Below are 56,756 nucleotides of genomic sequence, written 5' to 3'. Positions count from 1 at the left end.
CTCACCGCGGGAGCGGTCAAGGGCTGACCTGCTGGGATCTTTCTGGGCTGCGGCCGAGGAAGGCACCGTTGATGGCGTTCGCTGATCCACGTCGCTGTCGTTCCCACAGCACGCCTCGACGCATAGGATCGACGGCGTGACGAGCATGTTCTTCCGACAGGGCTAGCCTCCCGCTAGCCAGTTCGAGGCCACACCCGCGGCTAGCGAAGCGGGGCGCGAATGGGTCGCCCCGATCCGCCGACCGGGAGCTCTGTCATGCCTGTCCGCCACCGCGAGGTGGGGTCCTTCGCCGACGACGGCGCGTCGCGTCGCGACGGTGCCCTGCTCTTCGCCCGCACGACCCACGGGCTCGAGCGGCTCGCGGCCACCGAAGCCGAGGAGCGCGGAGCCGCGGTGGTCGCCAGCGGCAAGCGGCTGCTGGTGATCCGCGCCCCGATCGAACGGATCGGGGAGCTCGCGCTCCGGACGATCGACGACCTGTTCCGGCTCGTTCTCGCTTTCGGCGACCCCGGGGCCGGGAAGCGGGACCTCGCCGTGCTGCGCGCCGCCGTGGTCGCCGCCGATCTCAGCGAGGCGGTCCTGCAGGCGCCCGCCGCTCCGGCGATTCCCGGGGATCGCCGGCGTCCGGTCACCGTCACCGCGTCGTTCACCGGGAGACGCAGCTACACCCGGTACGACCTCGAGGACACCGTGGGACCTGTGATCGCAGAGGGCCTCGGAACCGACTACGTCAGCCGGCGCGGCGGCTCACGGCCGCCGATGCCGACGTTGGACTGGCGCCTCTCAATGGACACCGCGACCGCCCTGCTCGGTCCCCGGATCGCCAGCGTCCCGCTGCATCGACGCCCGTGGAGGACCGCCACGGTCGCGGGGTCACTGCACCCTCCGGTCGCCGCCGCGATGGTCCGGTTGGCGGGAATCGGGCCCGGGCACCTGGTGCTCGACCCATGCTGCGGCGCGGGAACTCTCGCGATCGAGGCGGCCGACCTCCGGACCGGAGCGTGGGTCCACGGAAGCGATCGGGATCCTTCTTCGGTCCACCTCGCAGCGGCGAACGGAAGGACCCGTCCTGGCATCACCTGGACGGTCGCCGACACCCGGAAGCTCCCCTTCGGCGATTCAGCGGTCGACCGGATCGTGACGAACCCGCCGTGGGGCAAGCAGGTGAGCGGGAACGAGGATTTCGCCGGATTCCTCGCAGAGTGGCGACGGGTGCTCCGCGGCGACGGTGTGCTCGTCTGTCTCGTCCCATCGCATCAGCGTCGGCTGATCCGGGAGTCCGACGGGTGGCACGTTCTCAGCGTGCACCCGGTGAGCCTGGCCGGTCAGCATCCGCTGATCGTCCGTGCGCAGCCAACCTCGTGACCGGCCGGCCGCCCGCGCGCCGTCGGCGACGCCTTCAGGCCGCCAGCCGAACGCTGCCCCGGGTGGCCCCGTCGGCCGACGGCTGGGGCGCCGTCGAGCCGACGAGGTCGAGCACCACCACGGCCGGGACCCGTGCGGCGACGTCTCGGCCGGCCAGCGTGCCCGCGGCCCTCCTCAGGAGCTCGTCGACCTCGATCCGCAGCGCCTGGCAGATCGCCTCGATGATCTCCGATGACGGCTCCTTGCGGCCGCGCTCGACCTCGGACAGGTAGGGCAGCGAGATCCTGCCCGCATCGGCGACCTCCCTCAGGGTCTTGCCGAGCTCCCTGCGTCGCGCACGCAGGACGTGTCCGATCGCGTGTCTCAGCAGCATCGTGTGCTCCTCAGCCGGTCCATGCTCCGACTGTAGAACGCGGTGCGCCAGCCCGGCAGCGCCATCCGCCGATTCGGGCTCTGGATCGGGCGGATTCTGCTCACAGCAGATTCGGCGCCCGCACCTCTGCCGAGCGCAGAACCCATGGGCACTCCCGCCGGATTCGCGAAAGGGTGTGGACACCAGATCAGCCCGAGAGAGGACCCATCCCGTGATCGGATTCGGACCAGCAGACCGCCACCTCTTCAGGCGCCTGCTCGACGAGCGGATCGTCTTCGTCGGCAGTGAGCTGACGGACGCATCGGCCAACGAGATCTGCGCCCAGCTGCTCCTGCTGGACGCCGTGGCACCCGGCCGGGACATCTCCCTCTACATCCAGTCGACCGGCGGGTCCGTTCCGGCGGGCTTCGCCGTCCACGACACGATGCGCGCGATCCAGTCCGACGTCTGCACTGTCGCGCTCGGGGTGGCCGCCTCCATGGGGCAGTTCCTCCTCTCCTCCGGGACGAAGGGAAAGCGGTTCGCTCTGCCGAACACCAGCATCGTGATGCATCAGCCGTCCGGCGGATTCGGCGGCAACTCGGCCGATATCCAGACTCAGGCCACGCAGATCCTGCACGTCAAGCAGCGGCTCGCCGAGATCACCAGTGAGCAGACCGGCAGGGCGCTGCCCGAAATTCTCGGCGATGCCGACCGGGACCGCTGGTTCACCGCGGAGGAGGCGCTCGAGTACGGCTTCATCGACGGGATCCTGGCGACGACGTCGCAGCTCACCAGCGCACGGTGAGGACCGGCGCCGACCCGGTCCTCCCGCCGGTCGGCACGAGCTCGTCCGGGAGCGTCACAAAACCCGGCCGTGGATCGTCGTACTGGTGAGCGACTCTGTTTCCAGCGCGAGGAGGATTCACGTGAACGGGCGAAGGCGTGGCGATGGCGACCGGCTGACCGAGCGGCTGTCGGCACGGCTGCAGGAACTGTCGTGGTTCGACCGGGCGCTTCGCCGCGCCCGGTCCAAGGCGTTCCCCGACCACTGGTCGCTGCTGTTCGGGCAGGTGGCGGTCTACAGCTTCATCATCGTGACGGTCACGGGCATCTTCCTGATGTTCTTCTACGACGCGTCGACCACGCTGGTGCGCTACGACGGCAGCTTCACCCCGCTGCACGGAGTGGAGATGTCGAGGGCCCTGGAGTCGACGCTGCAGATCTCGTTCGACGTTCGAGGCGGCCTGCTGGTGCGGCAGCTGCACAATTGGAGCGCGTCGCTCATGATCGCGGCGCTGATGGCGCACATCCTGCGGATCTTCTTCACCGGCGGATTCCGGAAGCCGCGCAAGCTGAGATGGCTCGTCCTGTTCGGGATCCTGTTCCTGAGCTGGGGTGCGGGCCTGACCGGGGCGGTGCTGCCCGACGATCTGCTCTCGGGCAGCACCCTGGCGGTGCTCGACGGGGTGCTGAAGGCCATTCCGATCATCGGGACGTGGGCTTCGTACCTCGTCTTCTCCGGGGAGTTCCCGAGCGGTGCGATCGCCCTGTTCTACCCGCTGCACATCCTGCTGCTGCCACTCGCCATCGCCGGCGCCATGCTCCTCAACGGACTGCTCGCCATGGTGAACGGGCCGGAGCAGTTCCCGGGCCCCGGCCGGAAGGAGACGAACATCGTCGGACGGCCGCTCACGGTCGCGGCGGTGAAGGGAGGCGGACTGTTCTTCCTGGTGGCCGGTCTCCTGACGGCGATCGCCGCCGGGGTGACGGTCAACCCGGTTTGGGCCTACGGCCCAGCCGACCCGGGGAACGCCTCCGCGGGGGCGGGCGCCCTTTGGTACGTCGCCTTCCTCGACGGCGCGCAGCGACTCACGCCCCCCGGGTGGGAGCTGGTGTGGCTGGACCGCACCTGGACCCTCGCGATCCTCGTCCCGGTGGGCCTTGTGGGCCTGTATCTGCTGGCCGCGGCGCTGTATCCCTTCCTCGAGGCGTGGGTCACGGGCGACCGGCGGTCGCACCACCTCCTGGATCGGCCGCGGAACGCGCCGGCACGAACCGCGATCGGCGCAGCCGGCGTCACGGTCTACGGGGTCTTGTGGGCGGCCGCCGGCTCGGACGTGATCGCCATGCGTTTCGGGCTCAGCGTCGAAAGCGTCGTGCTCGCGCTGCAGGTCACGCTCCTGCTCGGTCCGCTGATCGCCTACGTCGGAACCAAGCGCACCTGCCTCGCGCTGCAGAAGAAGGATCGGGCGATCGTGATGCATGGTGTCGAGACCGGCCGGATCGTGCGGCTTCCGGGCGGCGGGTATGCGGAGAAGCACACCCCGGTGGATGTCCACCGGCGACCCGAGCTGGTCGACTACGAGGCTCCGGCGCCGCTGGTCCTCCGTCCGGACGGGGATGGCCGCATCCGGTTCCGGAACCGGGTGCGCGCCGTGATGTCCCGCTGGTTGTACGCAGACCGTGTGCCGCCGGTTCGCGCGGGCGAGCTCGAGGCAGCACCCGCATCGGAGCAGGAGAAGGTGGAGGCCGGCCGGCCCTGACGGGTCAGCCGGCGGCCACCGATTCCTCCGCGCCGGAACGCACCGGCGTTGGACGCCCGTACGCCTCCAGCAGTCGCAGCCACACCTCGCTCACCGTCGGGTAGGACGGCACGGCGTGCCAGAGCCGGTCGAGCGGCACCTCCCCGACGATCGCGATCGTCGCGGAGTGGAGCAGCTCCCCGACGTCCGGTCCGACGAAGGTCGCACCGAGCACCACCTTGCGGTCCTCGTCCACCACCATCCGCGCTGTTCCGGCGTAGCCATCCGAGTGGACGTAGGCCCCGGAGAGCGACCCGAGCTCGTAGTCCACGACGCGGATGTCATAGCCGGCTTTCCGCGCGGCGTCGGAGGTGAGCCCGACCGATGCGACTTCCGGGTCGGTGAAGGTCACCTGCGGCACCGCGTCGTGGTCGGCGGTCGCCACGTGGGTTCCCCACGGGGCGTCGAAGACCGTGGCACCGGTCGCCCGCGCCACGATCACGTCGCCGGCCGCGCGCGCCTGATACTTGCCCTGGTGGGTCAGCAGCGCCCGCCGGTTGACGTCGCCGACCGCGTAGAGCCAGTCGAATCCGTCCACCCGCAGGGTGTCATCCGTGCTCAGCCACTCCCCCGGCGTCAGTCCGATCGCGTCCAGCCCCAGGTCCTCGGTTCGGGGCGCACGGCCGGTCGCGACCAGGATCTCCTCGGCGACCACCGTCGTGCCGTCGGCAAGCTGGATCGCCACCCCGTCGGCCGAGCGCGTCACGCGGGTGGTGGTCGTGTTCAGAAGCACCGTGGCGCCGCGCTCGCGGAGCGAGTCCAAGACCAGCTCACCGGCGAACGGCTCCATCCCCGTAAGCAGCCCGCTTCGCGCGATCAGGGTGACCTCGCTGCCGAAGCCGACGAAAGCCGTCGCCATCTCGGCGGCGACGACGCCTCCGCCGAGGATCGCGAGACTGCCGGGCACGCTCTTGACGCTGGTCGCTTCGCGACTGCCCCAGGGCGCGGCCTCACGCAACCCGTCGATGTCCGGGAGAAGCGGATCGGACCCGGTCGCGATGGTGACGGCGTGCCGCGCGGCGAGCACGGTCGTCGTCCCGTCTGCGGCGGTCACGGTGACCTCCCTCGGGCCGGTGATGCGGCCTCGGCCCCGGACGAGCGAGATGCCCGCACCGTCCACCCACTTGACCTGGCCGGCGTCCGACCAGTCGTTCACCATGTAGTCGCGTCGTGCGAGCACGGCGGCGACGTCGAGCTCTCCGGTCACAGCCTCGGCCGCGCCGGGAATGCTCTGCGCGACGCGCAGCGCATGGCTGGAGCGGAGCAGTGTCTTCGACGGCATGCATGCCCAGTAGGAGCATTCGCCGCCCACGAGCTCATCCTCGACCAGCACCGCGGTCAGTCCGCCCTGCACGGCGCGGTCGGCCACGTTCTCCCCCGCAGCCCCCGCGCCCAGCACGATGACGTCGTATTCGGTCGTTGTCATGTCTCCCTCTTCTTCTGACCCTGAAGGCCGTCGGACGGCGGCAGCCGGTCGGGTGCTGCGGCCGGCTGCCGTCCGCTCATCGCTGTGGTCTGCGGTTGTGGGTGGAGATCTCAGGAGGCAGTGCGGCCTCCCGAGCGCGCTTCGCGATCACGTACTGCATGTAGAGCGCCTGGTACTGGAGCAGCACCGGCGAGTACTCGCTCATGACGCGGTCCGAACGATCGTGTAGCCACTGTCTGCAAGTGTGCTCGCGATGTGCTCTGCATACCACTGCGGCCACTCTTCGTCATATCGACCGCCGAGCACCTCCGCCTCGTGGACGCCGTGCGCCGCGGCCGCCTGCTTCAGGACGTCCAGCACCACCTGCACGGTGTCGACCTGCGGGACGGTCTCGCTCACTGTCCAGCTCATCGTCCCGGCAGCCGCTTCGTGACTTCCTGCAGGACCCAGCCGTTGCCGTCCGGGTCGCTGAAGGATGCATAGGAACCGTACGAGGCGTTCTCGGGGTGCGCCCCGCGAACACGGTGGCTGGTCCCGGCGTGGTAGAACACGCCGCCGGCGTCATGCCAGACGTCCGACACGGCCACGCCGCGGGCGACGAGATCGTCCCGCGCGGCCTCGATGTCCGAGACGACGACGAGCAGGTCCTGCACCGAACCGGCCTTCGAGTCCGTCACCCCGCTGCCGAACAGGATCGACGCCTGCGACCCGGGAGGGGTCAACTGCACGATCCGGAAGCCGTCGGGTCCGGGGAAGTCCGCGTCGAGCCGGAAGCCCAGACGCTCGTAGAAGGCTTTCGCGCGGTCCACGTCGGTGACGGGAAGCACGATCCCTTCGAGTTTCAAGTCCACTTCAGGTGTCTCCTTGTTTCGGTGATCGGGTGTCTCCCGACCTCGACCCAACGATCGCGCCGACCGGATCGCGTCGCGCCCGTGGTCCCCCCTGGTGCTCCCCCGGGGCCGCCTACCGGAGGCCCCGGTCTGCCGTCACGCAGTCGAGCTGCGCTTCGACCGCGCCCTCGGGGCACCCGCCAGTGAGTCCCACGGGCGCGATCAGGTGGCTCCGGGCGCATTGTGGTGGCATGACCACGACAGAACGGCTCGCATGATGCTCACCCTCTCTTACGCACGACACGGCGAAACGATCTGGTACGCCGAGAATCGGTACGCCGGCACCAGCGACATCCCGCTCACCGACCATGGGCGGAAGGAGGCGGCCGAGCTCGCGGCCTGGGCGGCGGACACCGGCTTCGACCGTGTCGTGGCGTCGAGTCTCAGCCGGGCGGTCGACACCGCACGACCCACCGCGGACGCGCTCGGACTGCGGCTCGAGATCGACCGCAGGTTCCGTGAGGTGGGGTTCGGGTCGGCCGAGGGTCTCACCCAGGATGAGACCGAGCGGACTTTGCCGGAGGCACGCGCCGCGTATGTCCGCACGCCCGCGACCTCCCCGTTCCCCGGCGGCGAGGTCGGCGCCGCCGCGGCCGCACGCGCCGTGGAGGCGGTGTGGGAGCTCGCTCAGACCTCACCCGGGGGCCGTGTTCTGGTCGTGGCGCACTCGGCGGTCGGCAGGCTGCTCTTCAGCTCGCTGCTCGGCATCCCGCTGAACGAATACCGGCGGGTGTTCCCCTGGCTTGCCGGCACGGCGATCACCACGCTGCGCCTGCCGACGGGAACGGCGACGCCCGCGGACCTGTCCGGCACTGCCCAGCTTCTGGAGTTCAACCGCCCCGTCTAGCCGCGCCCGCCGACCGTGCCGGCGCAGCGTCAGGCGAGCTGCCGCTGCGCCGGCCCCGCCAACGCAGTTCGCAACCCCTTGCGTGAGGTCACGCCGAGCTTGGTGAACACCTTCCGCAGGTGCCATTCGACGGTTCTGGGGCTGAGGAAGAGCTGCGCGCCGATCTCCGGATTGGTCCGGCCCTCGACGGCGAGTCGCGCGATCAGGGATTCCTGCGCGGTCAGATCGTTCGCCGTCGAGACGGTGCGCGCCCGCACCGTCTCGCCGGTCGCGCTCAGCTCACGGCGAGCGCGCTCCGCGTAGCTCTCCATCCCGGCGAGCGTGAAGAACTCGTGCGCCGCCCGCAGCTCCCCCCGCGCATCCACCCGCCTGCCCTGCCGGCGCAGCCACTCGCCGTACAGCAGGTGCGCGCGGGCGGAGGCGACCTCGATGCGGGTCAGGGCGAGCCGCTCGACCGCCTCGAGGTACAGCGGTTCCGCCTTCTCTTCGGCGCTGAGGAGCGCGCGGGAGCGCACGGCGACACCACGGAGCCAGTCGGTCCCGCTGGCTTCCGCGATCTCCGTGAGGCGCGCCATCGCGTCCCCTGCCCGTTCGGGCTGCTCGGTCCGGACGGCTGCCTCGATCAGCTCCGGATAGACCCACGTCGACAGACCGAGCTCGTGCGGGTGCTCTGCGGCGCGCTCCGCGGCGGCCAGCGCGTCGTCGTAGCGGCCGAGACCGTTGAAGAAGACGGCGCTCGTCCATTCCGTGCCGGTGAACCACAGCCCCTCTCCGCGGGCGGTGACCTCGGCGGTGCGCGCGGCGAGGATCTCGAGGGTTTCGGCCTCGCGCCCCTGCCAGGCCGCAAGCAGGAACGGGATGTGGGGGCTGCGGTCGTTCCCGGTCGCCGTGATGACCGCCTGAGCTTCCGCCGCCACGGCGAGCGCCTCCGGCAGGTGACCCATGAGCAGCTCGACCTGGAAGCGCTCCGTCAGCGCGATCGCGAGCGCGGACAGCGCGCCGCTCTTCCGTGCGATCCGGACGTTGCGCATCGTCAAGTCGTCCCAGGCCAGGTCGTCGCCGAGCGCCCGGGCAGCGCGCGACGCGAGCCACAGACCGCGCAGGGCGTCATCGTCCTCGATGTCGTCCACGCGGAACGCGTCCAGTGCGTCCCGGACGAGCGCCACGCCGGCGGCGTGGCCGTCCGTGACCAGCACCGACAGACCGTCGAGCAGCAGTTCGCAGGCACGCACGGGGAACCGCTGCTCACCGACCCAGGTCGCGGCGCGGACGGCTTCCGCGACGTCGACGACTCCGGACGTCCCGAGCCGGCTCGCGAACAGGCCGGCCGCGAACGCCTCGAGATAGGTGTCCCGAGCGTTCCTGGCGTCCAGCCGCTCCAGACGTCTGGCGGCCGCGAGGAGCATCGCCGGCGCCTCACGGCCGCGGGTCGCCGCGAACTCGATCTGTGCGCCGAGCAGCTGCGCCCGGGCGGAGTCGAGCTCGCTGAGCGGCCCCGCCTCCGCAACCGCCAGCACGGCGTGGGCGCCGCCCGTCGCCCCCGCCTGGAGCTTCGCGTGCGCGGCCGCGAGCGCGCGCTGGGCGCGCACGCCCGGGTCGGACGACAGCTCCGTCGCTCGGGTGAGGAATGCGGCGGCGGCCGCCCAGCCGCCGCGGGCGCGCGCCCTGCCGGCCGACTCCTCCAGCTCCGTCGCGACGTCGTCGTCGAGCCCGACGGCGGACGCTGCCCGGTGCCATGCGCGCCGGTCGGGATCCGTCTCGGCGGACGTGGCCTCGGCGAGCGCAGCGTGGACGCGGCGCCGGTCGTCGTCTCGTGCCGCCCGGTACACCGCCGACCGGACGAGCGGATGGCGGAAGCGCACGCTCGTGTCGAGGTCGAGCAGTCCTGCCTCGGTCGCCGGAGCGACGGCATCGGGCCCGATGCCGAGTTTCCCGGCGGCACGCCACAGCAGTGCCACGTCGCCCAGCGGTTCTGCCGCAGCCAGGAGCAGCAGCGTTCGCGTGGCCTGCGGGAGCGGCTCCATGCGCGCGAAGAACCCACGCTCGATCCGGCGGGCGAGATCGTCGTCATCACCGGCATCCTGCGCCAGCCCCGGCTCGACCGCGCCGAGCCCGTGGGGAAGCTCGAGGAGCGCCAGGGGGTTCCCGCGCGTCTCCGCCAGGATCCGGTTCCGCACCCGCGCGTCGAGCGGACCCGGGAGCGCCGAGTCGAGGAGCGCGCCTGCATCGGCGTCGGCAAGCCCGTGGAGCGCGAGGTGCGGGAGTCCGTCGAAGGCATCCGCCCCGGCACTCCCGGCGACACCGCTTCTCAGCCCGAACACGAGCGCGATCCGCTCCGCGCCGAGGCGTCGTGCCGCAAAGCTCAGCGCCTGCAACGAGGCGGCGTCGAGCCACTGCGCATCGTCGACGACGCAGAGCAGGGGCTTGGACTCCGCAACCTCCGCGAGCAGGCTGAGCAGCGCCAGGCCCACGAGGAACCGGTCGGGCGCCTCCCCCGACCGCGCTCCGAAGGCGGTGGCGAGAGCGAGCCGCTGCGGTTCAGGGAGCTGGGGCATGCGGTCGAGGAATGGACCGCACAGCTGGTGCAGGCCCGCATACGCGAGCTCCATCTCCGACTCGACACCCGATGCCCGACCGACCGCGAACCCGTCGGCCTGCGCGAGGACGTGCCCGAGCAGCGCCGTCTTGCCCACGCCGGCCTCGCCGCTGACCACCACAACCTGCCCGGTGCCGGATCTCGCGCTCGCAAGCACCCGGTCCAGTGCGTCGCACTCGCTGCGCCTGCCTAGCAGCCCCAGGCGCTCGTTCCCACTCGGCATACTCACCGCCTACCCCGACAGTAGAGATCGGGATCGCACCCCACAAGTGGTTCACACCGAACCGCCACAGGTGCGGCGTCGGCTCGACATCGGGCCGGGGTGGGCCGGCCCGATGTCGAGACCGTGATTCACGCGGCGTGCTGGACGGCGGTCTCTCCGTCGCGGTAGGGAGCGAGGAACTCGGTCAGCGCGGCGAGCACCTGGCCGGGAGCCTCCTCGGCGACCCAGTGGCCGGCGCCCGAGATGACCACGCTGGTCACGTTCTCCGCGACCGCCTGAACCCCCTCGCCGACGTGGCCGCCCCAGCTCCGCTCGCCGCCGATCGCGAGCACCGGCATCGAGAGCGGACGGGTGGCGCGTTCCTGGTTCTGTGCGAGCATCGCGTCGAAGGCGCGGTACCACCCGAAGCTGCCGCGCAGCGACTCGGGGTTGGAGAGCAGACCGACGTAGTAGTCGATCGCTTCCTGGGGCAGGTTGCCGCCCTGGATCGCGAACTCGTAGCCGAAGAAGACGTCCTCGCGGCCGGCGACGAGCAGTTCCGGCAGGGTCTCCGCCCGGTTGAACGGGATGTGCCAGAGACGGTCGTTCAGCGGTGCGGGAGTGAACAGCGGCGGCGCGGGCGTGGTCCCGGGCGCACCGGGGATCTCCGCCAGCACCAGGCGCTGCACGCGGTCCGGATAGTCAGCGCCCAGCGCATAGCTGATGGCGAACCCGGTGTCGTGGCCCGCGACTGCGAACCGCTCGTGACCGAGCGCGTCCATCAGCCCGATCAGATCTGTGGCGAGGCTGGCGGGGTCGTACCCGCCCTGCGGCTTGTCCGACAGGCCGATGCCGCGCTGATCCACCGCGATGACCGTGTAGTCCTGCGCGAGCGCCGGCATCGCATGGCGCCAGGCGTACCAGTTCTCCGGCCAGCCGTGCACCAGGAGCAGGGCCGGTCCGTCGCCGCCGACGACCGCGTGCAGTCGCAGATCGCCGACGGAGATGTACCGGCTCGTGAAGGTTTCCGTGAACCCGTCTGGAAGGCCCGGTGCGTGCGAGACGGAGCCGGGGCCTTCGGCGAGCGGGAGCTGGAGGTGGGTCGAGGTCATTTCGAAGTGCTTCCTTTCGGTTTCGGCACCTGATTGATGCCGGTGCGACGATGCTGGCGCCGGCCGACCGGCGTGGCGCCAGGGATGCCCACTGGGGAGCTCCCTGGCGCGACTCCCGGGCCTGCGGCGGTGGGGCCGGCCGGCCGTGCGTTCCCGTCGGCCAGTGGGCCGGCCCGGGTGTTCGACGGGCGCGGCGGCGATGCGCTCGGAGGAGTGTGATGTCTACGCCGGGAACCGCGAATCTGAAAACCTGGAACCTGGAACTCGTGAAGAGAGGAAGCAACGATGTTCTCAATCGATCCACAGGAGCAGACGGCCAAGCGGATCTTCGTCGCCGGAGGAACCGGCGTCCTCGGCCGGCCGGTCGTCGAAGCACTGGTCGGCCTCGGCCACGAGGTCACCGCCACCACCTCCAGGCCGGCGAACCTCCCGGCGCTGGAGGCGCTCGGTGCACGGCCGGCGCTGATGGACGGACTCGACGACGACGCGGTGCACCGGGCCGTGCTCGACGCACAGCCCGAGGTGATCATCAACCTCATCACGGCACTCTCGGCACCGGCGAAGGATTACGCCACCTGGCTGGCGCTGACCAACCGGCTTCGACGGGAGGGAACAGAGATCCTGATGGCTGCCGCCCGGGACGCGGGCACAAGCCGGGTGATCGCGCAGAGCGCCAGCTTCATGACGAAGCCGACGGGATTCGGCCCGACCGACGAGTCGTTCCCCCTGTACCTGGATGCGCCCGAGCCCATCCGCAGCCACGTCGAGGCGAACGTCGCGGCGGAGGCGCTGGTGCTGGGCACCCCCGGGATCGAGGGCATCGTGCTCCGATACGGCTTCCTCTACGGCGACGGCACGGCGATCGGCGCTGGAGGCGATTGGGCCGCCGCGGTGGGGACCGGCTCGCTGCCGATCGTCGGGGACGGCGCCGGCCGCTACCCGTTCATCCATGTGCATGACGCGGCGTCCGTGACGGTGCGCGCGGTCGAGCATGGCCGTCGCGGCATCTACAACATCGTGGACGATGACCCCGCGCCGCAAGCGGAGTGGATCGCGTATCTCGCCGAGGTGCTGCAAGCGCCGGCCCCGAAGCGCATCTCCGCAGCCGAGGCCGAGGAGCAGGTCGGCGTCCAGGCCGTCTACTACGGGACACAGCTCCCCGCTGCCGCGAACGCGAACGCGAAGTCCGAACTCGGGCTGGCACTGAAGTACCCGTCGTGGCGTGAGGGGTTCCGCGAGCTGTTCGGCTGACGCGGCGGCGCATTCCGCGCACCTCCGGCCGGCGTCACAGGTCGAAGTCGGGGACGTCCCTCATCTCGGTCTCCCACGCCGGCCGGAACTCCTGCAGCTCTGCGGTCATCCGCTCCAGCTCTTCGACGACTGCCGGGTCGTATTCCGCGTCTCGGCTGTTGTCGACCGGGGTGCTGAACAGCTCGCTGGCCGGACCGATGAGGAGGTGGGCACTGCCGCGGCTGCCGCCGTCGGTGATGACGGGCACGGTGACCACGTCGGATTTTCCCGAGACGGCGAGCGCCCGCGCGTAGCGGAGTACCGCCTTGCAGGTTCGATCGTCGATCAGGATGTACCCGCTCGAGTAGTACAGGCGCCTCATTCTGCAGACGGTAGCGTCCTGCCCTGCGTGGTCGCCGCGCTCCGGACCAACTCCCAGTCGTCGTCCCTGCCGAAGCGGCCGAAGCGGCCGAAGCTGAGAAATCAACCCCCCTTCCGGCTGCCGCTCTCGGGGCGATCCTTGAGTTGGGCGCCTGACGGAGAACCTCAGGCGATCGGATGCAGGACCAGGGACGCCGGCGCTATGGCAGCGCCGACGCCCTGGGTCCCCCGCGGAGCGGAATGGCGGCGCTATCCCGTGACGTCCCGTCGACGCAGCGCGATCACTGCGATCGCGGCCGCAACGGCGCTGGTGCCCCAGAGGAGGGCGAGTCCTCGCCAGTCGGCTCCCTCGACCAGCGGGCTTTCGGCGTAGGCCCAGGCATACGGGGAGAATGCGCGGAGCCCCTCGGCGTCCGCCGCCTGGTTGGCGACCGCGTTGAGCACATAGCCGATCACCGCGACACCGGCGCCGGCGGCGGTGCCGATCACCCTGCGGCCGCTGAGCGCCCCGGCGGCCAGCGCAACGGTGGCGGTGAGCAGCGTCAGGCCGACGAGCGCCGCGGTGACGGCAACCACGTTCGACGGTTCCAGACCGAGCTCGGAAGGTCCGTTGAGGGCGAGGACCAGCACGGCGGCGAACGCGCCGAGCAGGATCAGCCGCACGGCGATGGAGAGTGCGGACTCGACGGCATACTGCGTGCGGCCGACCGCGTGCGCCAGGGCCAGCTCCAGCCGTCCGCTCTCCTCCGCGCCCGCGATGGCCGAGGACCCCCAGGACGTCGCGGCGATCACCAGCAGCAGGAAGCCGATGAGCCCGTAGAAGGTGCCCTGCGTGTAACCGGAACCGGTGGCGATCTGCTCGTAGCCGAGCGTCTTCACCAGCTCCGGAGGAAGGCCCTCGATGATCTGCTGCATCTGGCCGTTGCCGCCGATGCTCGGGAAGAGCGGCAGGTAGAGCAGGAGCGCCGCGGTGATGCCGAGCGCCCAGCCGAGCAGGGACCGCCATGAGTCGAGCAGCGAGCGCCGCAGCACGGGAAGTGACCTAAGCACGTGCCACCTCCTGCTCCGCCGGCTCGCCGTACAGCCGCAGCACCGACTCCTCGAGGTCCGGCTCCTCGACCGCCAGATCGAGCACCTGGAATTCGGCGAGCGCCTTCACGAACGCGTCGATGGAGCCCTGCACCGTGCCGGCCACCCGCACGACGTCGCCCGCCGAGGTCACCTCGAGATCGCCGAGGTCACCGGTCCGGCGCAGCCGGGCCTCCACGTCGATCGCGTCGGCGGAGAGCAGGCCGGCCCGCACGCGGCGGACGGCGCCGAGACGCAGCGATGCCACGTCCCCCTCGGCCACGATCGCACCCGAGCTCAGCACCGCGACGGAATCGGCGGCCTGCTGGATCTCGCTCAGAACGTGCGAGCTGAGCAGCACGGTCTGCCCGGAGTCGCGAGCCTCCCGGACCAGCGAGAGGAATTCCCGCTGCACGAGCGGGTCGAGCCCGCTGGTCGGCTCGTCGAGCACGAGCAGCTCCGGTCGGTGCATGAACGCCTGCACGAGCCCGAGCTTCTGCTTGTTGCCCTTTGACAGGCTCCGCACGGGACGGCTCAGGTCCAACCCGAGTCGCTCCGCGAGGTGCTCGATGGCGCCCGGCGCCACGGGGCCGCTGATGTCGGCGTAGTGCCGCAGCAGCCGGCCGGCCCGGATGCGCCCTTCGAGCCGCAGCTCCCCGGGCACGAACCCGATCCGTCGGCGCAGCGCCGGTCCGGCGGTGCGCGGGTCCTCGCCGAGCACTCGGGTCTCGCCTGCAGTCGGCCGGATGACGTCGAGCAGGATGCGCAGCGTTGTGGTCTTGCCGGCACCGTTCGGCCCGATGAGGCCGAACACGGTGCCTCGCTCGACCCGCAGGTCGAGCTCCTGCACGGCGGTACGGGTGCCGTACCGCTTGTGCAGCTTTCTGGTTTCGATGGCAGGGATCATCCCCGCTCCTTTCAGAACAGAACGAAATGGATCAGGACGCGGCGCGGACCGGAGGGTCCGGGTCCTGATTCGGGTCGTTCTGCCCCTTGTCGGAGCGCGGTCCGCTGGTGCGGTCGAGCGCCTCGCGAGCGGCCGTCAGGATGCGGTCGTCGGCGTAGAGGCCGTGCGTGTACAGGTCGAGGATCGGCAGCGTGGACCGGCGGATCAGCTCCGGTGTGAGGTCATCTTCGCCGAGCGCACGACCGAGCTGCCGGCGGAGGAGAAGCGGCACGATGCCGTAGACCGTCAGGTACGCCGCCGTCACCTGGGGGTCGATCGGCTCGCGCATGATCCCCGCCGCCACCTGTTCCTCGAGCATCCCCGCCGTCCCGGCCAGCAGCGCGTCGAAGAGGGAGTCGGCGGCAGGCGAGGTGTCGGTGAGCATCCGGGCCAGGTAATCGATGCGCGGCCGGAATGCGTCGAGATCGGAGAGCCAGCCCTGGATCGCGGCGGCGGCCTCGGCGCCGCTGAGCTCGCTCTTCTGACCGAGGAAGCTGTCGACCACGAACCGGTCGCACTCCGCCCGGAGGCCGTCCTTCGATCCGAAGTGGTGGATCACGAGGCCGGGGCTCACCGCCGCCGCCTCCGCCACCGTCCGGACCGACGTGCCCGCGAACCCGCGCTGTCCGAAGAGCAGCACCGCGGCGTCCCGGATGCGGGCCCGCGTCGTGAAGTCCTCGGTGTCTGAACGCACGTTCAGTATACTAAACGCTCGTTCAACGTTGGTCAAGTGTCCCCCGGTTGCTCAACCGGTCGCGCGGAGGCGGATGCGCAGTGCCCCGTTGCCGTCGACGTCGACGGACGCCCCGGAATACGACGTGATCCGCGGCAGACCGGCCGTCGATTCGCTGGTATGACTCCCGACCACGACCACCCGCATGCCCGCCGCGAGCCCGGCCCGGATGCCGGCCTCGGCGTCCTCGAACACGACCGCGTCGCCGGGCGTCACACCCAGCAGCTCAGCGGCCAGCAGGTACACGTCCGGCGCGGGCTTCCCGCGCGGCACGTCTTCGGCGCTGACCACGAGCTGCGGCAGCCGGATGCCGGCTCCCTTCATCCGCGCGACCGCCAGCGGGAGGGTCGCCGAAGTCACCAGGGCGTGCGCAGCCAGCGGCACCGCATCGAGGAACTCGCTCGCCCCATCGACTGCGCGGGTCTGGCCGGCCTCCTGGATCTCGAACGCGTTCAGCTCCTCGGCGACGGTCGCCACATCCGTTCCCGAAGGCGTCCACCGCCGGATGCTCTCCTCGGCTCGGATGCCGTGGACGGCGCTCAGCAGCTCGGCCGGGTCGATCCCGAACCGCTCGGCGAACCTCGTCCAGGCGACCTCGACCACCTCGGTCGAGTCGACGAGCGTGCCGTCCATGTCGAAGAGCAGGGCGCGGGCGGTGAGTTGCAGAACATCGGACGGCATCCCTCGATTCTCTCCGGTCGCCGCCCCGCCCGTTTCTCCTCGTTCGATTACCCTTCCTGCGCGCGCTGGAGCCGGGATCCGCGGTCAGCGGGCCTGACCCTCAGCCCGTGCTGCTGCTGAGCTCGTGCTCGCGAACGACGGTGAACAGGGCCGGCGCTGGCTGGAACTCGGCCATCTTCGCGCTGAGCTCCTGGAAGGCCGCGCTCATGATCACCCCGCGCCACCGCTCGATGGATTCGATCTGCGCCACGTTGATGTACCGGTACTTCGCGTCCGGTTGCAGTGCTCGATGGAGCCGTGTGGATGCATAGCCGGAGGCGGCCCGCAGCATGTCGTTGGCCTGTTCCCAGAGCTTGAGGAATTCCTCGTCCCTGGCGGGTGGCACCTGGAAGACGTTGATCAAGGTTGTGCCGTTCACGATCTCTCCTGTCTCTTGCGTGTGGACGCACGATCGGTCCCCGGATGAAGGTGTCGACCACGTCCTCATCCCGTCCGGCGCGTGTTCGCCGGAACCGACCTCCATCGTCCGGGCGGGCCCTTTCCGGCCGCTGTCCGCCGGCTGGCGGATGCGCGCAGCGGAACGGCTACGCGTTCGCGCCGGCTCGGAGAGAACCCAGGAGGGCGGCCACTTCGCGCTCTTCGAATGCCAGCCCGGGTCTGCGCGCCTGGGTCCGGATCGCCTTCGCGCGCTCGATCATCTGGAGGGCTTCCGAGGCGTTGCCCGCGTGGGCGAGGAATTGCGCCTTCGCCTCACACGCCCACGCCTCGATCAGGGGGTCGTTGCCCCGCTCGGCGATCTGTTCGAGCTCCGCGTACGCTCGTTCGGCCTCCGCGACCCGCCCGAAGCTCAACTGGCACCGCCCGATTCCACTGAGGGCTGCGGCCGCCGAGAGGGGCGCTCGCATCTCTCGGAATCCCTCGAGTGCGGCCGTGAACCAGTTCAGCGCTGCCGCGTAATCGCCGCGGGCACGGGCGATGAGACCCGCCCCGTGCGCTGCCTGCGCTTTTCCGCCCGGGTCTCCCTGCTCGGTCTGGGTGCGTGCAGCTTCGCCGAAGAATCCGGAGGCCAGCTCGAACCGGTCCAGCCCCACAGCGCACACGCCGGCACCACTCAACGCGCCCTGCACGACGCTCGAGAGCCCGAGGCGTCGTGCGACAGCGGCCGCCTCCTGGAAGGCTGCGATCGCATCCTGATGCTCCCCCGCCTGCCGGTATGCGATTCCGAGTTGATACAGCACGGCGGCGAGGCCCCAGTCATCGCCGAGCCGGCGGAAGCGCGCCGCGGTCTCCTCACCGGAGCGGCGGACTGTCTCGAGGCCCCCGTGCGCGATCTCGATCGCCAGCCCGACCAGGTGTGTGAAGGCGACACCCCACTCGTCCGGCAGACCGGCGAACGCGCCAGCGGCGTTCGCCAGCAGCGCTTCGGCGCGGGCTCGCGGCATGGACTGGACCGCCTCGACGGCTTCCAGAGCGCGGGAGAGCGAGGCATGGTAGGTGTCGCCCACCTGCTCGAAAAGGGCAGCGCTTTCCGCAGCGAACCGGCCGCACGCAGCATCCGGATGCACCACGGAGGCGCCGGGTCGTTCGAGGACGGCTCGGGCTTGGAGGTACGCGGCGTTCGCGGCGGTGGTCTCGACGCGGGCCCCGGCGAGCCGGCCGAGGATCTCCCGGCCCTCGATGTGCCGACCGAGATGGAAGAACCAGCCGAGCGCGCCGGCCAGTGCGCACCCGTAGTCGCCGCGCTCGCCGACATCCTGGGTCGCCCAGTTCAGCGCAGAGCGGATGTTGTCGAGTTCGGCCTGCATGCGATCCAGCCACGCTCGTTGCGCGGGGCCGCGCAACCCGCGTTCCGATTCCACGCTGAGATCGAGGATCCACCGCCGGTGGCGGGCTTCCACCGCCTCTCGCTCGCCCGCCTCGATGAGCCGCTCGAGCGCGTATGCCCGCACGGTCTCGAGGAGCGAGTATCGGGTCTGGGGCCCCGCGGAGCGCTGCACCAGGGACCGGTCGACGAGGTTCGCGAGTGCATCGGGAACGGCCTCTGCTGTCAGCTGCTGCCCGGTGGCGACGTGTTCCGCGCCCGAAGCGCTCCATCCACCACGGAACACGGCGAGCCGCCGAAGCAGCACCCGCTCGATGGCGGGGAGCGAGTCGTGGCTCCAGTCGACGGCGGCCCGGAGGGTTCGCTGCCGCTCGTCCGCCGTCCGGGGGCCCGAGCTGAGGAATCCGAAGCGGTCCGCGAGCCGGTCGGCGATCTCCTGAACGCTCATCGTCGAGGTCCTCGCCGCGGCGAGCTCGATGGCGAGCGGCAGTCCGTCGAGCTCTCGGGAGATCCGTGCGACCACCTCCAGCTCGAGGGGCTCGTCGGCGGCCTGGGGGTTCGCTGACGACATGCGGTCGACGAACAGCCGGACCGCTGGAAACGAGAGGAGCGTCTCGTCCGAGCCACCCGCGGTCGCCGGGGTCTTCAACGGCTCGACCCGATAGAGGACCTCGCCCGGCACGCCGAGCGGCTCCCGTGAGGTGGCCACGATCGCGACATCCGGGGTCTCCTGCAGGAGCGCGGCGGTCAGTTCCGCGCAGCGGGCGATCAGATGCTCGCAGTTGTCGAGGAGGACGAGCATCGACCGCTCGCTCGCATAGCCGAGAATCCGGTCCACCAGCTGCTCGCCAGGGTCGAGCTCCGGCGAGATCCCGAGCGCTTCGGCCACCCGGGGCGCAAGGTCGGCGGGATCGGACACATGCGACAGCTCGACCAGCCGGACGCCGTCGGCGAAGCGGCTCGCCACCGTCCGCGCCAGTTCGATGGCAAGCGAGGTCTTCCCGGCGCCCCCGGGTCCGAGGAGGGTGACCAGCCTGCGGTGCGGAACGAGCTCCGCGAGTCGCAGGAGCTCCGCCTCGCGGCCCACGAAGGAGGTGAGCCGATTCGGCAGCCTCCGCGGGCCGCGGTACGCCGAATGCGGGTGCGGAGGCGTGGTCGCCGCGATCGACCTCGAATCCGTGCTCGTGGCTGGACCGGCCTTCCACGTGGCGTCGGGCGTCTCCGGTGTTCCGAGGGCCGGGTCCTGCCGGAGCACTCGGGCCTCCAGCTCCCGCAGGGCCGTCGAAGGCTCCAGCCCGAGCTCTTCGTCGAGGCGCTCCCGGATCAGCTGGTACGCCGCGAGCGCGTCCGCCTGCCGGCCGAGCAGGTAGAGCGCCCAGATCAGGAGCCCTGCCAGTGCCTCATGCAACGGGTTGGCGTCGACGAGGCGTCGGACCTCATCGAGGACGGATCTCGCCCGTCCACCGCGGAGCGCGGCACCGATCCGCTCCTCCGCTGCCGCCAGCCGGACCTCTTTCAGCCGGTCCGCCTCAGCGGTCGCCCACGGTTCATCGAGGAAGTCGATCAGCGGGGCACCGCGCCACAGCTCCAGGGCGGCGGCGAGCCTCGACTCCGAGGCTGCCGGATCGGACTCGTTCCGCGCATCCGCGACGTCCTTGAGGAACCGGTGCACATCGACGGCGTCCGGATCCACCTCGAGCCGGTACCCACCGGCCGACGTGACCAGGGCGGGCGGGGTCGGCCCCAGCCGCGAGAGCGCCCTGCGAAGCTTGGACACCCGGATCTGCACGGCGTTGACCGGGTCGACGGGCGCGCTGTCGTCTCCCCACAGCTGCTCGATGAGGCGGGACGTCGACTGGGCCTCCCCAGGGTGCAGGAGCAGCAGAGCGAGGAGGCTTCGCTCCGCCTGTCCGCCGATCGGCACGGTCGCACCGTCCACGAGCACCTCGAACGGGCCCAGCAGCCTGAATTCCATCGCCGGCACCCGTGCCGAGTGGTCCTCGGTCGTCACCCTCGGAAGTCTCCCATCCTGTGCAGGCACCGGCAAGACGCCCGGACCGGACAGCGACCCGCAAGGCGCGGGACAGCGACGCGCCGCACAGTGAGATCCACACGGCGATCCGCCGAGGGACAGCTCCCCGGCGATCACCACCCGAACCGGCAGCAACAGAGCGAAAGGCGACCACAGTGTCGGAAAGCATCACGGACATCAAAGGCTCCGGCCCGAAGGTGACCATCATCTACTACTCGTCGACGGGCGGCACCTACGCGCTCGCGCAGTCGATCGCGGCCGGAGCCGCCAGCGTCGGGGCGGAGGTCCGGGTCCGCAAAGTCAAGGAACTGGCCCCACCCGCGGTGGTGGCCCGGGACCCGGAGTGGGAAGCCCACGCACGCGAGACCGAGCAGGTGCCCGTCGCGACGCATGACGACCTGGTGTGGGCGGACGCGGTCCTGCTCGGCACGCCGACGCGGTACGGACTGCCGAGCTCGCAGCTCAAGCAGTTCATCGACACCACGGGCGGCCTGTGGGAGAAGGGGCTCCTGGCGAACAAGGTGTACGCCTCGTTCACCTCGACGGGCACCGCGCACGGCGGACTCGAGTCGACGCTCATCGCCCTCAACAACGCGTTCTACCACTGGGGCGGATTCATCGTGCCTCCCGGCTACACCTCCGATGTGCAGTTCGAACACGGCAACCCGTACGGCGCAAGCCACATGGCCGCGAACGGCGGCCCGAACGAGGTGACCCTGGCGTCTGCTCACTACCTCGGTGAGCGGGTCGCGACGGTCGCGGCGGTCACCCGGCCGCTGCGCGAGTCCCAGGACGAGATGGCACTGGCATGACCACCGCAACCGCCACCAACGATTCGCGAGCGGGAACTCCCGCTCAGGCAGACGCGGGTCGCCCTTCGGCGCTGGTGATGCCTGGGCGCGCGCCCGTCGCACCGGGATGGGTCTTCCCGGCACTCGATCGGCTCACGGGGGCGCGCACCGCGCGAGTCGCGGCGATCGACACGCTCGCCCCGGGTACCGTGCGCCTGCGGATCGAGCGACCGAGCGGCTACTCCTTCACGGCAGGCCAGTTCGCACTGCTCCGCGTGGCCACCCCGTCAGGACCCGATCTCCGTCCCCTGAGCCTCGCCGGCTCACCGGAGAGCGAGCTGCTCGAGTTCGCGACGCGAGTCGGCGCCAGCGCCTTCAAGCAGACGGTGTTCGGCCTCGAGCGCGGGGACGAGGTGAAGGTGTCACGGCCGATGGGCGGTCTGCGGTACGACCCCGGCCGGCCGGCCGTGCTGATCGCCGGCGGCACCGGCATCACCCCGCTGCGGAGCCTGCTGCTCTCGAACGCCGCGCTCAGCTCGCCCGCTCCGATGCAGTTGCTGTTCAGCAACCGGCACTGGCAGTGGATCCCCTTCCGCGACGAGCTGGCTGAGCAGGAGCGCGCGCGGGAGAACCTTCACATCACATGGGTGCAGACCTCCCCTGTGGGCACGTCGCGGGGCGCGAACATCCATCACGGCCGGATCACCCCCGAACTGCTCCGCAGCCGGCTGGAGCAGCTGCCCGATGCCGTGTTCTACGTCGGTGGCTCGGCCGCAATGACGGCGGAGATCACCGGTATCCTGCGCGGGCTGGGGGTCGCACGCGGCCGCATCCGCAGCGCCCGGCAGGGGCGCCGCTAGCGACACAGCGCGCCCGACGGCGACCATGCTCGGCAGCGACCGATCAGAGAGAACGAAGGAGAAGCGATGCCCGCGACCCGCAGCCTCGTCATCGACACGGACACCGCGTCGGATGATGCCGTGGCGATCCTGCTTGCGCTGCGTCATCCCGACGTCGCGGTGCGCGCGATCACCGTGGTGGGCGGCAATGTGCCGCTGCCCTATGGGACCCGCAACGCTGCGATCACCCTCGAGCTGGTCGGGGCCACGGTGCCGCTCTATGCCGGATGCGAGAAGCCGCTGCTGCGCCGCCTCGAGACCGCGCAGCATGTGCACGGAGCGGACGGAATGAGCGGGGTGGCCGTCGCGGAGCCGTCCCTGCGGATTGCCGACCAGCACGCCGTGCTCGCGCTCCTCGAGATCGCGAGGACGGAGCCCGGGCGGCACGACCTCGTGACGCTCGGCCCGCTCACCAACATCGCGACCGCGCTGTCGATCGATCCGTCGCTGCTCACCAGGTTCCGGCACACCTACATGATGGTCGGCGCCGCGGATGGGCGAGGGAACGTCTCGCCGGCGGGCGAGTACAACGCCTGGGCCGACCCGGAGGCCGCCGAGATGGTGTTCAAGGCCGCCGGGTTCAAGACGATGATCGGCTGGGACGTGTCGCGGAAGTACGCGGTGATCACGCCGAGCGAGGACCGGCGGCTGCGCAGCCTCGGCCGGCTCGGCGCGTTCGCGGCCGAGATCAACCAGGCGGTGTTCGCCTTCGCGACCGAGATCAGCGGCACGCCCGGATACGACCTGCCGGATCCGATCTCCATGGCGGTCGCGATCGACCCGACGCTCATCACCGAACAGGACGAGCGCCACCTCGCGGTGTCGATGGACCCTCCCACGCGGGGCCTGACCTTTGCGGACTATCGTCGGCCGCTGCGGTCGGCCAACACCCGAGTCGTGACGGGTGTCGACGGGAAGAGATTCAAGGAGATGCTGTTCACCATGCTCGCCGAAGGAGCGGAGCGTTGAGCCCGCTCCGGTCCGTTGAGCTCCACTGCCACCTCGACGGCAGTGTGCGGCTCACCACCATCGCCGAACTGGCCCGGCAGCAGGGCATCAGCCTTGCCCGGCCGGTCGAGCAGCTTGCGACGGTCGGTCCGGGACGCCGAAGCCTGGTGCACTACATCTCCGCGATCGACGTCGCGCTCGAAGTGCTCCAGACGCCGGAGGCTCTCTCCCGAGCGGCGACCGAGCTGGTGCAGGACTGGCACGCGGACGGAGTCGTCCACGGCGAGGTCCGCTTCGCCCCGGAGCTCCACACCCGCCGCGGGCTCCCGGTGCGTGAGGTCATCGACGCTGTGGCGACCGGACTCCAGAACGGCTCCCGCGCCACGGGGGTCAGCACGTCCCTCATCCTCTCCTGCATGCGACCGAGCGACCCGAAGAGAACCTGGCAGGTCGTCGAGGAAGCTGCGGTCCACCACGCTGTCGTGGGGATCGACATCGCCGGACCAGAGCTTGGTGTGCCGCTGCTTCCCCACGCGCCGGCGTTCCGGAGCGGCAAAGCGGCTGGCCTCAGAATCACGGTGCACGCCGGGGAGGCGGATGGTGCCAGGCGGGTGTGGGAGGCCGTCGACGAGCTCGGCGCAGAGCGGATCGGCCATGGCGTCCGCAGCAGCACGGACCCGGCGCTGGTGAAGCGGCTCGCTGAGGACCGGATCACCCTGGAGCTCTGCCCGACGTCGAATGTCCAGACCGGGGCGGTCCCGTCGACGCACCAGCATCCGGTCGAGCGGTTCCGCATGGCCGGCGTTCCGGTCTCGATCTCGACGGACGCCCGCACGGTGTCCCAGGTGACCCTACGGAGCGAGTTCGAACTGCTCGAGCGCGAGTTCGGGTGGACCGCGCGGACCTGGGCCGACACTCAGCTCTCGGCACTGAGCGCCGCCTTCCTCGACGAGGCACGGCGGACACGGCTGGCATCGCGGATGCACACCGACTGATCCACACCCGCACGAACACGAAAAGGAGAGAACAATGACCGAATCCCCCACATCGAGCTTCACGGGCTCCGTCTTCATCGCGGCCAGCCTCGACGGGTTCATCGCGACGCCCGACGGCGATCTCGCCTGGCTGACCGGCCGCGCGGAGGCGATCGGCGATACCGGATACGACGACTTCATCGCATCCGTCGACGCCATCGCGATGGGCCGGAACACCTACGAGAAGACTCTGACGTTCGGCGGGTGGCCCTACGAGGGCCTGCAGGCGTTCGTACTCAGCTCGACTCTCGACCCGGCGTCGGACCCCAAGGTCGGCGTCCATCCGACCGTCGACGACCTGATCGCGGGCATGAACGCCTCGGGAGTCCGCAGCGTCTACGTGGACGGAGGCATGCTGATCGGAGCCTTCCTGGAGCGCGGGCTCATCTCGGAGTTCACGCTCACCACCGCACCCGTGATCCTCGGGTCCGGCATCCCGCTGTTCCACCGGCTCCCCCACGAGATCCCCCTGCAGCTCGCGGAGCTGAAGGACCTCGGGGGTGGCTTCACGCAGGCCGAGTACACCGTGTCGGACTCCCGTCCCGTTCCCGCCGGGCGGTCGGCATGACTCTCGCCGTCACGGCGGTCATTCGGGTGGCGGCATCGATCCTGGTGCGGCCCAATCGGTGAGGATGGCGGCCCCGGAAGTCCAGAGGAGCGACCCCCCGCCGCTCACCACCGACCGGCGCGCACCCCGGATCCGAGACGCGAGCGTCGCGCCCTGATCCGGCGAATGGGTGTGATCCCGGTCTCCCACCCAGATGTCGACCCGACATCGCAGCGACTGCAGGTCGAGGTTCCACGGCTGCATCGCGAGAACCGTGTCCGTCGCGTATCCAGCGCCGCTGTTCGCGAACCCCTCCGCGAGCGCGGCGCGGTAGCGGGCGAGGAAGGCGGGCTCCTCGTACACGGCCCGGTCCCGTTGGTCGGCGCCCTCGAGGACCAAGCGCTGCATGCCCTCCGGACCGAGTCCGGCGAGGAATCGCCTGGCGCCGATCGGATCCGTGTTCACCTGCTCCACCACCGCCTGCTGCGGTTCGGGCAGCATGCTCCGGATGGGCTCCACCGCCACCTCGTCCGCCGGGGACACCAGCACGAGCTGCGCTGCAGCGCCGGTTGCGGCGAGGGCGAGCGCGAAGGGCGCACCCTGCGAGTTGGCGACCACGAGCACCGGCTCGCCGCAGCTGTGCCGGATCAGGTGCGCGATGTCTTGCGCGGTCGATGTCAGCGATCGCCGCGGATCGGGCGTCGACTGCCCCATGCCGGGCCGGTCGAGCGTGATCAGCCGCATGCGTCCCTGCTCCAGCAGCGTCTCCGCGAACGTCATCGACTTGCCGGTGGCAGCTCCGGCCACGAATAGGACGGGCTTCGCCACCGGGGAGCCGTGCGCCGCCCATGCCAGTTGCCGCCCGTCGGGCAGCTGCAGCATGCCTGCCTGGTGCTCCACTGACCCCGCTCGCACAGCTGGAAGCGTACCCGCGTGCCCCTCGTCCCCGGGAGGGGGCGATGAGCCGCTACCCGAGCCCGGTCTGACGGAGGTCGAGCACCGCGCGCGGCTGGCTGATCAGCGCCTCCAGCGGGAGCAGCGCAGCGCCGAGCGCGACACTGTCACCGCCGAACGCGCTGGTGTGCAACTCGAACTGCGAGCCGGCTCGCACGAGCGCCGCGTCGCGGATCGCCTGCTCGATGCGCGGGGCCAGCGACTCCATCAGGCGCAGGCCGACCCACCCGCCCACGATCACGCGCTGCGGATTCAGCAGGTTCACGAGTCCGCCGAGCGCTGCCCCGAGCGAGACGAGCAGGTCGGCGACGACCGCTTGCGCGACGGCGTCCCCCTGCTCGTCGGCTTCCAGGAGCCGCCCGATGGCGCCCCAGCCGGAGCCTTCGAACCTGCCGCCCGCGTCCGCCCAGGCGGCGAGAATCGCGTCGGCACCGATGTAGGCCTCGACACACCCGGTTCCGCCGCATCGGCACGACCGCCCGTGCCGCTCGATCTTCGTGTGTCCCCACTCGTATGCGCTGCTCATCGTCCCGCCCTGGAGCACGCCGTCGCTGACGACGCCGAGCCCGACACCGCGGCCGAGCAGGGCCACCACAGCATGGTCCGCGCCTCGAGCGGCTCCGAACCACATCTCCGCTCGGGCCATGGTCTTCGCGCCGTTCTCGGCGAAGATGGTCAGGTCCCGGTCGATGAGATCCCGCACACGGACCGGGGGCCAGCCAAGGCTCTGCGCATACAGCGTCTGCTCGCCGCCTTCGGCCGTCTCGACCACGCCGGGAAGCGCGAGCCCGATGCCGACCAGACGCGCCATCGCCTCCGGGTTCCGCTCACTGAGGTTCCGGACCGCGTCGTCGAGGTCGCGGGCGATCGCCTCCGGATCCTCCTCGGCCCGGCCGCCACGGAACTCACGGTCGATCATCGTCATCCGCAGGTCGAACAGCTCGACCGCGACCCCACGCTCGCCGACATCCGCGCCGATGAAGTAGCTGCCCTCCGGTTCCGGCTCGAGGAGGGTGATCGGCCTGCCGCCGCGCGACGCCACCGATCCGGTCTCCGCCACGAGCCCATCGGCCATGAGGTCGGCGACGATGTTCGTGATGGAGGCCATCGACAGGTTGCAGTCGCGGGCGAGATTGGCACGCGTGGTCTGCCCCGCGATGATGATCTGCCGGAGAGCGAGCGCGGTGTTCCGCTGTCGCAGGGAAGTGACCGTCAGCGACGGCGCGCCGGATCCCCCAGCGTCGGCGCCGTTCCCCGTCATCGTGACCCGGAATCTATCAGGGTGCCTCATCGTCCACCATCACGATCTTCGCCAGTGTGACCGGGGCGGTCGCCGTCACCCGCAGCCCACGGAGCGAACGCTCCACTCGCACCGGAAGCTCCTCCCCGTCCGGACCGAGCGCCCGGGCCGCGGCGATCCGGGCCGAGAAGAGCTCGTACTCGAGCCAGTCGCCCGGTTCCAGGTCGACGACGACGGTCTCATCCGTCCGGTACTCCCTGCCACTCGTCTGCTCGAACGGGTTCGGCATCCCGGCTCCGCTCGCGAAGCGGAGCGGCACCTGGTCCTCTTCGCGGATCCCCGGCAGGGTCCGCCCGCCGGCAGCCGCCACGTCGTGCGACTCCCCCAGTCCCCGGAACCCGAAGCCCCACGCGGGCATCACCGGTGGCTCGTCCCCGAGCAGCGCCGCGATGATGTCGTGCCGCCAGCGGCAGTTCTCGATGCGCATGTTCTCGAGCAGCTGCGCGAACACCAGCTGCGCCTCCTCCCGGCTGAGGCCCGGCGTCCCCGAGGCGCTCGCGACAACGCGTTCCCAGCCGCCCGGCGCGTCGATCGATGCCGGCGATGTGCGGGTGTCGATCTTCTTCCAGGGCCAGAAGTTCCAGCCGATCCCATGGGTCTCGTACAGCCGGAACGCGGTGTACAGCCACTCCAGCGTGTTCTCGCCGCCCTCGCCCATGTAGATCGGCAGCTGCAACCGGTCGCGCACCTCCAGGAATCGCGCGATGCTCGCGGTGTCCGGAGACGACCAGTACTTATGGAATTGCAGTGCAGAGTTGTCGTCCCAGACCTCGGTGAAGATGTCCCAATTCGTCGCCCAGTGCGTCCCCTCGTAGACGATGAGGTGGTTCGGGTCGACGGCGCGGATCTCGGCCGTGAGCTCCCGGTACAGGTCGACGAGCTCGACGGCGTACCGGTGTTGCCATTCATTCGGCAGCGGCTCGTTGAGCAGGTCGTAGCCGAGCACGACCGTCTCGTCGGCGTAGCGCTCCGCCAGAGTCCGCCACAGTCGGAGGGTGTTCGCGCGGTGGCGGGGCTCCATGAAGAGTTCCGGCTTGTTATTCGGAGAGTCGTCGATGTTCGTGCCGGTCTGGCCGCCCGGTGCGCCGTGCAGGTCGAGGAGCACCCAGAGCCGATGAATCCGGCACCATTCGATCAGCCGGTCGATCAGCCTGAGCCCGGCATCGATGGGCTCGCCGGCGTCCGTCTGGATGAGCCGGGAGTTGATCGGCAGGCGGACGTGGTCGAAGCCGGACGCGGCGATCCGCTCGATGTCCGCCTCCGCGATGAACCCCTTCCGGAACGTAGTCCAGAACGAGGCCGCCGCGTCCTCGCCGATCAACCGGGAAACGAGCGCCTCGATCTCCCGCGGCGATTCAGCGCCCGGACCGAAGCCCCACATGTACCCCTCCGGCAGCATCCAGTTGCCGAGGCCCACGCCGCGCAGCAGCAGCTCGCGGCCACCGCCGTCGACCAGGGCGGTGCCACGTGCGCGCACGAACCCGTCGAAGTGGGCGGGGCGGGCGGCGAAGCGCCGGTCGAGCTGTTGCTGCTGGATGGTCACGTTGAGGCTCCTGTGGTCACTTGAGTCCGGACAGGGCGAAGCCCTGCACGACATAGCGCTGGAAGACGATGAAGACGAGAAGGATGGGGACGATCATCAAGGTGGCGCCCGCCATCTGCAGGCCTGGGTTGACCGCGAGCTGCTGGTTGAGGAGCGCGAGGCCGACGGACAGCGTGTAGAGGTTCTGGTCGCTTGCGATGATGAGCGGCCAGAGGAAGCTGTTCCAGCCGCCGATGAAGGCGAGGACCGCCTGCACGGCCAGGATCGGCTTCGACATCGGCAGCACGATCTGCCAGAAGGTGCGGAACTCGCCCGCTCCGTCGAGCCGTGCCGCCTCGAGCATCTCCGTCGGCACGGTCAGCATGAACTGCCGGAACAGGAAGATGCTGAACCCGCTGACGAGCGTCGGCAGCGCGATTCCCACGAGCGTGTTGGTGAGCTTGAAGCCGTTGAGGATCAGGTAGGTCGGGATCATCGTGACCTGGACCGGGATCATCATGGTGGCGAGGACGAGGAAGAACATCCAGCGGCGCCCGCGGAACTCGAACTTGGCGAACGCGTAGCCGGCCATCGCCATGAGGAGCAGGCCGACACCGCCGATCAGCACCACGATGACTGTGTTCACCAGGTACCGGCCGAAGTCGAGCTCGGTGAACAGTCGCAGGTAGTTGTCGAGTGTTGGCGTCTGCGGCAGCAGCGTCGGCGGGAAGTCGATCGCCTCGCTCTGCGGCTTGAATGACGAGAAGAGCATCCAGAGGAAGGGGAATGCGGTCAGCACGGCCCCCAGAGCGAGGGCGACACCGATCACGATCGTCAGATTGCGGCCGGCTCGTGCCCCCCGCGGGCTGGGCGTCCGCACCGTGGGCGTCGGCCCGGCGAGGGGCTTCGGCAGGAAGTCGGTCCCGGGCAGTGTGTCAGTACTCAACGTCGGCCTTCCTCACCCGCAGCTGGACCAGCGTGACGACCGCGATGATCACGAAGAGCACGAGAGACCCGGCACTGGCATACCCGAACTGGTTCAGCCGGAACCCTTCCTTGTAGAGGAAGATCGACATCGAGGTGGTGCTGCCCAGCGGTCCCCCGTCGGTCAGCACGAACGGCTCGTCGAAGAACTGCAGCCAGGCGATGACCGTCGTGACGGTGACGAAGAAGATCGCGAACCCGAGCAGCGGCAGAAGGATGGACCGGATCATCCGCCAGGGGCCGGCTCCGTCGAGCGACGCCGCCTCGAGATACTCCTTGGGTACGCCCTGCAGGGCCGCGAGGAAGATGATGATGTTGAGCCCCGTGCCGCGCCAGATGGCGACGAACGCGACGGAGAACTTGGCGAGCGTCGGGTCGGACAGCCACTGCACCTGCTCGACGCCGATCAGTGACAGGAGCCAGTTGAAGAGCCCGAACTGGGTGTTGTAGAGGTACCCCCAGACCAGCGAGATCGCGACGATTCCGGTGATCGCGGGGATGAAATAGAAGGAGCGGAGCGCCTGGAAGAACCGGCCGCCGCTGCGGTTGAGCAGCAGCGCCACCGCGAGCGAGACCAGGACCACGGACGGGACGCCGATGGCGGCGAAGAAGACGGTGTTCCCGAGCGCCCTGAAGAAGTCGGGGTCGGCGAACAGCTGCTCGTAGTTCGCCAGGCCGACGAACTCGACGTTCCCCCAGTTCGCGAGACCCGAGATGTTCATGTCGGTGAGGCTCACGACCGCCGCGACGGCGATGGGCAGCACACCGAACGCCAGCAGCAGGATCATCGCCGGCGACACGAAGACGTAGGGCGCCAGGCGACTGCTTCCTCGCATAGCTCTCCCCCTTCTTGATCGTTGTGGTGCAGCCGTGGGGTGCCGCCGGAGAACGGCACCCCACCACCGTGTCAGTTGATCGACATGCCCTCGGTCTTGGCGTAGAACTCTGCGAGCGCCGTGTCGCGGTCCGCGCCGGTCAGCACGATCGAGTTCAGCGCGTTGAGCAGCTCCGGCCCGACGGCTCCGTCCCAGTTCGGCACCATCGGCAGCACCTTGGAGCTCGCGAGCTGCTCTGAGTAGACCGCGACCAGAGGGTCGCTCGTGAGGCTGTCGTCCTCGAGCGCGGCCGTGACGCTCGGCAGTTCACCGCTGATCTCGTACCAGTTCAGTTGCGTCTCCGGCTCGGAGAGGAATTCGAGCAGCGACAGCGCGGCGTCCTTGCGCTGGGTGTTGTGCCATACGGCGAGGTTCGAGCCGGCGAAGAGCGACGTGCTGGACTCCGCCGCAGGAACCGTCGTGACACCCCACTCGCCCTCGAGCTCCGGCGCCGCCTCCGCGATCGACTTCGCCAGGTACGGCCCGCTGATCAGCATCGGGGCGACACCGGAGATGAAGCCCTGAGTCTGGTCGAAGTCGGCGTTGGTCGGCACGCTGCCGTCGGCGTACAGACCGGTGTAGAGGTCGACGGCCTGCTCGAACTCCGGGGTGTCGAAGTTCACGCTGCCGTCGGCGTCGATGATGTCGCCGCCGTGGCTCCAGGTCATCACGACCGGAAGCGGGCTGTCCCATTGCGGGATGTAGTAGCCGTACTGTCCGTCGCCACGCCCGGCCAGCGTCTTGGCGTCCTCGCGCAACTCCTCCCAGGTGGCGGGCGGCGCGTCGATGCCGTTCTCCTCCAGGATGTCGGAGCGGTAGAACAGCACACGGGTGTCGCTCACCCAGGGGATGCTGACGATCTCGCCGTCCACGGCGGTCGCGTCGCCTGCGACGCCTTCGGCGAAGTTCTCCGGTGCGAGCCCGGGGTAGTCGGCAAGCTCCTCACCGAGGGGCAGCAGCGCGCCGGCGTCCGCGTAGGTGCGCAGCTTGGACAAGCCCACCTGGAGCACGTCGGGTCCGGAGCCGGATGCGACCGCGGTGGTGAGGCGCTCGTCGATGCCGTCCCAGGGCACGGCGACGACCTCGACCTCGGTGCCGCTCTCGTCGACGAACGGGGCGACGAGCTCCTCGAAGTTGGCTCCTGAGTCGCCCATGACCCAGACGGTCACGGGTCCGCGGTCGGCGTCGTCTGCGTCGGCGGTGGTGGACGAGCACGCCGCCACGCTCAGGGTGAGCCCGGCGAGCGTCGCGCCCGCAAGGAGCGACTTTGCTGTTCTCTTCATCGAGATTCCTTCTCTCATGAGTGGTTGTCAGGTGCTTGCGTTGGTGGAGCTGGGAGCGGACGAGCTGTCCGCTCTCTCGGTTCAGGGCGGTCGCCCTGGGTCGTGAAGTCCGCGATCAGGCGTCGGTACCACCGAGCGCTGAGTTTCGGGATGCGTTCCTGCGTGCGGTAATCGACGTAGACGAGGCCGAAGCGCTTGCTGTAGCCCTCCGCCCATTCGAAGTTGTCGAGGAACGACCAGGCGTAGTACCCGCGGAGGTCGACGCCGTCGGCGATGGCTTCGCCGGCAGCATCGATGTAGCCGCGCAGGTACTCCACGCGTTCGGTGTCGATGACGTGCCCGTTCGGATCGACGTAGTCGGCGAAGCTGGCGCCGTTCTCGGTGACGTAGATCGGCAGCGTCGTGAACTCACGCGCGACCCTCGTCAGCACCGCGGTCAGCGACTCGGGGATCACCGACCACCCGAAGGACGTGGTGGCCGGCTCGGCAGGCCGTTCCCCCACCTCGAGGTAGCCGGCCTCGAGATCGTGCCACGCGACCACGCGCTGATAGTGGTTGATGCCGGCGAAGTCGGTCGGCTGGGCGATGATGCCCAGATCGCCCGGCTCGATCAGATCGTCGAGGCCGAGGCCGGCGAAGGTCTCGCGGACGGCCGCCGAGTAGTCGCCGGTGTACACCGGGTCGAGGAACAGGCGGTTGTTGCCGGCGTCGAGGCGCCGGACGGCACCGAGGTCGTCCGCGGTACGGGTGCGCGGCACGATGTCGGTCACGATGTTGGTGATGCCGACGCGCGCGTGGGGCCGCTCCGACCGGATCCGGGACACCGCCAGACCGTGTGCGAGGTTCAGGTGGTGCGCCGCCGCGAGCGCATCGGCGTCGTTGCGCCGGCCCGGCGCGTGAGCGCCTGTTCCGTAGCCTAGGGTCGCACTGCACCACGGCTCGTTCAACGTGATCCAGTCGTCAGCGAGATCGCCCAGGGCGCGGAGCACCTGTCCCGCGTACTCGGCGAAACGGTGCGCGGTGTCCCGGTTCGGCCACCCGCCGGCGTCCTCCAGCGGTTGCGGCAAGTCCCAGTGGTACAAGGTGATCAGCGGACGGATACCACGGTCGCAGAGAGTCGACAGGAGCCGACGATAGAACGCGACGCCGTCGGGGTTGAGTGCTCCTGCGCCCAGCGGCTGGAGGCGGGACCACGACACGGAGAGCCGGTAGTCCGACACCCCTAACGAGCTCAGCAGCTCGAGATCCGACTCCCACCGGTTGTAGTGATCACAGGCGATGTCGCCGTTGTCGCCGTGGAAGCTGACGCCGGGCGTGTGTGAGAACGTGTCCCAGATGCTTGGGCCGCGTCCGCCTTCCCTGGCGCCGCCCTCGATCTGGTACGCCGCGGTTGCGACCCCCCACCGGAAGTCGGCCGGGAACCGGTCGAGCGAATCCACTGCGGGCAGCTGCACTGCCGGCAGCGACTGGGTGACGGTCGTCATCGAGTGCGATCCTGGGGAGTCCCGGAGGCGCCGGGGTCGCGTACCGCACGGATCGGCGGCTTATTTCGAACCTTACTACAAGGCGTGACAAAAGTGTCAAGCGGCCCGCCAGCGCGTGTCGTGCCTGGCTCCCACCGAGAGCGGAGCGGGCCCGGGTTACTGTGTGGCAAGGGAGTGACGGCACCAGCTCATGACGACGAACCGACCACGCAACGACGCTCGCCTGGCAGCGGCACGGTATCAGGTGGATCGCGTCGTGCCGTCGGATCAGGAGCAGGCCGAGGACGCCTCGGAGGCCGGCAGGCTCACTCCGGAGGAGCGTGCCGGCATGGTGGAGATCGCGATCCAGCAGGCCATGCGGCGCGGCGACTTCGACGACCTGCCGGGAGCCGGGCGACCGATCCCGGGCCTCGACCGGGTGCACGACCCGGACTGGTGGATCCGCCGGAAGATCGAGCGCGAGGGGCTCACCGGACTTGGGCCGCCTGCACTGACGCTGCGGACGGAGGACGCGCACCTTTCCGAGCGGTTGGACCGGATGGCGAGCGAGACGGCGGTCCGCGAGCTGCTCGAGGACTTCAACACACGGGTCCGCGAGGCGCGGCGGCAACTGCAGGGCGGACCGCCGGTGATCACCCCGACCCGCGACATCGACGCGGAGGTCGCAGCCTGGCGCGAGCGGCGGGAGATCCGCCGGCGAACCGCGGAGCAGGAGCGGGAACGCGAGCAGGCGACACGCGAGGCGATGTCGTGGCGGGAGCGGCGGCGCGCCAAGCGCGGGAAGTGACCTCTCGAGCGGTCCTGCGGCACGGTCGCAGGTGCCCGGTACCATTTTCGTGCGGGTGGCCGGACCTGCTCCTTCTCGATGGGAGCCAGCACAATGCCTCGTTCACTCGCCCCGTGCCTCGCCGGCCCGGCATCGTGCCGCGGTGTCGTGCCGGTGGACGCACCGCTCCCCCTCTGCGAGCTCCACCTCACCATGGCCGCGGAATGGGCGGAGCGCGCGGTCGGGATCACCGACCTGCTGCCGTCCCCCTGCCGGCTCTGCGGATCATCGATCGGGGTGCGCTATCCGTCCGGGTGGATCTGCGGGGTGTGCGAGTGGCGGGTCGGCGACGTGGTCGACGCGGAACTGCCTCCACCGCGTGTCGATGTCGTCTATTACCTGCGCTCCGGCGACCGGGTGAAGATCGGCACGACCGCGAACCCGCGTCAGCGCCTCGCCGCGATCTGGCACGATCAGCTGCTCGCCTTCGAGCGCGGCGACCGAAGGGTGGAGCAGCGCCGGCACGCGCAGTTCGCGGCCGACCGGCTGGGCGGCGAGTGGTTCCGCCTTTCCATCCCGGTCCGGGAGCACATCGCCGTGGTCGCGGCCGGAGTCGACGACCCGTGGGACGCGCACGCCCGCTGGGTCAGCGCGGCACTCGCCCTGCGCGGATAGGCCGTCACCTCAGGTACGCGTCGACGAACAGGGCGCCGCGGATGTCTCTCAACTCTTCGAGGATCCGCTCGTACGCGCGCCGGTTCAGCCCGGCCAGCTGCAGATCGTGCGGGCCCAGCTTCTCGAGGCGGCCGGTGCGGATGCGGACGACCTCCCAGCCGGCGGCACGCAGGGTCCGGTCCTTGCGCCGGTCTGCTGCCTCCCGCTTCCCGACGTGCTCGAGCCCGTGCCGTCCGGTGCTGTCGTACTCCACCGCCACTCGGAGCTCCGGGATCACGATGTCGGGCCAGACCTCCAGGTGCTCGAAGAACGGGCGGCGCACCCGGACGGCGTTGAGTCCAGGGGTGAAGGCGATCCGTTCCGCGAGCTCCAGCCGCAGCTCCGCCTCGACCGACGACGCGGGCTTGGGCGCGCACTCGCTCCGGAATGGCTCCCCCACCGGCAGATCGGGCGTCCGCCCGCACAGCTCCACGGTGGGCCGTGGCCGCTTGGCCGGCGGTGCCGCCCCGGCGGCCGCACGAACCGGCAGGGGCTTCGCCGCGGCCGCGCAGTCCGGGCACCAGGACGAGCGCCGTCGTTCCCGGCCCGGCCGCATGCGCTGCTCCTCCGGGGTCGCGACGAAGATGTGCCCCGCATCGCACTGCCACTGCAGCCACACCTCGGCCGCCGGCGGGATCTGAGTGAGCGCGATGCCGTGATTCAGATCCGGGTGGTACTGACGGATCAGCACGGGAAACGGCGCCCAGGCCGCCCGGTACGCTCCCACCTCGTACGGCACGTCGCGGCCGCGGGAGAACTGCCGCCTGGCCCACCACGCGTCGATCGGCTCCGGCATGCCGGAAATGTACTCCCAGCCGCCCACCCTCGCATCAGAGCGGAGTGAACGGACAGCCCGCACGCGCCCAACAGCCATGTGCAACCCTCAGGTTGCGCTGTTGTCCCGGATATGCAACTATCGGGTTGCAACGACGTTCGGAGGCGGATGATGGGTTCGCGGTACACCCCGGCACGCACGCGCCTTGTGCTGGCCGTCCTGTTCACCGGGGCGTTCACGATGGGCTGCGCGGAGATGCTCGTCGTCGGGCTGCTCGACCGGATCGCCGCGGATCTGGAGGTGCCGGTCCCTGCTGCCGGCGCGCTGGTGACCGCGAACGCCCTCGGCATCGCGATCGGCGGCCCGCTGCTGACCTTCGCGACCACGCGCCTCGATCGCCGGACCGTGCTGCTCGGCGCGACGATCGCGTTCGTGTCGGCGAACCTCCTGCCGGCGTTCGGCGCCGACTACGCGCTCTTCCTGGCCGCCCGTGTCGGAATCGGTGCGGTGCAGGGTCTGTTCATCGCGGCGGCCATGGTGACGGCCACGGCGATCGTGCCGCCCGAGCGGACGGGTCGCGCGATGGCCCTGGTCATCTCCGGTTTCGCCACGGCGAGCGCGTTCGGGCTGCCGGTCGGCACGCTGCTCGGCCAGGCCGTCGGCTGGCGGGGATCGTTCGTCGCCGTCGTCGGAGTCGGCACTGTTCTGCTGGTGGTCGCGATCGTCGTGCTGCCATCGGTGCCTGCCTCTGCCGGAAGCCGTGCGATCGGCCAGGCGCGGCACGCCTTCGCGCCGCGCGTGCTCGCGATGCTCGTGCTCAGCTGCCTGATCTTCGTCGCGATCCAGTCTGCGCTGACCTACGTGGTGCCGTTCCTCAACGACGCGACGGGTGTCTCCGGCCCGGCGCTGAGCGTGTTCCTCCTGGCCTACGGTCTGGCCACCACGATCGGCTCCATCGGCGGCGGCCGGTTCGCCGACTCCGGCGCAGCCCGCTCGCTGCTTCTGGGCACCATCGGCCTGACCGGGTCCCTGGCGGCGCTGTTCCTTTTCGGCGGACACCCGCTCGTCGCGGGGCTCGCCATCGTCGGCATCGGGCTGTTCGGAATGGGCATGGCGCCGTCGATGCAGCACCGCGTCGTCGCGCTGTCAGGCCCCGGCGCGCCGCTGGCGTCCTCCCTGCCCGCGTCCGCCGTCAACGCCGGGATCGCGTTCGGCTCGTTCGCCGGCGGGGCGGCGATCGGCGCAGCCGGGGTGCCCGCCGCAGTGCTGACCGGCGCGGGGGTCGCTGTGATCGCCGTCGCCGTCGCGTGGGCGACCCGCCTCCTCCGGCCCGTTGCGATCACTGCCGGATCTTCCGGCGTGGCGGAACCGACACCTGCTTCGTGATGCCGACAATCCAACGAAAGGAACCATCGTGAGCGAGACCCCCAACCAGTCCTCCGTCATCGACGAGAGCCAATTCACCGTGCGGCGCACCATCCGGATCGCCGCCCCGATCGAGAAGGTTTGGTCAGCGGTCACCGAGCCGGAGCACATCTCCAGATGGTTCGGCCACGCGACCTTCGACGGTGCCGGTGTCGGCACCCGCGGCACGCTGACGTTTCCCGACTACGGCGCCGTCCCGCTGCGGATCGAGGCGCTCGAACCGCAGCGGATGGTGTCGTACCGCTGGAGCAACGACGACGCGGGCGAAGGGCTTCCCGCGCAGGTCGACGACGACCACTCGACGGTATTCACCTTCACCCTCGAGCCGGTGCCCGACGGCACCCGGCTCACCGTCGTGGAGACCGGCTTCGAGACCACTTCAGACCCGGCCGCCAACCTCGAGAGCCACCGCACCGGCTGGGACGAAGAGCTCGACAAGCTGGTCGCCCTGCTCGAGGACGGCTCCTCGTGACGGTGGAGACGCTGGTGCCGGTGTTCGCGGCACTCGGGGACGAGACCCGCTGGAGCATTCTGGCCGCCCTCGGCGAGGGCGACGCCTCGGCGTCCGCCCTCGCCGGACGCCTGCCGATCACCCGCCAGGCGATCGCAAAGCACCTGGCGGTGCTGCAGGAGGCGGGCCTCGTCGAATCCGTAAGGGTGGGCCGAGAGGTGCAATACCGGGTGATCGGATCACAGCTCAGCGCCACCGCCCGTCGACTCGATGCCATCGGCAGTGAGTGGGACCGCCGCCTGGCCGTGATCAGGCAGATCGCGGAGGGGCTGTAGCCCCTGCGGAACGGGAGGGCTACGGTCGACACGACTCGACCGTTCGGGGAAGATCCCGCCAAGCGTGGAGGTGGATCGATGGGAGACGCGCCCGACCCTGCCGATGGCCGGCTGCTGGACCGGCTCAGGTCCCGGTTGCGCGAGACGCGGCTGGTCGCCGGCCTGCCGGGCGGCTGGAAGCTCGGCACCGATCCCACCTACCTCGCTGAGCTGATCGCCTACTGGGCCGACGAGTATGACTGGGGAGCAGCCGAGGCGCGTCTGCTGGCGCTGCCGTGGGTGCGCGCCGCGAACGGTGTCCGCGCGGTGTATCAGCGGGCCGAGGATCCGGCCGCCCCAACGGTGGTGCTCCTGCACGGGTGGCCTGATTCGTTCCTGCGGTACTCGCGGGTGCTGCCCCTCCTCACCGATGTCCAGGTCGTGGTGCCGTGTCTTCCGGGATACCCGTACTCCGACTCGGCCGCGTTGTCCCGGGAGGCGATGGCGGAACCGATAGCAAAGATGCTCGCCGACCTCGGCTGCGAACGGTACGTCGTGTCCGGCGGTGACATCGGCAGCGGCGTCGCGGAGGCGATCGCCCGCGCCCACCCGGACCGCGTGGGCGCGCTGCACCTCACCGACGTCCCGCTGAACCACCTGGCAGCCATGGACCCCAGCCGGTCGGCCGCCGATGAGCAGGCCTATGTCGCGTCGGTCGTGAAGTGGCGGGCTGCCGAAGGGGGCTACATCGCTGAGCAGTCCACGAAGCCGAACACGCTTGCCGTGGCGCTCGGCGACTCACCCGCCGGCCTCGCGGCCTGGATCGTCGAGAAGCTTCGCAGCTGGAGCGACTGCGGCGGTGACGTCGAGACGGTGTTCCCGCGCGACGACCTGCTCACCTGGATCACCCTCTACTGGGTGACCGGGGCGATCGGCACGTCATTCGGCCCGTACGCGCACCGCGAACCGCCGAAGGCCGGCCGGGTCGAGGCGCCCACTGCTGTCAGTGTCTTCCCCCGCGACCTGCTGCCGCCGCCTCGCGCGCTCGCCGAGCGCATCTTCGACGTGCGGGTCTGGGAGGAGCACGCGGCCGGCGGCCACTTTGCCGCGTGGGAGCAGCCGGAGGCGTTCGCGAACGATCTCCGCGGGGCGGTCGCCCTCTCCACGATCCGTTGAAACCGGAAGCGTCGCCAGGGCGGCGCTTCCGGCGTTCGCCGGGATAATGGCGTGTGGGCGTGACCAGCTGGATCCGGAGGCGGCGACTGCCTCTGCTTCACGTCGCGGTCGATCAGGGCAGCGGGCCGGCTGTGGTCCTGCTCCACGGCATCGCCTCCTCGTACGTGACCTTCGAGAATGTCGTGCCGCTGCTGACCGACCACCGGGTCGTCGCAGTGGATCTTCTCGGCTTCGGGGGCTCGGCCGCGCCGCCGACCTCGACCTTCACCCTTGAAGAGCACGTCGACTACCTCACCCGCACGCTCAGTCGCCTGCGGATCGCAGAGCCGTTCGTCCTCGTCGGCCATTCCATGGGGAGCCTCATCGCGAGCCGCTACGCTTCCACACACTCGTCGAGCCTGGTGGGCCTGGTGCTGGTGAGCCCGCCGATCTACCTGCCGCCTGAGATCGTCGGCGATCCGCAGGACCGGGCCGCGATGACGGTGTACGGCCGGGTGTATGACTTCCTGCGGCGAAAGAAGACCTTCACCATGCGCAACGCCGCCCTGCTCGCACGCATGTCGCCGATCAAGAACGTGCTCGAGGTGAATGAGCACAACTGGGACGCGTTCGTGCTTTCCCTGGAGCACGCCATCGAGACGCAGACGGTGATCACCGATGTGGCGGCCACGGATGCACCGATCCATGTGGTGTACGGCACCTTCGACCCGCTCCTCGTACCCGGCGCTCTTCGGATCGTGGAGCGGATGCGACACGTCACGGTGCACAGGGTGAACGGCGAGGCTCATCTCATCCGCAAGCGCATGGCGAGGGTCGTCGTCGCCGCCATCCGGTCGCTGGGCTCCCCGCAGCAGGGGCCGTCCCAGCGCGCGTGAAACGGGGAGCACCGCGGAGAATGCGGGGCATGGGACAGCAGGAAGGGGCCGCTGCTCAGGCAGCGGCCCCTTCCGTTCCGTCAGCGTTCCGCGATGGCGTCGAGCACGTCGAGCCTGGCCGCCCGCCGCGCCGGCGCCACACCGGCGACGAGGCCGGCGAGCACGGTTCCGCCAGCCAGCAGGGCGAGAGCGGCCAGCGGCACTTCGAGCGTGATCGGGGTGGAGCGGGAGAGCGCCGACACCGTGGTGAGGGCGAGCGCCCCGCCGAGCAGCAACCCGACGACGACCGCGAGCAGCGCCATCAGCATCGCCTCCGCACGGAGCATCCGCCGAAGCTGCCCGCGGGTCATGCCGACCGCGCGGAGCAGGCCGATCTCACGCTTCCGCTCGCTCACCGACAACGCCAGCGTGTTGGCAATGCCCATCAGCCCGATGGCGACGGCCAGCATCAGCAGCACGGTGGCAAGGCCGATGATCTGCTCGACCATGGTGGCCCGGCCGGATGCCGCCGCATCCTGGTCGCGCACCTCGGCCGTCGGGAACTCGCTCAGCAGCTCCTCGATCTCCTCCTTGGCGTCCGCCACGACGACCCCGTCGGCGAGCCCCACGAAGACGTTGGCGTCGACGTGCTCGGCGAAGTGCTCGTCGTAGGTGTCGAGCGAGACGATGTAGTCGGTGCTCAGCACCTGAGCGTCGGCGTCGCTGACGAACCCGGCGACCGTGAGGTGCTGTTCCCCGGTGTTCGCGAAGGTCATCTCGAACGCGTCGCCCACCGCCAGGCGCTCGTCCGCCGCCAGGTGCTCGGCCAGCAGGATCTCACCGAGGCCGAGGTCCTGCAGTCGGCCTTCGGTCATCTGCACGTCGGTGACGTCCCCGATGGTGTCGGGGTCGACCGCGGTGAGGGCGCGCACCACCTCGCCGTCCTTCCAGTGCCCGTACTGCAGGCGCGACGCGACCGCCACGCTGTCGGACTCGGAGACGTGGTGGTGCACCTCCATCGGGAGCCCGCCGAGCATCTCGCCGCGCGTGCTCTCGATGGTCAGGTCCGCGGTGATCGTCTCGTGGAAGGTCTCGCGGATCGCTCCGGTGATCGAGCTGCCCACCAGCAGCACGAAGACCACGACGGCCAGGCTCAGCGCCAGCGACACGACCGTCTTCGTGGTCCGGCGCGGCGACTGGGCGAGCCCCTCCGACCCCATCCGCTCCGCCGGGCCAAGCGCACGAAGCGGGGCGCCGAGCAGCCGGGCCAGACCCGGAACCACAGCGGGACCGACCAGAACAACCCCGATCACGATCAGGATCGCCCCGCCCGCGATCGTGAGTTCCGGGGCGCCCGCGACGACCGTGAGCAGCGACCCGATTCCGAGCGCCAGCAGCACTCCCCCGACCGCCAGACGGATCCGACGGATGCGCGGACGCTCGGCGCTGCTGTCCCGCAGCGCCGTCACCGGGGAGACACCGGCGGCCATCCGCGCCGGGGCCAGGGCCGACAGCACGCTGACCACCACACCGGTCGCCAGCGCGACCGCGACGGTCGTGAACGAGATCACGAGCGGTCCCTGCGGAAGCGGCATGCCCGCCGCGGACACGAGGTCCCGGAGCAGGAGCGACATCCCGAGGCCGAGGCCCACGCCGGCGAGCGACGCGGTGACCCCGATCAGTGCCGCCTCGGCGAGCACGGAGGCGGTGACCTGGCGGCCGGTCGCTCCGGCGGCGCGAAGGATCGCCAGTTCCCGGGTCCGCTGCGTGATCACGATGGAGAAGGTGTTGGCGATGAGGAACGCGCTGATGAGCAGCGAAGCACCCGCCATCGCAAGCAGCGCCACCTGGAGGTAGCCGAGGTTCTCCTTCGCCGCTTCCGCGCTGGCTGACGCGAGGTCCTGGTTCGAGACCACCTCGAACCCGGCGCCGAGCTCGGTGATCAGGTTCCGCTGGAGCTCCTGGGTGCGTGTGTCTGGCGACGCAGCGACGAGGACGTCGGTGACGTCGTTCCCGACCTCGAGCAGGTCCTGGGCGACCGGGAGGGTCGTGATCGCGACCGTGCTGTTCGGCACACCGTCCGCGTCGCCGAAGCCGGCGAGACCGACCACCGTGAGGGCCGGACGGCTCCCGGCGAGGATGCGGACGGAGTCGCCGAGCGTGATCCCGGCATCGGTCGCGGTCGCCGAATCGATCATCACCTCGCCGTCGGCGCGGGGCTCGCGCCCCTTCTGAACGGTGTAGGCGCCTGCGGTCCCCGACCACGACGTGAGGATCGACGCGCCCTGGGGCACGATCGGCTCGCCGCGGAACTCCAGCAGACTTTGCCCCTCGACCACTGGCACGGCGCGCTCCACACCGGGGACGGCCGCCACCCGGCCGGCGAGATCACTCGGCAGCGGATCGCGCTCGACCTCGACACCCATGGCCGAGCCGAAGGCGGCGGCGCTGCGCACGGTGATGTCGGAGCCGCCGGTGGCGACACCGAACTGCTCGTCGAAGAGCTGTTGCGAGGTCTCCGTCAGCACGAGGCTTCCGGAGATGAACGACACCCCAAGCGCGACGGCGAGGAAGGTGAGCACCAGTCGCAGGGGCTTGGCGAGCACCTGCCGGACAGACAACCGGAGCATCCGGATCACGCACCCTTCCCGAGCGCCGGTGCCTCGAGGCTCGCCAGCGTGGCCACCACGGCGCCCACCGTCGGGTCGGCCAGTTCGTCGACGACGCGTCCGTCCACCAGGAACGCAACCCGGTCCACGTGCGCGGCCGCCGATGGATCGTGCGTCACCATGACGATGGTCTGCCCGAAGTCGTGCGCCGCACGGCGGAGCAGCCCGAGCAGCTCGTCCCCCCGGCGGGAGTCGAGATTCCCGGTCGGCTCATCCGCGAACACGACGGCCGGCCGGGCGAGCAGGGCCCGCGCCACCGCGACCCGCTGCTGCTGCCCGCCGGACAGCTCGGCGGGCCGGTGCGTCAGCCGGTGCTCGATGCCGAGCACCGCGGCGAGCTCCCGCAGCCACGCGGCATCCGGCTTCCGCCCGGCCAGCGCGAGCGGCAGGGCGATGTTCTCGGCGGCCGTGAGGGACGGCACCAGATTGAAGCTCTGGAAGACGAAGCCGATCCGCTCCCGGCGCAGCAGCGTGCGATTCCGCTCGCTGAGGGCGGTGATGTCGACGTCGCCGAGCAGGACTTGACCGGCATCCGCGGTGTCAAGACCAGCCAGAACGTGCATGAGTGTGGACTTGCCGGAGCCGGACGGCCCCATGATGGCGGTGAACTTCGCTCTCTCCACGGCGAGCGAGGCGCCGTCCAAGGCGCGGACGAGGGTCTCCCCCGTCCCGTACGCCTTCTGAAGGCCGCGAGCCTCGATTGCGACGTTCAGTCGCGGTCGGCGGGCGGTTGGTTGCTTCACGATCGATTCCCTTTCGTTCCGTTGGTTCTGGTTGGTCACAAGCCGGCGGCCGCACGGCGCCGGCGCAGTCCCGGGCGCGGGCGTCGGCCGGTGCTCGTGCGCGTGGCGGCGCTCCTCCGGGCGGCGAGCTGCGCGCCCTGGACCGACTGGACCCTGAGCCAGGCATCCGGGTTGACACCGACTGCGTTCATTGCTTCGTCCTCTCCTGCTGGATCGTCTGGATGCCCGGATGCTGCGAACCGGGTCGTGCCGGCTGGGCATGCATCGATGTTCCGGGCAGCGGGCACTGCGCCGCACCGGCCGAATCGCCGGGTTTCTCCGCGGTGATCGCCGGAAAGGGCACTCCGAACGGGCTGCGACCGCAGCCGCGCTGACCGCGCCGGCGGCTGCGCGACCCCGGCGATTTCGCCGACGCGACGCTCCCGGCCGGAGGCGGAGTGTGGGAACCGTCCGCTCACCCCGACCACTCGAAGGAGCACGAATGTCACACGGAAGCAGCGTCGAACCCGCGAACGTCGCGCCGCCCTCCTCCGGCCACCGCACGCCGGAGAGCCCGCAGGTTACTCACCTCGCGCGCCCGTCCGGCGACGATGCACCTCGCCGTTCCTGGCTCGTGCTCGGCCTCATGCTCCTCGCGCAGTTCATGGTGATCCTCGACGTCAGCGTCGTGAACGTCGCCTTGCCGAGCATCGGCGCCGCACTCGGCTTCAGCAGCGGGGACTACCAGTGGACGGTGAGCGCTTACGTGCTGCTCAGCGGCGGACTGCTGCTGCTCGGCGGCCGGCTCTCCGACCTGATCGACCGTCGGCGGATGTTCGTGATCGGCCTCAGCGTGTTCACCACCGCCTCGCTGCTCAGCGGCCTCGCCGGCTCGCCTCTCATGCTCATCCTTTCCCGGGCGGCGCAGGGCATGGGCGCCGCGATGCTCACGCCGGCGGCGATGGCGATCGTGATGACCGCCTACGCCGGCCGGCAGCGCACCACCGCGCTCGCCGTCTGGGGCACCATCGGCAGCATGGGCATCGCGGCGGGTGTCCTCTTCGGCGGCGCGCTCACCACCCTGCTCGGCTGGCAGGGCGTGTTCTTCATCAACATCCCCATCGGCGTCGTCGTGCTCGCGCTGACGCTCCGCGCGGTTCCCGCAGGTGTCACCACGCTCACCAGCATCCGCCGCCTCGACCTGCCCGGCGCGATCACGGCCGTGCTGGGTCTTGTCGCTCTGGTGCTCGGCATCGAGCACGCCGGCGCCGAGGGATGGACCTCGCCGATGACCCTGCTCGCACTCGCCGCCGGGGCCGCGCTGCTGACCGCGTTCGCATGGATCGAGAAGCGGGCGACGACTCCCCTGGTGCCCCCGCACATCTGGCGGGTCCGTTCGCTCGTCTCCGCCACCGCCGTGATGGCAGGCGTCACCGGCGCCGTCGTGGGAGCGATCTTCCTGAACTCCCTGTTCCTGCAGGGCGTGCTCGGTGGTTCTCCGCTGGTCACCGGGCTGCAGTTCCTGCCCCTGGCCTTGGTCATCACCGTCTCGGCAGCCACCGCCGGGAAACTGCTCGGCCGGGTCAGCCCCCGCAGCATGATGGCCGCCGGGCTCGCCGTCACGGCGCTCGGTGCGGCGCTCCTCATCCACGTGGGCGAGCACTCCGGCTACCTCACCGACGTCCTCCCCGGCTTCGTCGTCCTCGGGCTCGGTGTCGGCCCGATGTTCGTCGCCATCTCGGTCGCCGCGATGGGCGGCATCAAGGGCGAGGAGGCGGGTCTTGCGTCCGGTCTGATGATGACCGGTCACGAGGTCGGTGCGGCGCTCGGGGTCGCGCTGCTGACGACGGTCGGCGGCAACCTGACCACCGCCGCCGGGCTGCTCACCGCATACCCGAAGGCCTTCACCGCCCTGACCGGGGTGCTGCTGGTGCTCGCCGTGTTCACGCTGATCGCGGTTCCCCGCCGCGCCGGCAGCGCGCGCTGACCTGCGGGCCCCCCGGGGCCGCGACCGGCACGGGTCGCGGCCCCGCACCGACCTGGCGAAGCTCCCGGTGCGAGCGGTCAGCCCACCGGCTGCCGATGGTCTGCCACCGGGTTCCCGACGGCGGCGCCGGCAGGTGTCGCGTCGTCCGGTGGGACGAGGTCGGTGGGGGCCGGCTCGAACGGACCCTGATCCAGACGGAACGGCGGATACTCGTCCCGCATCAGCGCCGCGTAAGTGATCACGCGAAGGGTCCACCGGTTGATCCCGACGAGGAGATCGAACACGCCGCGCGGATATCGTGCGGCGAAGAGCAGCGCGAAGCCCGCCACGAGCACGAGCGCCCCGACCAGCGAGATGCCGGCGTTGCTGACGGCGCCCCATCCGTCGCCGTCCATCCACCGGCTCGTCGAGCCGGCGCTGATCGCGCCGAGGATCAGGTAATGCGGGATGGCGAGCAGCCACCACTTGACGAGCACGAGACCGCGGCTGAGCTGCTCCGGGTACACGACGTCGAAATCGGCCGGGTAGTCCGCCTTCGCCAGCGTGAACGGCGGGTACCGGTCCGTCCCGAGCGCGGAATACGCGTAGAAGCCCACCCGCCAGCCCCAGCGGAGCACGCCGACGTTGAAGGTGAAGAGGGAACGCGGGTAGCGCCCGGTGAAGAGGATCGCGAATCCGGCGATCACGGTGGTGACGAGGAACGCGAGCCAGAGGAAAATGAGGATCAGGTAGTGCGGCAGAACGAGCAGCCACTTCACCAGCCACAGCCAGCGAGAGAGCTGCGGGTCGCGCACCCCGACGACCTCCGCCGGATACCGGCCGGGAAGCGCCGCCGGCGCTCCGGCCCTGCCCTCCGCCCCAGAGGTCCCGGCCGGACCGGACCCGGCCTGCGCGAGACCGCGACCCAGGGTCACGGCACCGATCACCAGCAGAGGGATGCCGACGAGCAGCAGCAGACCGCCGACGACGAGGAGCGTCGTCACGGCGGGTGCGAACAGGTCGCTGCGCACCCCCGCCTGAAGGTCTACGGTGACCCCGGGACTGCCGTCGGCGTTCATGATCACGATGGCCCAGTCTCCCGGTGCGATGCTCCACTCGAGCGGCTGCGCACCGTCGCCGGACGTCGCAGACGCGACCCAGAAGTCCTGTTCGAGCGGAGCACCGGCCGGCTGATCGCCGGGCAGGTCGCGATACTCGACCTCGAACGGGAAATACCGCAGCTCGCGGATCTCCGTCCGCTCGACGTTCCCGAGGAAGCGGTCCACCTCGGCCTGCGGGCCGATCCCGAGGAACACCTCCGAGCCGGCGTCCGTGGCCTGCAGCCGGATGGTCGCGAGCTCGAATGGGAGGTCCACCGTTCCCCGGTCGACCGTCAGCCGGCCGACCGACGGAGACGTGAGCGCGTACGTGTCGGTGGTGAAGGTCTCGCTGGGCGCTGTGAAGAATCCGTCGTCGTCGCGCAGCGAATCGGCCGACGCGGCCAGGATGCCGGCCGTGAGGACGGCGCCTCCGGCGAATGAGATGAGGATGCCGAGCGCGAGCAGGATGGCGCCGAGGACCACGCCGCCGCGGGACGGGGCGGGCCCTGCTGCCGGATCTCTGGGTGCCGTTGTCGATGTCATGCGCCCGAGCCTGGCCCGGCATCGCCATGCCCCCAAGTGCCGAAGGTCCCGTCCCCGTGCACGGGCGGCGCCGACGTGAGTGGGGGGTGAACGCCTGCCTCAGCGCCGTTCGGTCAGGGACGGAAGGAGGGCTGCCAGCGCCTCGCGGCCGGTGGCTGGGAGCGGCAGCAGCGGACGCGGCAGGTTCGGTGCTGCTGAGAGGCCGAGGAGCTCCGCCGCTGCCGACACCACGCGGATGCTGCCGTACCGGCGGAACAGCATCCACAACGGCTCGAACTCTGCCGAGATCGCCCGTGCGGTCTGCGCATCCCCGGACTGCGCGCTGCGCGTGAGCGCACGCATCGGGTGCGGCAACAGCCCGCCCAGCACGCTGAAGAACGTGTCCGCGCCTGCCAAGAGACCGTCGGCGGCGAGCCAGTCGCCACTCACGCCGATCGACACCCCGTGGGGGAAGGCCTCCCGGAGGCGCGGGAGACGCTCGGCTGCGACATCGAAACCCATCCCCGGCAGCTTGACTGCGGCAACGGTCGCCAGTGCCGCGATGCGGATGTGCAGTTCGTCGGAAAAGGTGAATCCCGTGGTCCCGGGGTTGTCATAGACGCACAGCGGCAGAGCACATCGGGCACTCACGTCCTCGTACAGGCCGAACACCTCGTCGTCGGTGAGCGGCTGGTATGAGACCGGCGCGAGCAGCACCGCTGCCGCGCCGGCGACCTGCGCGTCATCAGCGTGCCGCAGCACATCGTCCGTGCGAAGTGCTCCGATCCCGACCAGAACCGGCACGCCCGCGGCGGCTCGCACTGCCGCACCCGCCACGGCACGCCGTTCCTCGCGAGAGAGATACGCGGAGCTGCCCGTGCTGCCGAGCGCCCCGATGGAGTCGACACCAGCGGCCACCAGACGCACCACGATCCGCTGGAACGCCTCGAGGTCCACACCGGCGCTGGTCACCGGAGTGATGGGAAAGGCGCTCAGGCCACCGGGGAGGTCACCCACGCTGTTTCGCTGCCGATCCACCCACACAGGGTAGGCGACGCCGGATCACCCGTCCGCCCGCTCTCATGAGCGGCGCGTCTGCGACTGGTCGCTCGAGACCGAGAAGAGCACGGCCTCCGGCCGGATGCCGGTCAGCGCGAGCACCGTCTGCCGGCGCAAGCCGGGTTCACCGAAGGGACGCGTCGCTGCCTGGACAGGCGAGCGCGGGTCAGCGGATCCCGCGGACGACCGGACCGGCGTGGCGCCGCTTCTCCCGAGCACCGCGATCGCCGTCAGAGCGGCGAGGAGCAGCGCGGCGAGCCAGCTCATCGCGACGGTGGCGCTGAGAGCGAGTGTTGCGAGTCCCAGTCCGACGGAGGGCACGGCGAGGCCGAGGTAGGAGAAGAGGAACAGCCCAGCCAGGGCTTCACTCCGTCGTCCGGGCCTCGCCATCGCCGCCACCGATCCGACCGCCGACTTGAAGAGGATGCCCGAGCCGGCTCCGGCGAGGAGACCGCCGAGGAGGAAGACGCCGAAGCTCGCCACATGCATCCCGGCGACGAACCCGACGAGTCCGGCCGCTTGCGCCAGCACACCGAGATTCCGCTGCCGACGCGGGGTGAGCCCGGCGAGAAGTGTCTGCGCCGCGGCGGCTCCGCCGAAGACCACGACCGTCACGATCCCCGCGAGCGTCGGAGATGTCAGCCTCAGCTCGCCGGCGAGAAACCCGGGTGCGACAGAGCTGAACACGCCGAACACCGCGAACGCGACGAAGCCCGCGCCGACGGCTGCGGCGTAGCCGGTGATGCTTTCGCGATTGACGCTGATCCGCTGCGGGCGGTACGAGCCCCGGAGGCTTCGCGTGGCCACGGTCTCCGGCACGAACGCGACGGCTGCGGCCGCCAGCATCAGCACGAGTCCGAGCGACAGGTACGGCGTGAAGAGCGGCCACGCGGCGTGCTCGGCGAGGACGCCGGAGAACAGCGGACCGATCCCCAGTCCGCCCAGGTTGGCGGCGGTCGACACCACCTCGAACCGCTTCGGGCCGGCGTGCGGACGACTCGCCCGATGCAACTCCTGCAGGTAGGCGGTGGCGGTCGCGGTCAGCATCCCCACCCCGACGCCGGAGATGAGACGTGCCACGATCAGCAGGGGCAGAGCCGGATCGAAGAGGAACAGCACCGCGGCGATCAGCTGGATGGCAAGCGCGGTGAGGAGCGCCGTTCGTCTGCCGATCCAGTCGGAGAGATGCCCGGCCAGGAACAGGCTGGCCAGCACACCGATTGCGTAGACGGCGAAGATGACCGTGATCGTCAGCGTCGAGAATCCGAGCTCCCGCTGATAGAGCGGGTAGAGCGGTGTCGGCACTGTTGCGAAGGCCATGGTCGCCAGGTATGCGGAAGCGACGAGCCAGAATCCGATCGCATGCCCCTGTATCCGTTGCGGCGTGTCGGCCGGCCGGCCGGTGGCTGCGCGTTCTTCGGCGCGCTGAAGAGTCGAGATGGTCATTGCTTCACTCCGGTTCGTGTTTCGAGTCGTCGGACCGCATGCCGCTCATGCGTGGGCGGGCGCCCGGTCTGCGGTGAGCTGGGCGATCAGACTCGGACGTGTGGGACTCCAGCCGAGCGCGGAGCGCGCCCGGGCGCCGGTGGCCTGCTGATCCAGCAGCAGGGCGTCGGCGAAGTCGGCACCGAGCCACAAGCGGGTCGCCGCAGCGCCTTCACCGCGGAGCGGCGTGCCCGGCGCGAAGGCCGCCTCGGCGATTTCCCGGACGGTGGGATTCTCGCCGCTGGCGCCGATGTAGGTCTCGCCGCCCGGCGCGCGGTCCAGGGCCAGCGTGTAGAGGTCGGCCAGGTCATCCACGTGCACCGTGGTCCAGTGCTGCTCCCCATTCCCGAGCAGGAGCGCGACCCCGTCGGTCGCCGTGGGCCGCTGCACGATCAGATTGGTGAGGCCGCCTCCGTTGCCGTAGACCACCGCCGGTGCGATGACGCTGGCCCGCAGTCCCGAGGTCAGCACCCGCGCCTCACGTTCCGGCCGCCAGGCGACGAGTCGCGCCGGTCGCCGCTCGCTCGCCTCGGTGATGTGCTGCGAGTCGCCCCACACCCAGACCCCGCCGGTGTGCAGGTACGGCTTCTCGGTGCCGGCGTATGCCGCTGTGACGGCGTCCAGAATGGCGTCGTCGAACTGAGCGCTTCCGCTGTCCTGAGGCGACGCCGTGTGCACGAACGCATCCGTCTGCCGGAGCCGCCCGGTCATCCATTCGACGTCGGTGACGTCATGGAGCAGCGCCGTGCCGCCCTTCCTGGTCACCGCCTCGGCGGACCGTGCGCTCCGCACCACGGCTTGCACCTGATGCCCGTGCTCCACGAGCCGGCTCAGTACGGCTGAACCGATGTAGCCGGAGCCGCCCGTGATCATGACCTTCATCTCTTCCTCTTTCCTTTCATCGAGCGCGTTCGTTCGCGCAGGATCGACCGCCGGCGCCGGTGCGCCGATCGGGTGGTTCGCGCCAACGGCGGCGCTGGTCAGTCGGTCCGGGCTGGGGCCGGTGCTTCGGCCGGTGCGAGCCCCGCCAGGGTTTCCTTCCGCGCCATGCGGTCGGCGACGGCCGGCACGCGGCCGGCCGCGGTCAGCGCTGCGGACCGCAGGGATGCGAGCGCACCGTTGCGCATCGCGATGTTGCGGAAGATCATGGCGTTGCCGCGCTGCACGCGCAGTGACGCCTGGCGCTGCGCGGCCTCGTACTCCCGCACGGCGTTTCCCCAGTCCGGGATGCCGTGCCGGCAGATCGCCGACTCCAGCCGCCAGGCGCCGAGCAGCCCGACCATCATGCCCGCACCCGCGCTCGGACCCATGGCATGGGCCGCGTCGCCGACCAGCACCCACCGGCCGGAGCCGTAGTGCATCGCCTGACCCTGTCCGAGCCGGAAGGTGCTCGCCCACAGGTGACGTGTCACCGTCGCGTGCGGATATGCCTGGCGGAGGATCTCCTCCACGAACGCCGGCGACACCACGTCAGCACGATCGTCGCCCTCGTTGACCCGGTAGATGAGCCGCCATCGGCGGGGCCCGAACGCGAAGGCACCGATAGGCCGCCGAGGGTCGAGCGCGACCCACGACCGATCGGCTCGGTCCGGGTCCGCAGTCAACTCCACATCCGCCACCGCACTGAACGTGCCGTAGTCACGGAAGTCCTGGTCGATGCCGAGCCGGCGTGCCGCCCCGCGCTTGGTGCTCCCCGCTCCGTCGGCGGCCACGCCGAAGCGCGCCCGAAGGGTCGTCGGCTGCCCGTCTGCAGCAACGCCCTCGACGGTCACTCCGCTCTCGTCCTGGTCGATTCCCCCGGCGGTGAACCCGCGAAGCACCGTCACCCCGGGCGTCTCGTGCACGGCGCGCTCGAGCGCGACCTCCGAGTGGTGCTGAGCCAGGTTCAGGGAATACGGATGCCGGTGGCGAAGCCTGTCGAGCCGAAGATCCAGGATCGCCGGGCCGTCTGGGCTGGTGCGGAACTCGTGAGCGGTCCGGACGAGTGCGTCGGCCCGAAGGGCGCCGGTGATGCCCATGTGGTCGGCGAACAGCAGCCCTTCGGGCATCCACGTGATCGCCCGCGACTCGTCAAGGCCGGTGGGAGCGTGCCGTCGCTCCGCCAGGATCACCTCGTGCCCGAGCCTCCCGAGCAGGGCTGCCGTGGCGAGGCCGACAGGACCCCCGCCGACGACGACGACCTCAGCGTCCGATGTGGGGCGTGACACCGTTCTCCTTCCGCTCGCCCGGCGGTGCTGATCCGCCGGTGATGCCGCTCTGGCGAGGGCACGAGAAGGACGTTAAAACCTGAAGTTCAGTTGAGGTCAAGCCCGAAGTCGATGATTCCGATCCTCCGGCTGAAAGTCGCGCGTGCGTGTCCGGAATTCGTCGCCACCGGTGCGGGCGCGCCCGTTTCATCAGCATGCCGACGGGCCCGCACGACTAGCCGGGCAGCACGACCTCGATCGCTTCTCCCCTCGGCACCGTCCGAGTGTCGAGGAGGGTGCAGCGGCTGCGGTAGAAGTCCAGGGTCTCCTCGTCTGGCACCGACTCCCAGCTGCCGTCGCTGGTCGAGATCAGTGCGAATCGGTCGCGATCGTCGGGGGTCTGCGGTGGCAGCAGACGATCGAAGAGCTCCTCGAATGTGCCGTTGTGGCTGCCATGGTGGGCGACCTTGATCAGATGGACGGGCTGGAGCAGTCCCAGCGTGTTCATGGTGCGCCAAGACTTCAGCTCCGCGTCGCCCGGGAACAGCAGTCGCCACCCGCGCCATTCGATCTGCAGCACGATGCTCGTGTTGTTGTTCGCCGCGTCGATTTCCAGCAGGTTCGCCCGGAGCCCGCTGGCCCGGGACCGCAGCAGGTCGAAGTACGCCCCCGGGTCGACACCGGCGGGCGGTTCGTGGAGTTCAGGCACGTTGCCGCGACCGGTCCTGGGTTGCGCCGGCTGATCCGCGTGGGCGGTGAGCGTTCCGCCGCGGAATGAACGGCCGTAGTACGTGGTGGTGTCCGGCTCGGGGGCGAGTATTCGCAGTTTCGCCTCACGGAACGGATGCTTCCGCCCGATCGCCGTCGCGCGGTCGACGTAATGGGTGCGGTCGGCCGGAGCGAGCGTGCGCAGGTGGTCGATGTAGTCCCCCGTGGTCAGTCCGAGCTTGCCGGAGGCATGCAGGGGTGAGTTGTTCCGCAGCAGAAGCTCCAGCTCGGGGTCGGGTGCCGCCTCCAGCGCCCTGCCGGCGTCTTCGAGCGTGCGCTCCGTCTCCAGCTTCCGCTTGCGTGCCTGCGGGTTGCGTTCGTAGTACTCAGGATGCGCCGAACCGGTGAGCCAGGCGTACCTCGCTCCCAGCTTGATCCCCTTCCGGAAGGCCGACAGCAGGCCCTGCGCGTGATCCAGATGCTCGTGCGTCATCACGTAGAGGTCGACCTCGCCCCCGGTGCGGTCGATGATGTCCTGGACCACGTCGAGGAATACCGCGTCGGCGTTCGCCGCCCCGGTCAACAGGTTCCCCACGTCGATCAGCAGATGCCGGATCGTCTCACCCCGACCTCCGTTCCGTTCCGGGATGGAGACCAGCACGGCGTCGCCGAACCCGACGTTGTAGGCGCGCACCACGAGCTCGCTCAATCGTCCCACCCCTCGAGGTGCAGCAGCCGGTGGGTACGCGAGAGCGTGACGAACGCGCCGGAGTCGTCGACTCCGAGCCGTTCTGCCGGTCCTGATGCGGACTCGTCGAGCAGTCCGTCCGATTCCAGTTGCACCAGCAGCTGGTCGCGTGCGTGCTGGTGCTGCCGGCTTGCGATGTCGCTCACGACCAGAGCGAGGCATTCGCCGGTTCCCCAGGCGAAGCTCACCGTCGCGCCGGTCGGGACGAGCCGGTCCTTCGAGGTCCCGTTCGGCATCCGAGCGGGCTCCACGTGGCTCCACCCGACCTTGAGGATCAGCTCCCGCTGCGGCGGGGTGTCCTTCCGGCCGACACGCTTCGTCGCATCGACGCGCGGCAGCACCGTGAATGGGATGCCGTCGGGAATCCCGATCGTTCCGCGGTGCCGGCCGACGTACTCATAGGCGAGGTAGTCGCTGTCCCGCAGCCCGGGCAACTGCGCTGCCGGGACGTCCAGCTCCCCTGGCACCCGGCCGTTCAGGGCATCCCGCTCCGGAAGGAGCCCACGATCGACGAACCGCTGTGCGAAGTCCTGACGGCGCCGGCGGATCTCGTCGTCCGCGTCCGCATCCGGCAGGGCCGCGCGGTCCGCGGCGAGCGTCGCCCGGCCCACGTCGGCGAAGGACAGCTCCCCCGGTGGGAGGTAGTCGATCGCGCGAAGCAGCAACCTGCGGAAGATGAGGTGCGCGGTGCCGAGCGCCCGATTCGCGGCCTGGGCCGGCGTCTGACGCTCGCCGTCGTCCCGCAGGCGGTCGAGCTCGCTGTGGAAGCGGGCGTCGAAGATGTGCGCCAGGCTGTCGTAGAGAATCGCGGAGAGCAACGTGCTCAGGAGGTGTGGGGGCGCCGTCGCGAGGCTCGCGCGGGTTGCATCGTTGGCGAGTTCACGCAGCTCGGTGCGCCGCACCCCTCCGGGTCCGAGCCGGGACGTGCCGAACTCCTCTGCGATCCTGCTGAACGCGTTCGCCTCGCTGAGGTCGTTCCCCGAGCGTGCGAGGACGCTGGTCCGCAACTCGTCGCTGTCGAGTGCCATCAGCACGGCGACCATGTCGGCGACGGACTCATGGATCGCGATCGACTCCGGAGTCGCGCTGTCGTACAGGGACGGCACGACCGCGTCGAGCAGGGCGTGCGCGGTCTCGTGCGCCACGATGTCGCGGCTCAGGGCGGTGTACACGGTCGATCCCGAGTCGCCGGGAAACCAGAAGAACTGCAGACTCCTCGTCGCCCGCTCGTAGAACGCGTTCGCCCACTCCCCCGCCCGAGGCACGATCAGGAGCTGTTCACCGCCGAATGCCCAGTCCACCTGCCGGCCCAGCGCGTCCTTGCCCTCGAACATCTTGATCGTCTGGAACACAATGCCGAAGGCGTTGACCGCCAGCGTGGCGGGAGACAACGGGTCTTCGCCGATCGGGAACGATCCCCGTGTGGTGCCAGGGTTCTGCGGAAGGACGAACCGCGCAGGCGCGGGCAACGGGGCGGACGTCGCCGGGTCGAAGTCGACGACGGCGACTCGGCGGCACGCCGGGCCGTCCAGGAACCGGTCGTTCGCCCCGTCGGGCAGCTCGAGCAGCTTGGTCTCGCGGATCGCACCGCCGCGGATCCCATGCTCGACCTGCAACCCCGCGTCCTGGATGAGCAGGGACACCTCCGCGACCGTGCCCGAACGGCTCATGGCGTCATGAACTCCCCACCGACCGCGCCGAGGGCGGCCACGCCGATCAACAGCAGCGGGACGGGATCGCGCCAGGCGCGCGGATGCCTGGCTTCCCACCAGACCGAGAGGCTTGCTGCGACCAGGACGACCGGATCGTGTCCCACCACCATCGCGATCATGAGTGGTCCACAGAGCGCGGCGCAGCGTCGCCACGCGACGACACCCGCCCCGGCGGCGTCCCGCACACCGCGGAGGCCGCCCGGAGCGACCGGCGGCAGTTTGACGCACCGCCACAGCAGGCGGGTGCGCCGCGCCGAACGCCAGGCTCCCGCTGCGACGAGGACGAATGCCAGCTGCCACCACACGCTTCCGGCCGGCACTGAGGCGACCTGCGCCACCGACGCGGCAGCAAGCCCGAGCGCGAGCCAGAGAGCGGTCGAGGCGGCGACGGCAGTCGCCGCCAGCCCGACCCGCCAGCTCGGATACGCGGATCGCGCGACCCGATCAACGGTGGGCACGAGCAAGGGCCACATCATGGCCGCGACCATCAGCATCCAGCCGCCTGCCCAGGCCGGCGACCACGCATCGAGAGCCGGCGCGCCGCCGGACGGACCAGGCACAGCGTGATGCGCGTGAGGATCGGCGCCGCTCACGCCCAGTGGCAGCCAGAGCAACAGCAGCGCGACCCAGGCCAGCGCCGACCCTGCGAGCAGGCCGCGGCCGGCGCGGCCGGCGCGCGGAGCTCCGGGTCGGAGGGACTGAGGCACCAGCTCCAGCACGCTCATGGCTACTGGACGTAGATGGTGACTTGACCGATGTGGATGGCCTTGTCCGCGTTCGCACTGTCACTGCGGCCCGCCTCGGGGATCACCCGGACGGTGAGCTCGGCGCCGGTCCATCCTTCCGCTAGGAGCGCCGGCAGCGCCGCCGACGCGTCGACCAGATAGTTGCGCACCTCGTCGTCGGGCGTTCCGGCGAGGCCGAACGTCGAGAACCGCCCGACGATGTGCGGTTCCGCCGTCGGCGAGGTCCGGACCTCCACGACGTACGCGTTGTGCGGATCGTGGGCTGTGGTCGCGCCCAGGTCGAGCATCAGCCGGGTGGGTGGGGCTTCGTCCAGGCCGCGCGGCCCTCGCTCGAACCGGACGTCCCGCTCCTCACCCGACGTGAGATCGAAGGTGGCTGCGACGGGCCTCCACCGGGGTGCCGTCTCGTCCAAGGTCATCCGCCCTCCTGTCGCCGCAAGCACTTCCGCGCGGGTGCCCGTGACCTGCTGGAGGATCGCGGCCGGCAGTTCGATGGACTCGTACCGATAGCCCATCTTGGCGCTGTCGAGGTTCTCGACGTCGGCCATGGCGTACACGGCCGGGCTCTGTTCGTCGCCGAACCAGAACTGCGCGGATCGCCACTCCGCCACGGGAGCTCCTGCTGCGGCATCCGGGTCGGTGAGCCGGACAGAGCCCTCCAGCGACAGCCAGACCTCCCACAGCCGGTCGATGTTGGCGTGATGGAGCCAGAAGATCGGGTCCCGGCCCGCGGTCGCCGGCGACCGCATGACGCCGTCCTCGCCACCGATGTCGCCGTGGAGGAAGTTGTGCGGCAGCAGCTCCACAGCGCCGTCGTACTGGTCCGGAAGCACTCCGCCGAAGCCCCGCTCGAGCTCGAGCACGTACCGCGGCTGCCCCAGCGCGAAGACGACGTTCACGTCCTGCTCCGGAAGCGGGTCCCTGGAACGGTTCGGCGAGAAGAGGGGGTTCTGCTGCACGCTCCCGTCAACGGTGCGCGTCTCCACGGTGAACTCCGGCGGGATCACCCGGTTCGACTCCGGGTCGGAGTAGTCCCAGTAGGGCAGCGCCCAGCCTGCGTCGCCGGTGAGCTCCTGAATCGTGCGCTCGAACCACGCCAGGTAGGCCCGGTGCCACGGCAGGAAGAAGAGCGATTGGTGGGCGCACTGCGCCCACGCTGGCCGCCACTGGGTGGACTGGTCGATGCCGTGGGTGTTCGCCGCCCACATCCACGACTGCGGCGTCGGTGGCCCCGCCTCGTCGAGATCCTTCATGAGCTGCACGCCCCGCGCGTACGTGTCGAGCACCTCATGCCACGGCTCGGTGCTCGCCGCCGCCGGATCCCCGAGCGTCAGCCCTGCGATTCCTCTTCGAATCCTCATCGTCGACCCCCGCGAGCGTCTCGTGGGTCCTTGCTACACCCGTCGACCGGCGGCCGTCCAGACACCATCGGGAAGTCGTTCGTGGTGGGCTTTCAGTTCGTCGTCGGATGCGGCTTGCGATTCGCCGTAGCGGTCGTCGGGGATCCGGTCGGGGTTGTCTGGTGGTGGTGGGTCGTGTTCCAGGAGCGCTTGTCGGATGGCGTCGTCGAAGTGGGGTGCACCGCGCATTCTGACGGCGGGTTCGTTGATGTAGTGCTCGCCGAGTGGGGTGGTCCATTCCAGGGTGCCGAACCGGTCCAGGTGCCGGTAGGTCCACCCGGTGAGGGTTTTCAGCTTGTGGTGCTTCACACAGAGATGGGCGAGGTTGTCGAACGCGGTGGGCCCGTGGTCTTTGGCGCGTTCCAGGGT

54 protein-coding genes (1 of these 54 running past the window's edge) are annotated in these 56,756 nt (G+C 70.3%); 19 read left to right on the top strand and 35 right to left on the bottom strand.

Features of this window, described 5'->3' with window-relative positions:
- A protein-coding gene (locus tag ACFFGH_RS32935; protein ID WP_386676885.1) for a sugar ABC transporter permease crosses the window boundary here: on the top strand, positions 1-27 show its 3' end. The gene continues 804 nt to the left of window position 1, outside the view; the window shows 27 of its 831 coding nt (coding positions 805-831); its start codon lies off the left edge, out of view; its stop codon occupies positions 25-27.
- A gap of 228 nt (positions 28-255) precedes the next feature.
- Positions 256-1,365: a methyltransferase domain-containing protein gene (locus tag ACFFGH_RS32930; protein WP_386676883.1), complete on the top strand. Its 1,110-nt coding sequence runs from the start codon at positions 256-258 to the stop codon at positions 1,363-1,365.
- A 34-nt stretch (positions 1,366-1,399) separates the two neighbouring features.
- On the opposite strand, the gene ACFFGH_RS32925 is transcribed toward ACFFGH_RS32930, so the two are convergent.
- Positions 1,400-1,738: a helix-turn-helix domain-containing protein gene (locus ACFFGH_RS32925; RefSeq protein ID WP_386676881.1), complete on the bottom strand. Its 339-nt coding sequence runs from the start codon at positions 1,736-1,738 to the stop codon at positions 1,400-1,402.
- A 211-nt stretch (positions 1,739-1,949) separates the two neighbouring features.
- Here ACFFGH_RS32925 and ACFFGH_RS32920 point away from each other — a divergent pair, with 211 nt between their 5' ends.
- Both ACFFGH_RS32920 and qcrB read left to right on the top strand, forming a co-directional pair.
- Positions 1,950-2,525: an ATP-dependent Clp protease proteolytic subunit gene (locus tag ACFFGH_RS32920; protein ID WP_386676879.1), complete on the top strand. Its 576-nt coding sequence runs from the start codon at positions 1,950-1,952 to the stop codon at positions 2,523-2,525.
- A gap of 121 nt (positions 2,526-2,646) precedes the next feature.
- Positions 2,647-4,263 carry a cytochrome bc1 complex cytochrome b subunit gene (gene qcrB / locus ACFFGH_RS32915; protein ID WP_386676876.1) on the top strand — a complete coding sequence of 539 codons (1,617 nt, stop codon included), beginning with the start codon at positions 2,647-2,649 and terminating at the stop codon, positions 4,261-4,263.
- Between the two features lie 4 nt (positions 4,264-4,267).
- Here qcrB and ACFFGH_RS32910 read toward each other — a convergent pair whose 3' ends face one another.
- From ACFFGH_RS32910 to ACFFGH_RS32895, 4 genes are all read right to left on the bottom strand, one after another.
- Positions 4,268-5,728 (bottom strand): dihydrolipoyl dehydrogenase family protein, encoded by a 1,461-nt coding sequence (locus ACFFGH_RS32910; RefSeq protein ID WP_386676873.1) that lies wholly within the window; start codon positions 5,726-5,728, stop codon positions 4,268-4,270.
- Positions 5,729-5,804: 76 nt separating this feature from the next.
- Positions 5,805-5,933, bottom strand: coding sequence for a hypothetical protein (locus ACFFGH_RS32905; protein WP_386676870.1), 129 nt, complete (start codon positions 5,931-5,933; stop codon positions 5,805-5,807).
- Positions 5,930-6,127 carry a hypothetical protein gene (locus tag ACFFGH_RS32900; protein ID WP_386676868.1) on the bottom strand — a complete coding sequence of 66 codons (198 nt, stop codon included), beginning with the start codon at positions 6,125-6,127 and terminating at the stop codon, positions 5,930-5,932. The genes ACFFGH_RS32905 and ACFFGH_RS32900 overlap by 4 nt, the downstream gene beginning before the upstream one ends.
- A gap of 8 nt (positions 6,128-6,135) precedes the next feature.
- On the bottom strand, positions 6,136-6,579 hold the full coding sequence (locus ACFFGH_RS32895; protein WP_386676866.1) for a VOC family protein: 444 nt from the start codon (positions 6,577-6,579) through the stop codon (positions 6,136-6,138).
- A 256-nt stretch (positions 6,580-6,835) separates the two neighbouring features.
- Here ACFFGH_RS32895 and ACFFGH_RS32890 point away from each other — a divergent pair, with 256 nt between their 5' ends.
- Positions 6,836-7,465, top strand: a complete 630-nt coding sequence (locus ACFFGH_RS32890) for a histidine phosphatase family protein (RefSeq protein ID WP_386676864.1) — start codon at positions 6,836-6,838, stop codon at positions 7,463-7,465.
- A 29-nt stretch (positions 7,466-7,494) separates the two neighbouring features.
- Here ACFFGH_RS32890 and ACFFGH_RS32885 read toward each other — a convergent pair whose 3' ends face one another.
- Together ACFFGH_RS32885 and ACFFGH_RS32880 are read right to left on the bottom strand one after the other, a co-directional pair.
- Positions 7,495-10,284 (bottom strand): helix-turn-helix transcriptional regulator, encoded by a 2,790-nt coding sequence (locus ACFFGH_RS32885; protein ID WP_386676862.1) that lies wholly within the window; start codon positions 10,282-10,284, stop codon positions 7,495-7,497.
- Positions 10,285-10,412: 128 nt separating this feature from the next.
- Positions 10,413-11,375 carry an alpha/beta fold hydrolase gene (locus ACFFGH_RS32880; RefSeq protein WP_386676860.1) on the bottom strand — a complete coding sequence of 321 codons (963 nt, stop codon included), beginning with the start codon at positions 11,373-11,375 and terminating at the stop codon, positions 10,413-10,415.
- Positions 11,376-11,660: 285 nt separating this feature from the next.
- On the opposite strand from ACFFGH_RS32880, the gene ACFFGH_RS32875 reads away from it, so the two are divergent.
- Positions 11,661-12,626, top strand: coding sequence for an NAD-dependent epimerase/dehydratase family protein (locus ACFFGH_RS32875; protein ID WP_386676858.1), 966 nt, complete (start codon positions 11,661-11,663; stop codon positions 12,624-12,626).
- A 34-nt stretch (positions 12,627-12,660) separates the two neighbouring features.
- Here the strand turns inward: ACFFGH_RS32875 and ACFFGH_RS32870 are convergent, their stop codons facing one another.
- The 7 genes from ACFFGH_RS32870 to ACFFGH_RS32840 form a co-directional block, all read right to left on the bottom strand.
- Positions 12,661-12,987, bottom strand: coding sequence for a hypothetical protein (locus tag ACFFGH_RS32870; protein WP_386676856.1), 327 nt, complete (start codon positions 12,985-12,987; stop codon positions 12,661-12,663).
- A 248-nt stretch (positions 12,988-13,235) separates the two neighbouring features.
- Complete coding sequence (locus ACFFGH_RS32865) at positions 13,236-14,036, bottom strand: ABC transporter permease subunit (RefSeq protein ID WP_386676854.1); 801 nt, start codon at positions 14,034-14,036, stop codon at positions 13,236-13,238.
- A complete protein-coding gene (locus ACFFGH_RS32860; RefSeq protein WP_386676852.1) occupies positions 14,029-14,961 on the bottom strand; it encodes an ABC transporter ATP-binding protein in 933 nt (310 codons plus the stop codon). Before ACFFGH_RS32860 ends, ACFFGH_RS32865 begins: the two co-directional genes overlap by 8 nt.
- A 31-nt stretch (positions 14,962-14,992) precedes the next feature.
- A complete protein-coding gene (locus tag ACFFGH_RS32855) occupies positions 14,993-15,694 on the bottom strand; it encodes a TetR/AcrR family transcriptional regulator (RefSeq protein ID WP_386676850.1) in 702 nt (233 codons plus the stop codon).
- A 51-nt stretch (positions 15,695-15,745) separates the two neighbouring features.
- Positions 15,746-16,414, bottom strand: coding sequence for an HAD-IA family hydrolase (locus ACFFGH_RS32850; protein WP_386676848.1), 669 nt, complete (start codon positions 16,412-16,414; stop codon positions 15,746-15,748).
- A 100-nt stretch (positions 16,415-16,514) separates the two neighbouring features.
- Positions 16,515-16,832 (bottom strand): antibiotic biosynthesis monooxygenase family protein, encoded by a 318-nt coding sequence (locus tag ACFFGH_RS32845; protein ID WP_386676846.1) that lies wholly within the window; start codon positions 16,830-16,832, stop codon positions 16,515-16,517.
- 166 nt (positions 16,833-16,998) lie between these two features.
- Complete coding sequence (locus ACFFGH_RS32840; RefSeq protein ID WP_386676844.1) at positions 16,999-20,247, bottom strand: AfsR/SARP family transcriptional regulator; 3,249 nt, start codon at positions 20,245-20,247, stop codon at positions 16,999-17,001.
- Positions 20,248-20,423: 176 nt separating this feature from the next.
- Between ACFFGH_RS32840 and wrbA the strand changes: the two genes are divergently transcribed.
- The 5 genes from wrbA (at position 20,424) to ACFFGH_RS32815 (ending at position 24,508) form a co-directional block, all read left to right on the top strand.
- Positions 20,424-21,080, top strand: a complete 657-nt coding sequence (gene wrbA, locus ACFFGH_RS32835; protein WP_386676842.1) for an NAD(P)H:quinone oxidoreductase — start codon at positions 20,424-20,426, stop codon at positions 21,078-21,080.
- Positions 21,077-21,919 (top strand): ferredoxin--NADP reductase, encoded by an 843-nt coding sequence (locus ACFFGH_RS32830; RefSeq protein ID WP_386676840.1) that lies wholly within the window; start codon positions 21,077-21,079, stop codon positions 21,917-21,919. The genes wrbA and ACFFGH_RS32830 overlap by 4 nt, the downstream gene beginning before the upstream one ends.
- A gap of 66 nt (positions 21,920-21,985) precedes the next feature.
- On the top strand, positions 21,986-22,927 hold the full coding sequence (locus ACFFGH_RS32825) for a nucleoside hydrolase (protein WP_386676838.1): 942 nt from the start codon (positions 21,986-21,988) through the stop codon (positions 22,925-22,927).
- The gene (gene add / locus ACFFGH_RS32820; RefSeq protein WP_386676836.1) at positions 22,924-23,901 is read left to right on the top strand and encodes an adenosine deaminase; all 978 of its coding nucleotides are present in this window, start codon (positions 22,924-22,926) and stop codon (positions 23,899-23,901) included. Before ACFFGH_RS32825 ends, add begins: the two co-directional genes overlap by 4 nt.
- Positions 23,902-23,935: 34 nt before the next feature.
- The gene (locus tag ACFFGH_RS32815; RefSeq protein WP_386676835.1) at positions 23,936-24,508 is read left to right on the top strand and encodes a dihydrofolate reductase family protein; all 573 of its coding nucleotides are present in this window, start codon (positions 23,936-23,938) and stop codon (positions 24,506-24,508) included.
- Between the two features lie 18 nt (positions 24,509-24,526).
- On the opposite strand, the gene ACFFGH_RS32810 is transcribed toward ACFFGH_RS32815, so the two are convergent.
- The 7 genes from ACFFGH_RS32810 to ACFFGH_RS32780 all read right to left on the bottom strand — a co-directional run bounded on the left by ACFFGH_RS32810 (position 24,527) and on the right by ACFFGH_RS32780 (position 32,889).
- Positions 24,527-25,369, bottom strand: coding sequence for an alpha/beta fold hydrolase (locus tag ACFFGH_RS32810; protein WP_386676834.1), 843 nt, complete (start codon positions 25,367-25,369; stop codon positions 24,527-24,529).
- A gap of 85 nt (positions 25,370-25,454) precedes the next feature.
- Complete coding sequence (locus tag ACFFGH_RS32805) at positions 25,455-26,732, bottom strand: ROK family protein (protein ID WP_386676832.1); 1,278 nt, start codon at positions 26,730-26,732, stop codon at positions 25,455-25,457.
- Positions 26,719-28,284, bottom strand: coding sequence for a glycoside hydrolase family 5 protein (locus ACFFGH_RS32800; RefSeq protein ID WP_386676830.1), 1,566 nt, complete (start codon positions 28,282-28,284; stop codon positions 26,719-26,721). Before ACFFGH_RS32800 ends, ACFFGH_RS32805 begins: the two co-directional genes overlap by 14 nt.
- A 16-nt stretch (positions 28,285-28,300) precedes the next feature.
- Positions 28,301-29,209 (bottom strand): carbohydrate ABC transporter permease, encoded by a 909-nt coding sequence (locus ACFFGH_RS32795; protein ID WP_386676828.1) that lies wholly within the window; start codon positions 29,207-29,209, stop codon positions 28,301-28,303.
- Positions 29,199-30,083 (bottom strand): carbohydrate ABC transporter permease, encoded by an 885-nt coding sequence (locus ACFFGH_RS32790; protein ID WP_386676826.1) that lies wholly within the window; start codon positions 30,081-30,083, stop codon positions 29,199-29,201. The genes ACFFGH_RS32795 and ACFFGH_RS32790 overlap by 11 nt, the downstream gene beginning before the upstream one ends.
- A gap of 71 nt (positions 30,084-30,154) precedes the next feature.
- On the bottom strand, positions 30,155-31,405 hold the full coding sequence (locus ACFFGH_RS32785; RefSeq protein WP_386676824.1) for an extracellular solute-binding protein: 1,251 nt from the start codon (positions 31,403-31,405) through the stop codon (positions 30,155-30,157).
- A gap of 14 nt (positions 31,406-31,419) precedes the next feature.
- Positions 31,420-32,889: a GH1 family beta-glucosidase gene (locus ACFFGH_RS32780; protein ID WP_386676821.1), complete on the bottom strand. Its 1,470-nt coding sequence runs from the start codon at positions 32,887-32,889 to the stop codon at positions 31,420-31,422.
- Positions 32,890-33,079: 190 nt separating this feature from the next.
- On the opposite strand from ACFFGH_RS32780, the gene ACFFGH_RS32775 reads away from it, so the two are divergent.
- The gene (locus ACFFGH_RS32775) at positions 33,080-33,676 is read left to right on the top strand and encodes a DnaJ family domain-containing protein (RefSeq protein WP_386676820.1); all 597 of its coding nucleotides are present in this window, start codon (positions 33,080-33,082) and stop codon (positions 33,674-33,676) included.
- Positions 33,677-33,769: 93 nt separating this feature from the next.
- On the top strand, positions 33,770-34,330 hold the full coding sequence (locus ACFFGH_RS32770; protein WP_386676818.1) for a GIY-YIG nuclease family protein: 561 nt from the start codon (positions 33,770-33,772) through the stop codon (positions 34,328-34,330).
- Between the two features lie 4 nt (positions 34,331-34,334).
- Here the strand turns inward: ACFFGH_RS32770 and ACFFGH_RS32765 are convergent, their stop codons facing one another.
- Positions 34,335-35,165: a putative endonuclease domain-containing protein gene (locus ACFFGH_RS32765; RefSeq protein WP_386676816.1), complete on the bottom strand. Its 831-nt coding sequence runs from the start codon at positions 35,163-35,165 to the stop codon at positions 34,335-34,337.
- A gap of 150 nt (positions 35,166-35,315) precedes the next feature.
- Here ACFFGH_RS32765 and ACFFGH_RS32760 point away from each other — a divergent pair, with 150 nt between their 5' ends.
- The 5 genes from ACFFGH_RS32760 to ACFFGH_RS32740 all read left to right on the top strand — a co-directional run bounded on the left by ACFFGH_RS32760 (position 35,316) and on the right by ACFFGH_RS32740 (position 39,385).
- Complete coding sequence (locus tag ACFFGH_RS32760) at positions 35,316-36,530, top strand: MFS transporter (protein ID WP_386676814.1); 1,215 nt, start codon at positions 35,316-35,318, stop codon at positions 36,528-36,530.
- A 28-nt stretch (positions 36,531-36,558) separates the two neighbouring features.
- Positions 36,559-37,041 carry an SRPBCC family protein gene (locus tag ACFFGH_RS32755; RefSeq protein ID WP_386676812.1) on the top strand — a complete coding sequence of 161 codons (483 nt, stop codon included), beginning with the start codon at positions 36,559-36,561 and terminating at the stop codon, positions 37,039-37,041.
- Positions 37,038-37,355: an ArsR/SmtB family transcription factor gene (locus ACFFGH_RS32750; protein ID WP_386676810.1), complete on the top strand. Its 318-nt coding sequence runs from the start codon at positions 37,038-37,040 to the stop codon at positions 37,353-37,355. The genes ACFFGH_RS32755 and ACFFGH_RS32750 overlap by 4 nt, the downstream gene beginning before the upstream one ends.
- A gap of 78 nt (positions 37,356-37,433) precedes the next feature.
- Complete coding sequence (locus tag ACFFGH_RS32745) at positions 37,434-38,510, top strand: epoxide hydrolase family protein (RefSeq protein WP_386676808.1); 1,077 nt, start codon at positions 37,434-37,436, stop codon at positions 38,508-38,510.
- Positions 38,511-38,569: 59 nt separating this feature from the next.
- Positions 38,570-39,385: an alpha/beta fold hydrolase gene (locus tag ACFFGH_RS32740; protein WP_386676807.1), complete on the top strand. Its 816-nt coding sequence runs from the start codon at positions 38,570-38,572 to the stop codon at positions 39,383-39,385.
- Positions 39,386-39,465: 80 nt separating this feature from the next.
- On the opposite strand, the gene ACFFGH_RS32735 is transcribed toward ACFFGH_RS32740, so the two are convergent.
- Genes ACFFGH_RS32735 through ACFFGH_RS32725 form a run of 3 tightly spaced genes read right to left on the bottom strand, consistent with a single transcriptional unit; the run spans position 39,466 to position 42,967 of the window.
- Positions 39,466-41,994 carry an ABC transporter permease gene (locus ACFFGH_RS32735; RefSeq protein ID WP_386676951.1) on the bottom strand — a complete coding sequence of 843 codons (2,529 nt, stop codon included), beginning with the start codon at positions 41,992-41,994 and terminating at the stop codon, positions 39,466-39,468.
- Between the two features lie 5 nt (positions 41,995-41,999).
- Complete coding sequence (locus ACFFGH_RS32730; protein ID WP_446686188.1) at positions 42,000-42,776, bottom strand: ABC transporter ATP-binding protein; 777 nt, start codon at positions 42,774-42,776, stop codon at positions 42,000-42,002.
- A 35-nt stretch (positions 42,777-42,811) separates the two neighbouring features.
- Positions 42,812-42,967, bottom strand: a complete 156-nt coding sequence (locus tag ACFFGH_RS32725) for a hypothetical protein (RefSeq protein ID WP_386676805.1) — start codon at positions 42,965-42,967, stop codon at positions 42,812-42,814.
- 290 nt (positions 42,968-43,257) lie between these two features.
- Between ACFFGH_RS32725 and ACFFGH_RS32720 the strand changes: the two genes are divergently transcribed.
- Entirely contained in the window at positions 43,258-44,742 is a 1,485-nt protein-coding gene (locus ACFFGH_RS32720; RefSeq protein WP_386676803.1) for an MFS transporter, read from the top strand.
- Positions 44,743-44,819: 77 nt separating this feature from the next.
- Here the strand turns inward: ACFFGH_RS32720 and ACFFGH_RS32715 are convergent, their stop codons facing one another.
- The 10 genes from ACFFGH_RS32715 to ACFFGH_RS32670 all read right to left on the bottom strand — a co-directional run.
- The gene (locus ACFFGH_RS32715; RefSeq protein WP_386676801.1) at positions 44,820-46,364 is read right to left on the bottom strand and encodes a DUF4389 domain-containing protein; all 1,545 of its coding nucleotides are present in this window, start codon (positions 46,362-46,364) and stop codon (positions 44,820-44,822) included.
- Between the two features lie 99 nt (positions 46,365-46,463).
- Complete coding sequence (locus ACFFGH_RS32710) at positions 46,464-47,381, bottom strand: dihydrodipicolinate synthase family protein (protein WP_386676799.1); 918 nt, start codon at positions 47,379-47,381, stop codon at positions 46,464-46,466.
- A 42-nt stretch (positions 47,382-47,423) separates the two neighbouring features.
- The gene (locus tag ACFFGH_RS32705) at positions 47,424-48,848 is read right to left on the bottom strand and encodes an MFS transporter (RefSeq protein WP_386676797.1); all 1,425 of its coding nucleotides are present in this window, start codon (positions 48,846-48,848) and stop codon (positions 47,424-47,426) included.
- Between the two features lie 45 nt (positions 48,849-48,893).
- Complete coding sequence (locus ACFFGH_RS32700; RefSeq protein WP_386676795.1) at positions 48,894-49,769, bottom strand: NAD-dependent epimerase/dehydratase family protein; 876 nt, start codon at positions 49,767-49,769, stop codon at positions 48,894-48,896.
- Between the two features lie 98 nt (positions 49,770-49,867).
- Positions 49,868-51,094 carry an FAD-dependent oxidoreductase gene (locus tag ACFFGH_RS32695; protein WP_386676793.1) on the bottom strand — a complete coding sequence of 409 codons (1,227 nt, stop codon included), beginning with the start codon at positions 51,092-51,094 and terminating at the stop codon, positions 49,868-49,870.
- 214 nt (positions 51,095-51,308) lie between these two features.
- Positions 51,309-52,490, bottom strand: coding sequence for a ComEC/Rec2 family competence protein (locus tag ACFFGH_RS32690; RefSeq protein ID WP_386676791.1), 1,182 nt, complete (start codon positions 52,488-52,490; stop codon positions 51,309-51,311).
- Positions 52,487-54,199 (bottom strand): gluzincin family metallopeptidase, encoded by a 1,713-nt coding sequence (locus ACFFGH_RS32685; RefSeq protein ID WP_386676789.1) that lies wholly within the window; start codon positions 54,197-54,199, stop codon positions 52,487-52,489. The genes ACFFGH_RS32690 and ACFFGH_RS32685 overlap by 4 nt, the downstream gene beginning before the upstream one ends.
- A complete protein-coding gene (locus ACFFGH_RS32680; protein ID WP_386676787.1) occupies positions 54,196-54,966 on the bottom strand; it encodes a copper chaperone in 771 nt (256 codons plus the stop codon). Before ACFFGH_RS32680 ends, ACFFGH_RS32685 begins: the two co-directional genes overlap by 4 nt.
- 2 nt (positions 54,967-54,968) lie before the next feature.
- Entirely contained in the window at positions 54,969-56,348 is a 1,380-nt protein-coding gene (locus ACFFGH_RS32675; protein ID WP_386676785.1) for a tyrosinase family protein, read from the bottom strand.
- A gap of 33 nt (positions 56,349-56,381) precedes the next feature.
- A partial coding sequence (locus ACFFGH_RS32670) for a hypothetical protein (protein ID WP_386676784.1) occupies positions 56,382-56,756 on the bottom strand: 375 nt, incomplete at its 5' end.

Source organism: Lysobacter korlensis (assembly GCF_042434515.1).
The sequence above is the reverse complement of the archived record's forward strand: the minus strand, read 5'-3'. Positions and strand labels throughout refer to the sequence as shown.

Coding starts and splice junctions, on each gene's coding strand:
- ACFFGH_RS32830 (WP_386676840.1), top strand. CDS start 21,077: ATGACCACCGCAACCGCCACCAACGATTCGCGAGCGGGAACTCCCGCT.
- ACFFGH_RS32680 (WP_386676787.1), bottom strand. CDS start 54,966: ATGAGCGTGCTGGAGCTGGTGCCTCAGTCCCTCCGACCCGGAGCTCCG.
- ACFFGH_RS32685 (WP_386676789.1), bottom strand. CDS start 54,199: ATGAGCCGTTCGGGCACGGTCGCGGAGGTGTCCCTGCTCATCCAGGAC.
- ACFFGH_RS32705 (WP_386676797.1), bottom strand. CDS start 48,848: ATGACCATCTCGACTCTTCAGCGCGCCGAAGAACGCGCAGCCACCGGC.
- ACFFGH_RS32825 (WP_386676838.1), top strand. CDS start 21,986: ATGCCCGCGACCCGCAGCCTCGTCATCGACACGGACACCGCGTCGGAT.
- ACFFGH_RS32735 (WP_386676951.1), bottom strand. CDS start 41,994: ATGCTCCGGTTGTCTGTCCGGCAGGTGCTCGCCAAGCCCCTGCGACTG.
- ACFFGH_RS32880 (WP_386676860.1), bottom strand. CDS start 11,375: ATGACCTCGACCCACCTCCAGCTCCCGCTCGCCGAAGGCCCCGGCTCC.
- ACFFGH_RS32720 (WP_386676803.1), top strand. CDS start 43,258: ATGTCACACGGAAGCAGCGTCGAACCCGCGAACGTCGCGCCGCCCTCC.
- ACFFGH_RS32910 (WP_386676873.1), bottom strand. CDS start 5,728: ATGACAACGACCGAATACGACGTCATCGTGCTGGGCGCGGGGGCTGCG.
- ACFFGH_RS32805 (WP_386676832.1), bottom strand. CDS start 26,732: ATGAGGCACCCTGATAGATTCCGGGTCACGATGACGGGGAACGGCGCC.
- ACFFGH_RS32925 (WP_386676881.1), bottom strand. CDS start 1,738: ATGCTGCTGAGACACGCGATCGGACACGTCCTGCGTGCGCGACGCAGG.
- ACFFGH_RS32775 (WP_386676820.1), top strand. CDS start 33,080: ATGACGACGAACCGACCACGCAACGACGCTCGCCTGGCAGCGGCACGG.
- ACFFGH_RS32770 (WP_386676818.1), top strand. CDS start 33,770: ATGCCTCGTTCACTCGCCCCGTGCCTCGCCGGCCCGGCATCGTGCCGC.
- ACFFGH_RS32725 (WP_386676805.1), bottom strand. CDS start 42,967: ATGAACGCAGTCGGTGTCAACCCGGATGCCTGGCTCAGGGTCCAGTCG.
- ACFFGH_RS32930 (WP_386676883.1), top strand. CDS start 256: ATGCCTGTCCGCCACCGCGAGGTGGGGTCCTTCGCCGACGACGGCGCG.
- ACFFGH_RS32860 (WP_386676852.1), bottom strand. CDS start 14,961: ATGATCCCTGCCATCGAAACCAGAAAGCTGCACAAGCGGTACGGCACC.
- ACFFGH_RS32850 (WP_386676848.1), bottom strand. CDS start 16,414: ATGCCGTCCGATGTTCTGCAACTCACCGCCCGCGCCCTGCTCTTCGAC.
- ACFFGH_RS32905 (WP_386676870.1), bottom strand. CDS start 5,933: ATGAGCGAGTACTCGCCGGTGCTGCTCCAGTACCAGGCGCTCTACATG.
- ACFFGH_RS32715 (WP_386676801.1), bottom strand. CDS start 46,364: ATGACATCGACAACGGCACCCAGAGATCCGGCAGCAGGGCCCGCCCCG.
- ACFFGH_RS32760 (WP_386676814.1), top strand. CDS start 35,316: ATGGGTTCGCGGTACACCCCGGCACGCACGCGCCTTGTGCTGGCCGTC.
- ACFFGH_RS32885 (WP_386676862.1), bottom strand. CDS start 10,284: ATGCCGAGTGGGAACGAGCGCCTGGGGCTGCTAGGCAGGCGCAGCGAG.
- ACFFGH_RS32765 (WP_386676816.1), bottom strand. CDS start 35,165: ATGCCGGAGCCGATCGACGCGTGGTGGGCCAGGCGGCAGTTCTCCCGC.
- ACFFGH_RS32810 (WP_386676834.1), bottom strand. CDS start 25,369: ATGCTGCAGCTGCCCGACGGGCGGCAACTGGCATGGGCGGCGCACGGC.
- ACFFGH_RS32745 (WP_386676808.1), top strand. CDS start 37,434: ATGGGAGACGCGCCCGACCCTGCCGATGGCCGGCTGCTGGACCGGCTC.
- ACFFGH_RS32870 (WP_386676856.1), bottom strand. CDS start 12,987: ATGAGGCGCCTGTACTACTCGAGCGGGTACATCCTGATCGACGATCGA.
- ACFFGH_RS32780 (WP_386676821.1), bottom strand. CDS start 32,889: ATGACGACCGTCACCCAGTCGCTGCCGGCAGTGCAGCTGCCCGCAGTG.
- ACFFGH_RS32790 (WP_386676826.1), bottom strand. CDS start 30,083: ATGCGAGGAAGCAGTCGCCTGGCGCCCTACGTCTTCGTGTCGCCGGCG.
- ACFFGH_RS32815 (WP_386676835.1), top strand. CDS start 23,936: ATGACCGAATCCCCCACATCGAGCTTCACGGGCTCCGTCTTCATCGCG.
- ACFFGH_RS32875 (WP_386676858.1), top strand. CDS start 11,661: ATGTTCTCAATCGATCCACAGGAGCAGACGGCCAAGCGGATCTTCGTC.
- ACFFGH_RS32700 (WP_386676795.1), bottom strand. CDS start 49,769: ATGAAGGTCATGATCACGGGCGGCTCCGGCTACATCGGTTCAGCCGTA.
- ACFFGH_RS32675 (WP_386676785.1), bottom strand. CDS start 56,348: ATGAGGATTCGAAGAGGAATCGCAGGGCTGACGCTCGGGGATCCGGCG.
- ACFFGH_RS32890 (WP_386676864.1), top strand. CDS start 6,836: ATGCTCACCCTCTCTTACGCACGACACGGCGAAACGATCTGGTACGCC.
- ACFFGH_RS32785 (WP_386676824.1), bottom strand. CDS start 31,405: ATGAAGAGAACAGCAAAGTCGCTCCTTGCGGGCGCGACGCTCGCCGGG.